This window comes from Streptococcus sp. HMSC065H07, assembly GCF_001837325.1.
GTDB lineage: Bacteria > Bacillota > Bacilli > Lactobacillales > Streptococcaceae > Streptococcus > Streptococcus salivarius_H.
The window spans coordinates 114,295-157,023 of sequence record NZ_KV832013.1; the positions used below are offsets into that span (position 1 = coordinate 114,295).

37 protein-coding genes and 1 pseudogene (1 of these 38 only partly in view) are annotated in these 42,729 nt (G+C 41.1%); 8 read left to right on the forward strand and 30 right to left on the reverse strand.

What is annotated here, in order from left to right:
* The 12 genes from HMPREF2637_RS00740 to mecA all read right to left on the reverse strand — a co-directional run.
* Nucleotides 1-697: the 5' portion of a metal ABC transporter ATP-binding protein gene (locus HMPREF2637_RS00740; RefSeq protein ID WP_070838908.1), read on the reverse strand. Its footprint begins 11 nt before the window's first position; the window shows 697 of its 708 coding nt (coding positions 1-697); its start codon is at nt 695-697; the stop codon falls past the left edge of the window.
* Between the two features lies 1 nt (nt 698).
* The gene (locus tag HMPREF2637_RS00745) at nt 699-1,142 is read right to left on the reverse strand and encodes a zinc-dependent MarR family transcriptional regulator (protein WP_070838909.1); all 444 of its coding nucleotides are present in this window, start codon (nt 1,140-1,142) and stop codon (nt 699-701) included.
* A 163-nt stretch (nt 1,143-1,305) separates the two neighbouring features.
* Nucleotides 1,306-2,283: a tRNA dihydrouridine synthase DusB gene (dusB, locus tag HMPREF2637_RS00750; protein WP_021144929.1), complete on the reverse strand. Its 978-nt coding sequence runs from the start codon at nt 2,281-2,283 to the stop codon at nt 1,306-1,308.
* Entirely contained in the window at nt 2,276-3,142 is an 867-nt protein-coding gene (gene hslO, locus HMPREF2637_RS00755) for an Hsp33 family molecular chaperone HslO (RefSeq protein ID WP_070838910.1), read from the reverse strand. Before hslO ends, dusB begins: the two co-directional genes overlap by 8 nt.
* 79 nt (nt 3,143-3,221) lie before the next feature.
* Nucleotides 3,222-3,581, reverse strand: coding sequence for a hypothetical protein (locus HMPREF2637_RS00760; protein ID WP_070838911.1), 360 nt, complete (start codon nt 3,579-3,581; stop codon nt 3,222-3,224).
* A gap of 174 nt (nt 3,582-3,755) precedes the next feature.
* Nucleotides 3,756-5,174: a Fe-S cluster assembly protein SufB gene (gene sufB, locus HMPREF2637_RS00765; RefSeq protein ID WP_002883666.1), complete on the reverse strand. Its 1,419-nt coding sequence runs from the start codon at nt 5,172-5,174 to the stop codon at nt 3,756-3,758.
* 75 nt (nt 5,175-5,249) lie between these two features.
* The gene (gene sufU / locus HMPREF2637_RS00770; RefSeq protein WP_002883658.1) at nt 5,250-5,681 is read right to left on the reverse strand and encodes a Fe-S cluster assembly sulfur transfer protein SufU; all 432 of its coding nucleotides are present in this window, start codon (nt 5,679-5,681) and stop codon (nt 5,250-5,252) included.
* On the reverse strand, nt 5,668-6,900 hold the full coding sequence (locus tag HMPREF2637_RS00775) for a cysteine desulfurase (protein WP_070838912.1): 1,233 nt from the start codon (nt 6,898-6,900) through the stop codon (nt 5,668-5,670). The genes sufU and HMPREF2637_RS00775 overlap by 14 nt, the downstream gene beginning before the upstream one ends.
* Nucleotides 6,901-6,953: 53 nt before the next feature.
* Nucleotides 6,954-8,216 carry a Fe-S cluster assembly protein SufD gene (gene sufD / locus HMPREF2637_RS00780; protein ID WP_064525456.1) on the reverse strand — a complete coding sequence of 421 codons (1,263 nt, stop codon included), beginning with the start codon at nt 8,214-8,216 and terminating at the stop codon, nt 6,954-6,956.
* 36 nt (nt 8,217-8,252) lie between these two features.
* Nucleotides 8,253-9,023: a Fe-S cluster assembly ATPase SufC gene (sufC, locus tag HMPREF2637_RS00785; protein ID WP_002883600.1), complete on the reverse strand. Its 771-nt coding sequence runs from the start codon at nt 9,021-9,023 to the stop codon at nt 8,253-8,255.
* A gap of 162 nt (nt 9,024-9,185) precedes the next feature.
* Nucleotides 9,186-10,343 (reverse strand): glycosyltransferase family 4 protein, encoded by a 1,158-nt coding sequence (locus HMPREF2637_RS00790; protein WP_014633818.1) that lies wholly within the window; start codon nt 10,341-10,343, stop codon nt 9,186-9,188.
* Between the two features lie 3 nt (nt 10,344-10,346).
* Nucleotides 10,347-11,096: an adaptor protein MecA gene (gene mecA, locus HMPREF2637_RS00795; RefSeq protein WP_021143484.1), complete on the reverse strand. Its 750-nt coding sequence runs from the start codon at nt 11,094-11,096 to the stop codon at nt 10,347-10,349.
* Between the two features lie 206 nt (nt 11,097-11,302).
* Here mecA and HMPREF2637_RS00800 point away from each other — a divergent pair, with 206 nt between their 5' ends.
* Nucleotides 11,303-11,674, forward strand: coding sequence for a DUF3021 family protein (locus HMPREF2637_RS00800; protein ID WP_002889766.1), 372 nt, complete (start codon nt 11,303-11,305; stop codon nt 11,672-11,674).
* A gap of 59 nt (nt 11,675-11,733) precedes the next feature.
* Here HMPREF2637_RS00800 and HMPREF2637_RS00805 read toward each other — a convergent pair whose 3' ends face one another.
* Nucleotides 11,734-12,588, reverse strand: a complete 855-nt coding sequence (locus HMPREF2637_RS00805) for an undecaprenyl-diphosphate phosphatase (RefSeq protein WP_002883622.1) — start codon at nt 12,586-12,588, stop codon at nt 11,734-11,736.
* Nucleotides 12,589-12,793: 205 nt separating this feature from the next.
* Here HMPREF2637_RS00805 and HMPREF2637_RS00810 point away from each other — a divergent pair, with 205 nt between their 5' ends.
* Together HMPREF2637_RS00810 and HMPREF2637_RS00815 are read left to right on the forward strand one after the other, a co-directional pair.
* Nucleotides 12,794-14,341, forward strand: coding sequence for an ABC transporter substrate-binding protein/permease (locus HMPREF2637_RS00810; RefSeq protein WP_022496531.1), 1,548 nt, complete (start codon nt 12,794-12,796; stop codon nt 14,339-14,341).
* Nucleotides 14,341-15,081 (forward strand): amino acid ABC transporter ATP-binding protein, encoded by a 741-nt coding sequence (locus HMPREF2637_RS00815; protein WP_002886432.1) that lies wholly within the window; start codon nt 14,341-14,343, stop codon nt 15,079-15,081. The genes HMPREF2637_RS00810 and HMPREF2637_RS00815 overlap by 1 nt, the downstream gene beginning before the upstream one ends.
* An 89-nt stretch (nt 15,082-15,170) precedes the next feature.
* On the opposite strand, the gene HMPREF2637_RS00820 is transcribed toward HMPREF2637_RS00815, so the two are convergent.
* Complete coding sequence (locus tag HMPREF2637_RS00820; RefSeq protein WP_064525453.1) at nt 15,171-17,738, reverse strand: SEC10/PgrA surface exclusion domain-containing protein; 2,568 nt, start codon at nt 17,736-17,738, stop codon at nt 15,171-15,173.
* Between the two features lie 298 nt (nt 17,739-18,036).
* On the opposite strand from HMPREF2637_RS00820, the gene HMPREF2637_RS00825 reads away from it, so the two are divergent.
* Nucleotides 18,037-18,627, forward strand: a complete 591-nt coding sequence (locus HMPREF2637_RS00825; RefSeq protein ID WP_049529346.1) for a VanZ family protein — start codon at nt 18,037-18,039, stop codon at nt 18,625-18,627.
* Between the two features lie 214 nt (nt 18,628-18,841).
* Here HMPREF2637_RS00825 and rpsO read toward each other — a convergent pair whose 3' ends face one another.
* Complete coding sequence (gene rpsO, locus HMPREF2637_RS00830) at nt 18,842-19,111, reverse strand: 30S ribosomal protein S15 (RefSeq protein ID WP_002883618.1); 270 nt, start codon at nt 19,109-19,111, stop codon at nt 18,842-18,844.
* A gap of 149 nt (nt 19,112-19,260) precedes the next feature.
* On the reverse strand, nt 19,261-20,427 hold the full coding sequence (locus HMPREF2637_RS00835; RefSeq protein WP_064525450.1) for an MFS transporter: 1,167 nt from the start codon (nt 20,425-20,427) through the stop codon (nt 19,261-19,263).
* Between the two features lie 107 nt (nt 20,428-20,534).
* On the opposite strand from HMPREF2637_RS00835, the gene HMPREF2637_RS00840 reads away from it, so the two are divergent.
* A complete protein-coding gene (locus tag HMPREF2637_RS00840) occupies nt 20,535-21,173 on the forward strand; it encodes a Crp/Fnr family transcriptional regulator (RefSeq protein ID WP_064525448.1) in 639 nt (212 codons plus the stop codon).
* A 93-nt stretch (nt 21,174-21,266) separates the two neighbouring features.
* A complete protein-coding gene (gene def / locus HMPREF2637_RS00845) occupies nt 21,267-21,881 on the forward strand; it encodes a peptide deformylase (RefSeq protein ID WP_002883663.1) in 615 nt (204 codons plus the stop codon).
* 125 nt (nt 21,882-22,006) lie between these two features.
* Here def and ilvA read toward each other — a convergent pair whose 3' ends face one another.
* From ilvA to HMPREF2637_RS00865, 4 genes are all read right to left on the reverse strand, one after another.
* Complete coding sequence (gene ilvA, locus HMPREF2637_RS00850; RefSeq protein WP_002883616.1) at nt 22,007-23,257, reverse strand: threonine ammonia-lyase IlvA; 1,251 nt, start codon at nt 23,255-23,257, stop codon at nt 22,007-22,009.
* Nucleotides 23,258-23,367: 110 nt separating this feature from the next.
* On the reverse strand, nt 23,368-27,129 hold the full coding sequence (locus HMPREF2637_RS00855) for a glycoside hydrolase family 66 protein (protein WP_064525445.1): 3,762 nt from the start codon (nt 27,127-27,129) through the stop codon (nt 23,368-23,370).
* 376 nt (nt 27,130-27,505) lie between these two features.
* A complete protein-coding gene (gene dtd, locus HMPREF2637_RS00860; protein ID WP_064525443.1) occupies nt 27,506-27,949 on the reverse strand; it encodes a D-aminoacyl-tRNA deacylase in 444 nt (147 codons plus the stop codon).
* A gap of 12 nt (nt 27,950-27,961) precedes the next feature.
* Entirely contained in the window at nt 27,962-30,181 is a 2,220-nt protein-coding gene (locus HMPREF2637_RS00865) for a RelA/SpoT family protein (protein WP_060973237.1), read from the reverse strand.
* Between the two features lie 177 nt (nt 30,182-30,358).
* On the opposite strand from HMPREF2637_RS00865, the gene nrdI reads away from it, so the two are divergent.
* Nucleotides 30,359-30,817 carry a class Ib ribonucleoside-diphosphate reductase assembly flavoprotein NrdI gene (gene nrdI, locus HMPREF2637_RS00870; RefSeq protein WP_022496522.1) on the forward strand — a complete coding sequence of 153 codons (459 nt, stop codon included), beginning with the start codon at nt 30,359-30,361 and terminating at the stop codon, nt 30,815-30,817.
* 41 nt (nt 30,818-30,858) lie between these two features.
* Here the strand turns inward: nrdI and HMPREF2637_RS00875 are convergent, their stop codons facing one another.
* The 8 genes from HMPREF2637_RS00875 to tig form a co-directional block, all read right to left on the reverse strand.
* Nucleotides 30,859-33,399 (reverse strand): bifunctional 2',3'-cyclic-nucleotide 2'-phosphodiesterase/3'-nucleotidase, encoded by a 2,541-nt coding sequence (locus tag HMPREF2637_RS00875; RefSeq protein ID WP_064525440.1) that lies wholly within the window; start codon nt 33,397-33,399, stop codon nt 30,859-30,861.
* 165 nt (nt 33,400-33,564) lie between these two features.
* The gene (locus HMPREF2637_RS00880) at nt 33,565-34,308 is read right to left on the reverse strand and encodes a 16S rRNA (uracil(1498)-N(3))-methyltransferase (protein ID WP_037598886.1); all 744 of its coding nucleotides are present in this window, start codon (nt 34,306-34,308) and stop codon (nt 33,565-33,567) included.
* Nucleotides 34,309-35,262, reverse strand: coding sequence for a 50S ribosomal protein L11 methyltransferase (prmA, locus tag HMPREF2637_RS00885; protein WP_037598885.1), 954 nt, complete (start codon nt 35,260-35,262; stop codon nt 34,309-34,311).
* A complete protein-coding gene (locus tag HMPREF2637_RS00890) occupies nt 35,263-35,709 on the reverse strand; it encodes an NUDIX hydrolase (RefSeq protein ID WP_037604207.1) in 447 nt (148 codons plus the stop codon).
* A gap of 15 nt (nt 35,710-35,724) precedes the next feature.
* Nucleotides 35,725-36,195: a DUF3013 family protein gene (locus HMPREF2637_RS00895; RefSeq protein WP_070838913.1), complete on the reverse strand. Its 471-nt coding sequence runs from the start codon at nt 36,193-36,195 to the stop codon at nt 35,725-35,727.
* 94 nt (nt 36,196-36,289) lie between these two features.
* Entirely contained in the window at nt 36,290-37,894 is a 1,605-nt protein-coding gene (locus HMPREF2637_RS00900) for a CTP synthase (RefSeq protein WP_064525438.1), read from the reverse strand.
* A 252-nt stretch (nt 37,895-38,146) separates the two neighbouring features.
* Entirely contained in the window at nt 38,147-38,722 is a 576-nt protein-coding gene (rpoE, locus tag HMPREF2637_RS00905; RefSeq protein WP_002885605.1) for a DNA-directed RNA polymerase subunit delta, read from the reverse strand.
* Nucleotides 38,723-38,879: 157 nt separating this feature from the next.
* Nucleotides 38,880-40,163 carry a trigger factor gene (tig, locus tag HMPREF2637_RS00910; RefSeq protein WP_037598880.1) on the reverse strand — a complete coding sequence of 428 codons (1,284 nt, stop codon included), beginning with the start codon at nt 40,161-40,163 and terminating at the stop codon, nt 38,880-38,882.
* Between the two features lie 142 nt (nt 40,164-40,305).
* On the opposite strand from tig, the gene HMPREF2637_RS00915 reads away from it, so the two are divergent.
* Nucleotides 40,306-41,148, forward strand: coding sequence for a mechanosensitive ion channel family protein (locus tag HMPREF2637_RS00915; RefSeq protein ID WP_037598879.1), 843 nt, complete (start codon nt 40,306-40,308; stop codon nt 41,146-41,148).
* A gap of 112 nt (nt 41,149-41,260) precedes the next feature.
* Here the strand turns inward: HMPREF2637_RS00915 and HMPREF2637_RS00920 are convergent, their stop codons facing one another.
* Both HMPREF2637_RS00920 and tnpA read right to left on the reverse strand, forming a co-directional pair.
* A complete protein-coding gene (locus HMPREF2637_RS00920; RefSeq protein WP_021143466.1) occupies nt 41,261-41,758 on the reverse strand; it encodes a sigma-70 RNA polymerase sigma factor region 4 domain-containing protein in 498 nt (165 codons plus the stop codon).
* 552 nt (nt 41,759-42,310) lie between these two features.
* A pseudogene (tnpA, locus tag HMPREF2637_RS10720) lies at nt 42,311-42,589 on the reverse strand (IS200/IS605 family transposase); the annotation flags it as partial.
* Nucleotides 42,590-42,729 lie beyond the last annotated feature (140 nt).

Here is a 42,729-nt window from a genome sequence, read left to right on the forward strand (position 1 = left end):
TGTGCTCCTCTCCATCCTTTTCATGAACATTGAAACAACGCCAAGGCAATTTCTGATTACGAACCAGATGAATATTACGGTCTGTATACTCTTTGACTTCCTCTGGGTCGTGGGTAATCATCAAGACCGACTTGCCATGCTTGTGAGCCGAGTGGTGCATGAGTTCATAGAAAGTATTAGCTGTCCCTGCATCCATACCCGTCGTTGGCTCATCCAAGACAAAAATATCTGGATCTGAGGCAAAAATACGAGCAATAACAGCACGTTGCTTCTGGCCACCTGAGAGACGCCCAATTTGCTTGTGACGATTTTCCCACATACCTACAGACTCAAGGGCACGTTGAACGTGTTCCAAGTCGTGCTTCGTCAAACGACGAAACCACCCCTTACGAGGATAACGGCCAGACTTCACAAACTCGTAGACCGTGCTCGGAAAACCTGCATTAAAGCTGGCAATTTGCTGGGGAAGATAGGCCATACGAAGCTTTTTACCATCTTTATTGGTTTCAGAGATGGTTACAGTTCCCTTCTTAGGCTTGAGAATTCCGAGGGTAGCCTTGATAAGCGTTGACTTGGCCGCTCCATTTTCCCCAGTCAGGGTTACAAACTCCCCAGAATCCAAATGATAGTGAATATTGTCCAGAACGGGCTCCGCATCATACTGGAAGCTCAGTTCTTCAACTGTAATATAGCGCATCTTATTCCTCGATTTTTTCTGCTAATGTTGCCAAGAAACGTCCAATAACCTGACGCTCTTGATTATCAAACTGATCCAATACAGACCGATAAACCCCCAAGGTCTCTTGGTGGTGTTCCTCATGCTCTCGGGCTATGGGTTGAGCCTCTTGTGTCAAGACAAAGTAGGTCACGCGCCCATCATCCTTGTCTTTCTTAGCCTCCAACATACCCTCTTTGACCAAGGTTTTAACAGCCTTGGTAACAGCAGCCTGACTGACATTTAAGATCTTTGCCAACTCCGAATTGGTCTTGCGACCCTCAGCCAAAAGCATGAGAATATGTTCCTGAGTATTAGTCAATTTGACTTGACTACGGCACTGCCCAATAAGGAGCTCATGCTGATTTTCAGACTTGAGCACGATTTGATTAATCAATTGATTGACTTGTTCTTCTAGTTCTAGCATTGCTTTCTCCATTTACTTAACCAGTTAATTATATCGAAAACACAGAGATTTTGCAAGGGAAGAGCAAGAAAAAGATTAGCGATGGACTATCATCACTATCAAGGAAGAATAAGGGTAAAATAAAAACCTAACCAAGCTAGTTAGGTTTTTATCAGATATAGAGTTATCGCAAAGTTGCAAAGATTTCTTCAACCTGAGCAACAGACTCGGCACGTGAGACTTCGCCACGAACCTTAGCTGCTCCTGCTGTTCCACGAAGATAGTGTGGTGCCAGACCACGGAATTCACGGACAGCAATCATCTCACCTTTAAGATCCACCAAACGTTTGAGGTGGTCTTCGGCGATGTCCAATTTCTTATCAAATGGAAGTTCTGGCAACTCCTCTCCTGTTTCGAAGAAGTGATTGATTTGCGTGAAAATGTAAGGATTATTCATGGCTGCACGACCAACCATAACGGCATCTACACCAAGTTCTTCAATCATAAGTTTAGCGTCTTGAACGCTACGAACATCGCCATTTCCGATAAACGGAATCTTAGTGATAGCCTTAGCAACACGGGCCAAAGTCTCGTGATCACAGTGACCTGTGTACATTTGCTCACGAGTACGGCCGTGCATAGCAAGGGCAGAAACACCTGCAGACTCAGCTGCAAGGGCATTTTCTACAGCCAAGTCACTGTCTGACCAACCTGTACGCATCTTAACGGTCAGAGGAATATCAAGTACTGACGTTACTTCCTTGACGATGTGGTAAATCTTGTCTGGATCCTTGAGCCACTTGGCACCAGCTTCATTTTTGACTACCTTATTGACCGGACAACCCATGTTGATATCAACGATATCAGCCTTGGTATTGGTCTGGATAAAGTCGGCTGCTCGCTTCAAACCCTCAGCATCACCACCGAAAAGCTGGATAGACATTGGATGCTCATTTTCATCGATATGTAGCATGTGGAGGGTTTTCTCATTATTGTAGAGGAGACCTTTTTCAGAGATCATCTCCATAACCACAAGACCAGCACCAAATTCCTTGGCAATGGTACGGAAGGCCGAGTTGGTCACACCTGCCATAGGAGCTAATACTGTACGATGAGGAATCTCTACATTTCCAATCATGAAGGACGAATTAAGTTTAGTCATTGATGAGTTCCTCCAAGTCAGCTTCTGAAAATTCATACTTGTTTTGGCAGAATTGACAGACGATTTCAGCCCCATGGTCCTCGTCTTTCATGGCTTGAAGTTCATCCTTACCAAGTGTCAAGAGGGCATTTTCAAAACGTTCACGTGAGCAATCACACTCAAAACTAAGCTCCTCTTCAGACAAACGTTTGAAAGGTTCATCCCCATAAATGGCATTCAAGAGAGCTTCGATATGGTCATCAGACTCCAAAAGCGTTGAAATGGCTGGCATCTCTTGGATGCGTTTTTCGTAACGAGCGATTTCTTCCTCGCTAGCTCCTGGCAAGACCTGAAGCATGAAGCCACCAGCAACCTTGACCTTGTCCTCTTCGTCAAGAAGTACATTAAGACCAACAGCAGATGGTGTTTGCTCAGATTCTGTCAAATAGTAGGCAAAGTCTTCACCGATTTCACCAGAAATAAGTGGTGTTGATGACGTGTAAGGATTACCAGTTCCATAATCGATGATTGAAACAAACTGCCCTTGTCCCATGAAAGGACCCACCAAGACTTCACCGGTAGCTGTTTTCTTGATGTCTACACCAGGGTTTTGGATGTAGCCCTTAACATGCCCCTGGGTATCGGCTACAGAGATGATATGTCCAAAAGAGCTGTTTCCGATAACCTTTACCGTAATCTTGCTATCACCTTTTTGATTAGCAGCCAAGATTTGATTAGCAATAAGGGTACGCCCCAAAGCGACTGTTGATGATGATAATGTATTGTGTTTTTCTTGTGCGGTTCTAACTGTTTCAGTGCTATCAAGAACGTAAGCACGGAAAGAACCTGATTCTGAAATTGTTTTTATTAATTTATCCATAGTGATTCTATTATAACACAAAAAAGAGGGTGGAAAAATCGTAAACGCTCGACGTCTCTCTCCCACACTCTCTATCAAATTACCATGAAAATTCGGACAGTTTTTCCCTTAAACTCGTTATTTTTCTATCATCAAATTGATGTTTCTGCCTTATTACAGGTGGCAAATTCTCCAAATACTCCATATAGACACTGACAAGGAGATTATAGTCGTTAGTCGTCAAACGCTTGAGTTGACTATGAATGAAGGTAGTTGCCTGATCATACTGTTCATGGATTAACAAGTCGTCAATGTAGTCATTTCCATCAATAGTGTGACCTTGCTCGTCCTCCACCTGACCTAAATCAATATCCAGAGTCTCAAATTTAAAAGCCTTACTGACCACATTAGCTGTCCCACGAATCTGATTGAGTAGCCAGTCACTGTTATATACTCCCATATTAGTCCCCTCCATTACTTGCTATTCAAATCTATTATATCTTTTTAAATAGCAATTGTAAACGCTTTCTGATTATTACAATTACTCCCTTCCTAACATTAATCTAAAGCTCATTTCTTGATTTTTCAAGCAAAACAAAAAGGACCGTCTGGTCCCTTTAGATTATCAGAGTTTTTACCCAACTGATCCTTCCATTTCATAACTAATCAAGCGGTTAAGCTCAACAGCATATTCCATTGGAAGTTCTTTGGTAAATGGTTCCACAAATCCCATGACAATCATCTCTGTTGCTTCTTGTTCTGAAAGTCCACGGCTCATGAGGTAGTAGAGTTGCTCTTCAGAAATCTTAGAAACCTTAGCTTCGTGTTCAAGAGCAACTTGTGAGTTATGGATTTCGTTGAATGGGATAGTATCTGATTTAGACAAATCATCCATCAAAATGGTGTCACATTCGATGTGAGATACCGATTTCTTAGAATCCTTGTTGAAAGTGACTTGTCCACGGTAGTCAACCTTACCACCATTACGGGCGATTGATTTAGAGACAATAGATGATGATGTATGCGGTGCATTGTGAATCATCTTAGCCCCTGTATCTTGGTGTTGCCCCGCATTGGCGAAGGCGATTGAAAGCATGGTACCACGCGCACCTTCTCCATCAAGGTAAACAGATGGATACTTCATAGTTACTTCGGCTCCAAGGTTACCATCAATCCACTCAACAGTCGCATTTTTCTTAGCCGTAGCACGTTTAGTTACCAAGTTGTAGACGCTATCTGACCAGTTTTGGATAGTTGAGTAGCGCATGTAGGCACCATCAAGTGCAAAGATTTCAACGATAGCCGCATGAAGGCTGGCAGTTGTGTAAGTTGGCGCTGTACATCCTTCAACATAGTGAACGCTGGCACCTTCATCAACGATGATAAGAGTACGTTCAAACTGAGCAGTTGCTTCGTTATTGATACGGAAGTAGGTTTGAAGCGGAATATCCACCTTAACGCCTTTAGGTACATAGATAAAGGTACCACCTGACCAGAAGGCTGAGTTAAGGGCTGCAAATTTATTATCTGTTGGCGGAACTAGTTTTGAGAAGTACTTCTTGAAGAGTTCTGGATGCTCTTTAAGAGCTGAATCCGTATCTGTAAAGATAATCCCCAACTTGTCGTACTCTTCTTTCATATTGTGGTAAACCACTTCTGATTCATACTGAGCTGAGGCTCCAGCAAGATAAGCACGCTCTGCTTCTGGGATACCAATACGTTCAAAAGTTTCCTTAATTTTCTCAGGAACATCTTCCCAGTCACGAGCAGGTTTGTCTGATGCCTTTTGGAAATAAGTCAGGTCATCAAAGTTAATACCAGAAAGGTCTGGACCCCACTCTTGCATGGCCATTTTGTTAAAGGTTTCCAATGATTTTAAGCGGAATTCAAGCATCCACTCAGGTTCCCCCTTTTCAGCAGACATGGCACGGACCACGTCTTCACTGATTCCTTTTCCGGTTGAAAAGACTGGTGTCACATCATCATGGAAACCGTATTTATATTCTCCCAAATCAATGGGTTTTGGTTCTACTTTTTCATTTGTTTCAGTCATAGTATTTTCCTTTATTAAGGGTTTGATTCGTTTTCCTTTTTGCTTGGGCAAGGAGACTGACTGCTCCTTGACTTCCTAAAGCTCACTTCTCTCTATAGCTTTTTTAAGGGCATTCCAAGAGAGTGTTGCACATTTGATACGTTGTGGAAATTTAGAAACCCCCGCCAAGAGCTTAGCCTCACCTAGCTTATCTTCATCTTTATGATCTCCTTGAATCATAAGAGAGAAAATCTCCGCTAGTTCCAAAGCCTCTGCCTTAGTTTTACCAATAACTGCATCCGTCATCATACTTGATGACGCTGTAGAAATGGTACAACCATCTCCAGCAAAGGCAATGTCTTCAATCACGTCACCATCAAATTTTACTGACAGATTGATAACATCTCCACAAGTCGGATTATTCAGTTGAAGTTGCTCCACATCAGGTAGAACACCATGATGGTGAGGGCTCTTAGAGTGATCGGCCACAACAGCCATATATAAACTATCTAGTCTAGAGAGTGCCATTGAAAAACTCCTTCGTCGCAAGAATTGCCTCTACAAGCTTGTCACAATCCTCTTTAGTATTGTAAATATAGAAGCTTGCTCGGGCAGCTGATGAGATACCTAAATGATTGATTAAAGGCTGAGCACAGTGGTGACCTGCACGCACTGCTACTCCTTCATAGTCAAGGGCAGTTGCCACATCATGAGGATGAAGCCCATCAATGTTAAAGGCAATAACACCTGCGTGCTGGCTAGGATTCTCTGGACCGTAGACTGTCAATCCCTCAATCTCATGAAGTTTAGGCAAAACATAGTCTACTAACTCCTGCTCGTAAGCATGAACATTTTCCATACCTAAAGCAGAGAGGTAGTCGACAGCAGCACCAAGAGCAATCGCCCCCGCAATGTTAGGTGTCCCAGCCTCGAATTTCCAAGGCAATTCCTTCCAAGTGGCTTCCTGTTCGTAAACGAAATCAATCATTTCACCACCAAATTCAATAGGATTCATCTGGTTAAGAATCTCTTCCTTGCCGTAAAGAACCCCAATCCCTGTTGGACCTAACATCTTATGTCCAGAAAGGGTGAAGAAATCACAATCCAAATTCTGAACATCAGTAGTCATGTGGGGCGCCGATTGGGCACCGTCCACCACCATATAGGCACCAACTTGGTGGGCGAGCTTGGCAATTTCTTTGACAGGATTGATGCAGCCTAAAACGTTAGAAACCTGAGCTAGACTGACAAATTTTGTCTTTTCAGTAATCTTGTTGGCCAAATCTTCCATATCCAATTGGCCATCTTTCAAGTAGGCGTAAACAAGTTTAGCCCCCGTCTTCTTACAAGCTTCCTGCCAAGGAATGATATTCGAGTGGTGTTCCATAATTGAAATAACCACCTCATCTCCTGGCTCAAGAACCTGCTCTGCAAAACGACCAACCCAGTTAAGACCTGTCGTCGTTCCACGGGTAAAAAGGACCTCTTTGGTTGATTTAGCATTGATAAACTGACGAAGCTTTTCACGACTAGCTTCGTAAGTAGCTGTTGCACGCTCAGCCAAGGTATGCACACCACGGTGAACATTGGCATTGTCCTCATGATAGTAAGCCATGAGAGCGTCCAAAACGACTTGAGGCTTCTGGGTCGTTGCTGCATTATCCAAGTATACCAAAGGTTCATCATTAACTACCTGATCTAAAATGGCAAAATCTTGTCGAATCTTATAGGCATCTAAAGCTGACATCTTATCTCCCTATCTAGATATATTATAGGTTAGACTATCTGCGTCGATAGTTCCTAACGTTTGTTTAGTTTTGTATCAGTTACAGAAATCATTTCATCGCGTACTTCTTTAACTGGAATTTCGGTAATAACCGCTCCCAAGAAACCGCGAATAACCAAACGTTCTGCAGTGTCTTGATCAAGTCCACGACTCATGAGGTAATACATATCCTCTGGATCCACCTGACCGATTGAAGCAGCATGCCCTGCCGTAACTTCGTTTTCGTCAATCAAGAGGATTGGGTTCGCATCTGAACGTGCCTTGTCAGAAAGCATTAGAACACGGCTTTCTTGTTGTGCATCAGCACCCTTAGCACCTTTGACAATGTGACCAATACCATTGAAAGTCAAGGTACCACGTTCCAAAATAACACCATGTTGTAGGATATGTCCCACAGAGTTGTTACCATAGTTAGTTACACGAGTATCAATTCCTTGAACCTGACGCCCTGATGAAAGACCAATAACTTTAAGGTTGGCATGGCTTCCATTACCAATCAAGTCACTATCAAAGTCAGCAATAACATTGCCCTCGTTCATGATACCAAGAGCCCAGTCAATGCTGGCATCACGACCGATACGACCACGACGACTAATATAAGTTGTAACGTTTTCGCCCAAACGGTCAATAGCAGCAAACTTAACTTGTGCACCATCTTGAGCAATGACTTCAACTGAAATGTTGGCACTAGCTTTTTCAGTCGCTTCACCTAGCGTTTCAAAGCGCTCAAGGTAAGTCAATTTACTGTTTTTACCAGCCACGATCAAAACGTGTTTGTTAAATGGAACATTTGAAGTTCCATCTTGGTAAAAATAGCTTTCAACTGGCAAGTCAATTTCAACATTATCTGGTACGTAAAGGACCGCTGCACTATTGAAATAGGCATAGTTATAAGCTGCCAATTTGTCCTCATCATAGGCTACAGCCTTACCAAAGAAGGCTTCAACGACTTCTGAGATTTCCTCAAGAGCAGTCGTCAGGTCTGTGAAGACCACACCTTGACTAATCAAGTCAGCTGGCAATTGTTCAAGTACAGTATTTGTTCCTACTTGGACCAATTTAGGGTTGTTTCCAAGCGCTGTAAAATCAGGTACATTTGCTGATGGTTCATTTTCAGTAATCGTTCCATCACCGAGATTCCAACGGTGAAATTTTACACGCTCAATTTTTGGAAGAGCCAAACTTTCAAGCTTATCAAAGGCTGCTTGACGAAGGTCTTGCAACCAAAGTGGCTCTGCTTTTGCTTGTGAAAAAGCGATAATAGATTCTTTTGACATAGGTTACTCCTTTTCTAGTTATTTCGAGTAACAGACTTACGCTTCTTCGTGGTACTCGTAACCGAGCTCTTCAGCGATTTTCGCATAACCTTCTTGCTCAAGACGAGCAGCCAATTCAGGACCACCTGAAAGAACCACTTTACCTTCCATCATCACGTGTACGACATCTGGAGTGATGTAGTTCAAGAGACGTTGGTAGTGAGTGATAATCATGGCACCAAAGCCTTCGCCACGCATAGCGTTAACCCCTTTTGAAACCACTTTAAGGGCATCGATATCAAGACCTGAGTCAATCTCATCGAGAAGAGCAAACTTAGGTTCCAACATGAGCAATTGAAGAATTTCGTTACGTTTTTTCTCACCACCTGAGAAACCTTCGTTAAGGTAACGCTCAGCCATTTCTTCACGCATACCAAGCAATTCCATCTTTTCATCCAATTTAGTGATGAAATCAAGAACAGAAATCTTTTCGTCATCTTCTTTACCAGCGTTCATAGCCGCACGGATGAACTCAGCATTTGTGATTCCTGGGATTTCAGCTGGGTATTGCATAGCAAGGAAAAGACCTAGGCGTGCACGTTCGTCAACTTCCAAGTCAAGGATACTTTCACCATCAAAAAGGATGTCCCCTTCTGTGATTTCATAGTTTGGATTACCCATGATAGCAGCTGAAAGGGTAGATTTACCAGTTCCGTTAGGCCCCATGATAGCAGCAATTTCACCAGTTTTAAGAGTCAAATTAAGACCCTTCAAGATTTCTTTATCTTCAACAGAAACATGAAGATTTTTGATTTCAAGTACAGACATTGTATACTCCTTTTTTCATATATACAGCGAGCACTTGCTCGCTAATTTGCATTATTTTTTTGAAAATAGTCTTACTATTTTCTGGAAAATAAAAAGAGAACTTCCATTTTCCTTAATTAGAATCATTATAACAAAAAAGCCATTACTTGGCTTTTCAAATGTTTAATTTTTTCGCCCTTGCTTCCATTTTAACATGGTTGCTTGACGATAATCGCTATTCCCGATAAATTTTAGGAAATTGAAGAGAGGTGTTCGACCAACGCCCCAAATCTCAAGCCCTTCAATCAGAATTTCCATTCCCAAAATCAAACTCAAGAGTAAGAGAATACCACCGAGACGACTGGAAACGTTTAACAAGAGGGCAATCAATGAAAAGAGGATAGCGATGGCATAAACCACCAGAACCGCTCCTCGATGAGTGAAGCCCATGGCTAGGAGACGATGATGCAAGTGCATCTTGTCAGCCTCCATGGCTGGTCGCCCTGACAATTTACGTCGGACAATGGCTACCACTGTGTCGACAATAGGCACTCCAAGGATAATAACAGGTGACAAAATAGCTACTGCAGTTGCATTTTTCAATCCTTGCAATGACAAGACACCAATCATAAAGCCAATAAAAAGCGCCCCCGTATCACCTAGATAGATAATTGCTGGATGATAATTGTAGGGGAAGAAGCCCATAATGGCAGCCACCAAGACAAAGATGGTCATGGTCAAGAAAATATCAGTATCATAGAGGAAGAAATAAGAGATCACCCCCATAGTCATAAGGGAAATGATAGAAACTCCTCCAACCAAGCCATCTAAACCATCAATCAGATTAATGGCATTGGTGATGGCCGCAATCCATAACACCGTTAAAATCAAGGTCAGGACTGGCCCAAAATGAATCATGGGACCACCAAATGGAATCTTAAAGCTATCAAATCGGAAGTCTGTAAAAGCCCAAACGATAACAGCTCCAATAACAATACCAAGCATCTTAGGTAGAGGCTTTAATTCCAAGATATCATCAATGAAGCCCGTCAGAGCTACGACAGATCCACCCACAACAACCGGTAAGATATACCTGATGTAGGAAACATGCCAAATATCCTTATGGATAATCATAGGCATAAAGACCAAGGTCGCTAGTACAAAGGCCAACAAAATAGCTAGACCGCCAGCACTAGGCATGGGCTTTTTATTGATACGTCTTGCATTGGGATTGTCAACAGCTCCGACACGTAAGGCCAAAGAGCGTACCAAAGGGGTCGTCACAATGGCTATCAAAAAGGTCCCAATCAAAACGAATATATAGTTAATGGTCCAAGGCATGTCTTAGCTCCATTTCGTTGCTTGTAGTACCGGTAAGGCGTCCTCTTCCATCAAGATTGTTGCATGCTCTTGTAGGTAGGCACGTGTTCGGTCTGCCACATTCGCATATTCAAGAAAACGCGCATACATATTGTTCGCGTAATAATCAGGCTCATCAGCCAAGTAAAGAAGGATTGTCATATAGTAGACATCCCCAAGTTTATAAAGCTCAGAACCTTCAACAGGCACATCCTTCAAGCCTTGTGTAAAGGTCACCACTTGATCAAAGTCAGAGAAGGCCAAGACATAGTGGGTATAGTCTTCACGAATATTTTCTTCAGCCACTTCCTTGGTAGGCTCTGTCATAGCCTTATCAACCTCTTCCAAGGTCTTTTCAAGCTCTTCGAGCTTATGGTGTGCTTCGATGTCACCCTTGTCCATAAAGTTACCCTCAAGAGCCTTGAGGAACTCTTCTGGAGAAAGCCCTGAGTAGTCATCCATATCTGACAAATCGTTGAAATCAAGGTCTTCCTTAAGATCTGATTTAGTCACAAAGACATCCACACGATCCTTGCGTGGCGTGACACGGAAGCTCAGCATCCCACTATTTTTAAAGTTATCAGGCAAGTCCAACTCATCCATGACAGTATAGAAAAATTCCTCTGTTTTTTCCTGGGGAATCAAGAAATCCTTCAATTCCATACCATGTTCTTCAAGATCTTCCATGGTAATCATGATTTTTAGAGTTGTCTCGCTTATTTGTTTCATTTCCATATGTAAAAAACCTCGCACGAGTAGTTATTTCATTATACTAGAAAAGCCAAGAGATAGCAATTTCTGAGCAAGTTTGAGTCTTATTTTGGAAAGGATTTCTAAAAACTTCTTAATACTAACAAAACCTTGTATTTCCCCATTTATACCTGTCATCTATCCTAGATTGGAGTATAATAAAAGTGAAGATATACATGGAGGTGATGACCATGACTGCCTATAAAAAAGGGTGGCTACGAGCTAGCATTGCTGGAGGAATAACGAGTTTATTGACGCTCTTTCTCTACTTATCGGGGCAACCCCATCAAGTAAACAAATCTACCTTTCTTACAGGGCTAATCGTCGCCATCATACTAGCAACTGCACCCATTTACGACGATAACCGTTTATCGCTCAAACAGCAATCACTTCTCCACTTCTCTATCATGTGTGTTACCATCCTTCCAATTCTCTGTTTGTCCGGATGGTATCCCTTGCATAATGTCGTGGACTTCTTGAAAATCCTAGCTAGCTTTTTGACTTGCGGATTGGTCCTATGGTTGCTAGCTTACCTTATCTTTGGAAAACTTATCCACAAATGATCTCTAAACCAGCTAAAAAGGACTTCAATTGAAGTCCTTTTCAGTTTACTTAAAAGTAATTATCCGAAAATAAGTTTGACTGCTCCATAGAGAAGCACAATAATACCAAGTACGATACGGTATTTTCCGAAAACTGTGAAATCATGTTTCTTAATATAGTTCATTAAGAAGCGAATCACGAACAAGCTGACAACAAAGGCTGTCACACTAGCTACCAAGAGAATAGCCACTTGTCCACCTGTCAAAGTATTCCCGTCAATGAAATACTTAACCGCCTTAAGGCCACTATAACCAAACATGGTTGGAATACCAAGGAAGAAGGTAAAGTCAGCAGCTACGCTACGACTAGTACCAACGATGATACCCCCAAGAATAGTAGCACCTGAACGGCTTGTCCCTGGAATGATACTCAAGACTTGGAAAAGACCAATATAGAAAGCTGTCTTGTAAGACATACGTGCCAAATCCGTTACCTTAGGCTCTACACGTCGATTGCGGTCCTCAATCCAAATAAAGGCAATCCCGTAGACCACCAACATGATAGCTACTACAAAGAAATTACTGAGATGGGCCTCCATCCAGTCATCTAAAAGAAGACCAAAGAAGGCTGAAGGAATACAGGCAATGACCACCTTGAGCCAAAGTTGCCAAGTCAATTGCACTTCACGTGCTGTCTTACCAGGTTGGAAGGGATTCAAACGTTTAAAGTAAATGACCATAACCGCAAGAATAGCACCAAGTTGGATAACGATATTAAACATATCGATGAAATCTTTACTTTGTCTCAAGTTCAAGAATTCATTCACCAAAATCAAGTGACCTGTAGATGAAATCGGTAGCCACTCAGTGATACCTTCGACAATCCCAAGAAAGACTGCTTTTAGTAATTCAATAATAAATTGTGCCGTTTGCATAATTATCTCCGTTTTAAAATGCTAGCCTCATCACAGCAAAAATGATCAAGGCTCCAAATCGTCCTTCCCATTATATCAAATTACAACTTGTATTTGAAGACAATCTTGATATAGAGATTGTTTTTCTAATCCCAACTTATTGTCATTAATCCTAATTTCCTGTAAAATAGTAAGGTATGACATTTTTATAGGAGACATTGTTTCAATGAAAAAAATTATTATAGCCTGCTTTGCAGCGCTCCTCCTCGTTTTTGGCGGAGTATCAAGCGCTCAAGCAGACGAGTATCTCCGTGTGGGTATGGAGGCTGCCTATGCACCTTTCAACTGGACGCAGGACGATAACTCAAACGGAGCCGTTCCAATCGAAGGTACCAAACAGTATGCCAACGGTTATGACGTGCAAATCGCTAAAAAAATCGCTGAAGCTCAAGGCAAGAAACCCTTGGTAGTCAAAACAGCTTGGACAGGTTTGATTCCTGCCCTCACTTCCGGCAAAATCGATATGATCATCGCAGGTATGAGCCCAACAGCTGAACGTCGTCAAGAAATCGACTTTTCAGACAGCTATTACCGAAGCGAACCTGTCATGGTTGTCAGCTCAGACGGTGATTATGCCAACGCTAAGAGTCTCAAAGACTTCAAGGATGCTAAAATCACAGCTCAACAAGGGGTTTATCTCTATAATTTGATTGACCAAATCCCAGGTGTCAGCAAACAAACCGCTATGGGAGACTTCGGTGCTATGCGCCAAGCCCTTGCATCTGGTATCATCGATGGTTATGTTTCAGAGCGTCCTGAAGCAAAAACTGCCGAAGAAGCTAGCTCAAAATATAAGATGATTACGCTTAAAGATGGTGGTTTCCAGGTTTCAGACGATGACGTCTCCTTGGCCGTCGGCCTTCGCAAAGGAGACAGCCAGCAAATGGAACAAGTCAATAAGGTCCTTGCTGGAATCAGCCAAGAGGAACGTGCTAAACTGATGGATCACATCATTGACATCCAACCTGCAGATAAGACTGATGAGGCTAAAAAAGGAAACTTCTTTAGTCAGATGAGCAATATCATCGCTAAGAACTGGCCACAATTCTTACGTGGTACAGGAATTACCCTTCTTATCTCAATTATCGGTACAGTTGTGGGTACTTTCATCGGTCTTATGATTGGTGTTTACCGCACAGCTCCTAAGGCTGCTAATAAATTTGTAGCCTTGCTCCAAAAACTCTTCGGTTGGGTGCTTAATGTCTATATCGAAGTTTTCCGTGGTACGCCAATGATTGTACAATCTATGGTTATCTACTACGGTACTGCCCAGGCCTTTGGTATCAATATTGACCGTACCCTAGCAGCTGTCTTCATCGTTTCTATCAACACTGGAGCCTACATGAGTGAAATCGTTCGTGGTGGTATCTTCGCTGTAGATAAAGGACAATTTGAAGCTGCAACTGCTCTTGGATTTACCCATGGTCAAACCATGCGTAAGATTGTTCTTCCACAGGTTATCCGTAACATCTTGCCAGCTACTGGTAATGAGTTCGTTATCAATATCAAGGATACCTCTGTTTTGAACGTTATCTCTGTTGTGGAACTTTACTTCGCAGGTAACACTGTCGCAAGCCAAACTTATCAATACTTCCAAACATTCTTTGTTATCGCAGCAATCTACTTTGTCCTTACCTTCACAGTGACACGCATCTTGCGTTATGTAGAACGCCGTTTGGATCAAGATACTTACACACAAGGAGGGGTTCACTAATGACTGAGACGATTTTAGAAATTAAAAACCTCAAAAAATCATACGGAAAAAATGAAGTCCTCAAAGATATCTCCCTCAGCGTCAAAAAGGGTGAGGTTATCTCAATTATTGGTTCTTCAGGTTCAGGGAAATCAACCTTCCTTCGCTCTATTAACCTACTCGAATCACCTTCAGGTGGTGAAATCCTCTATCATGGGGACAACGTCCTTGAAAAAGGTTACGACCTCACTACCTATCGTGAAAGACTCGGTATGGTTTTCCAATCCTTCAACCTCTTTGAAAACCTTAATGTCTTGGAAAATGCTATCGTAGCTCAAACAACTGTTCTCAAACGTGACCGTAAAGAAGCTGAAAGCATCGCCAAAGCTAACTTGGAGAAAGTTGGTATGGGGGAACAATACTGGAAAGCTAAACCAAAGCAACTTTCAGGGGGACAAAAACAACGTGTAGCAATCGCTCGTGCCCTCTCTGTTGATCCAGAAGCCATCCTCTTTGACGAGCCAACTTCAGCCCTTGACCCAGAAATGGTAGGGGAAGTACTCAAGACTATGCAGGAGCTATCTGAAACTGGTTTGACCATGATTATCGTTACCCATGAAATGGAGTTCGCACGTGATGTTTCAGACCGTGTCATCTTCATGGATAAAGGGGTAATTGCTGAACAAGGTAGCCCAGAACAAATCTTTGAAAATCCTAAAGAAGAACGTACTAAGGAATTCCTCAAACGTTTCTTGGGTTAAAAACAAAAAAGTTAAGGTTTCGGCCTTAACTTTTTTAGATTCTCAGACATACAAAAAAACGGCAGTTGCCGTTTTTTTGTCTATAATGATTAGTTACGACGTGTACGTCTGTCAACGAAACCAAGGAAGGCCAATAGTGTCATGAAGAGACCTACAAGACTGAATCCTGCTGCAGTTGACTCACCTGTTTCTGGCAAGCTGTCTGCTGCTTGTACAGGAGCTTGTTTCTCAGCTTTTGTTTGACCATAATTTACAGGAACTTGAGCTACAGTTTGAGCTGCTTGTTCTTGTGTTGTGAAAGCAATAACTTTACCATCTACATCGTAAACAGGTACTGGTGTAAGACCTTTGGATGTAATGTTAGCGAACTCTTTAGCCAATTGTGTTTGACGCTCTTTGTCTGCCTTAGCTTTCATGTAGTTATCGAAGGCTGTTTGAACAGTCGTGTATTCGCTCGTTAATTTATCACGCTTAGCTGACAATTCAACAAGTTTCGCACGTTCAGTTGAAAGAGCTGCTTTCGCCGCAGTAAATTTGGCAAAGGCTGTTGCACGTTCTGCTTTAGCCTTAGCTAGGTTACCTGAAGCATTTGTAAGGGCTGCTAGACGGTTCTTAGCAGCAGTCAAGGCTTGGTTAGCTTGTGTCAATGCTACTTGTTTCTTAGCAGTATCTTGCTTAGCAGCGTTGTAGGCATTTGTCAAACGTTGCAAGGTTGCAGAACTTGTCGCAAGTTTATCTTTAGCTGTTTTAAGCTCTGCTTGTTTTTCATCAAGAGTTGCTTGAGCTTTGCTAAGGGCTGCTGCTTTTTCTTGTGCGTTAGCATTAAGGTTTTCAACTGCAGCGTTAGCTTTTTCCAATTCTGATTTAGCAGTTGCAAGGGCTGCTTGTTTTTCAGAAAGGTTATTCTGAGCAGCTGCCAACTTGCTTGCAGTCGCTTTAAGAGCTGCAAGTTCTGACTGAGTATTCTTAAGCTTAAGAGTTGCTGACTCAGAAGCCGCTTTCTTGCTAGCCAAGTCACTTTGAGCTTGATCGTTAGCTTGCTTAGCAGCTTCATAAGCTGCTTTTGCAGCAGCAAGATTTGCATTTGAAGATGATTGAGATTGGTTACCTTCATATGGGTTAGCAATCTTAGTTGTGTCAAAGCTACTATCAGAAGCGATAGAATTTTTATTGACATTGTTTACGTGAACGTTAAAGGCACCGGCAACAACACTGATGTCTGTTCCAATGTAAGACTCACCACCATCTGCTGTAAGTCCAGAGATAGAACGAGCATGGTTCCACTCATTACCGTTAAACATGAAGTCAAGCATAGCTTCATAGACATATTTCTTAATGTCGTTAAGGGTAAATGGTCCTGTCAAACCTTGCCATGTATTAAGGTTTTCACCAATACTTACACTATTAAATGACTTACCAGCACGGTCAAGGGCGGCACTATCATGTCGTTGATGGGTAATAGCTTCCCAACCCCAGTTATCTGCTACATAACCATCTGAAACACGGTCAGCCGCAAGAACACTACCTTTTGAAACAGATGTTTGAGTTGTACCAAAGGCTGTACGAATTTGGTTAATCAAACTTGAAGCATACAATGACAAATCTGTAATTTGAGCTTCACTAAGATTATTCAAATCACTAATTTTAACATTTTTATCCGCTTCATTATCTTGATAACTATTGTTACCACGATCACGTTTATTAACGTTCTTCAAGACTTGTTCAGCTTGAGCTTTTTCTGCTGCGGTCGCTGTTTTAGACTCATGAATCTTAAGAGCATTGACATACTCTTGTGACACTGAGAATTTTTGACGAACATTAGCTGTTGAAGTTGTTGAAGATTCTGCTTTTTTCTTAGCTGCTTCAGCGGCTGCAAGTGCGGCTGCCTTTTCATTAGCTACTGTTTGAGCAGTCTCATAAGCTGCTTTAGCTTGGTTTGCTGCATTTTGGTCTGCAGTCAATTGCCCTTCTTTAGCTGAAATAGCAGTAGCTTTTTCTTTATCAGCTGCCTGAGCGGCTGCCAATTCTTCTTGAGCTTTTTTCTCAGCTGCTGTTGCAGCATCAAAAGCTGATTGCGCTTTAGCTTGGTTAGAAGCTGCCTCAGAAGCACTAGAACCATTAAGAGCTGCTTTAGCGGCATCTACTGATTTTTGAGCATTAGCCACTTCAGTAGCTTTAGCATTGACATTAGCTTGATCTGTATTAACGACAGCTTGCTGTTTGTCTGCTGCATCTTTAGCAGTTTTTTCTGCTGATTGAGCTGTTTCGACTGCTGACTTAGCTTCCTTAGCTGCATTTTCAGCAGTAGTTACTTGACCTTGAGCGGCAGCAATAGTTTCTGGACTTGCTTCATCGGCTGCTGTTTGTGCCTTTTGCAAGTTAGAATCTGCTGTCGCTAGGTTTGCTTGAGCCTGGTTTGCAGCTACTTCATGATTAGCAACAACTGACTCTTGTTGCGATACTGCTTGATTTGCAGCGCTGGCTTGTTCTCTAGCCGCTTCGACTTGGGCTTGAGTTGGGACAGCTTGTGTAGCTGTCGATGATACTGATGCTGTTGTTGAGGCTTGATCGTTTGTCGTTACCTCATCAGCTTTAGCAACTGTAGCAGAAACTGCAAGTGCTGCAATTCCAGCTGTCGCCAAAACCTTTTTATTCATAAGACGAACTCCTTTTTATGTTAAAAATTCACTACTATATAATAACATTTTAATAATCTCGAAACAAGGTGCTGACTCCTAATTTTTAAAATTTAATTATTTTATAAGCTTTCATAGCCTGTTTACAAAAATCATTAAATTGTTAGTCAAAAGTAGAGTTGCTGTTTCAAAGTCCTTTTTTAGTCTTTGATTCTGCCTTATCCTTTTATTCTATCAAAACTTCGTTACAGTTTCTTAACTTTCTTTAAACGTTTTTTTGATATAATGTGTACTCATCATATGCAAATGGAGGAGCAAAGTGGCAAAAACATTAAAAACATTGAGTAACATCTTACTAGGAATCCTCTCACTGGCCTTGTCTTATTGGTTTTATAGGGGGCATCTCGAACAGTACGTTCATTACATCGCCCATTATGGCTCCTACTTTCAAGTCTTACTCAACCTAGTCATTATTGTCCTACTGAGTTACTTTGTCTACGCTTTTTTGAAACTACTTCTTACTAGAAAGCTGAAAAAACAGACACTACTCCTACTCTACTTCATTTACTTTCTTGCTCTCTTCTACCTACTTTTCTTGAAAAACATTGGTACCCAAGGTCTCTCACTTAACCCCCTTTCCTTTGCTCGGGAATTATACTGGGGTAGCCACTTCGTTCCCATCATGAACCTCTTAATGTTCATTCCTCTGGGACTCCTCTTTTCTTCACGATTGAGTAATCTCCTACTTTGTCTCCTTACCCTTTTCTCCGTCGAATCCATTCAGTACTTCGGACATTTGGGAGTCTTTGATTTGGGAGATATCACCTTAAATATGTTAGGTATCCTTGTCGGAACTGCTATCCATCAACTCCCTCAATTTCAAACAGTTATCAAAAAGATTTTAAGTTAAAAAACTTCCAGAATTAATTTTGGAGTTTTTTTTTGTTCTATAGATTAATCATCGTAAGAAATTTTTAGAGGAATGCAGAAAAACAGCCCTCTACATCTAGAGAGCTGTTTTGAACTCAGGCTAAAATCCTAGCGAATAAAAAAACTGCCCCATCATAGAGCAGTTCCATTTTCGTGTATTCAATTGAACAAGGCCTAGACACTTGTATCTTGAATTAACGACGAAGTCCGAGTGAGCTGATCAACTCACGGTAACGGTTAACGTCTGTGCGGCGAAGGTATGCCAACAAGTTACGACGGTGACCGATTTTTTTCATCAAACCACGGTAAGTAGCGTGGTCTTTTTTGTGTTGTTTAATGTGTTCGTTAAGGTGGTTGATTTCCCAAGTAAGGACAGCAACTTGAACCTCTACTGAACCAGTGTCACCTTCGTGACGTGCGTATTGAGCAATGATTTCATTTTTTTTCTCTTTTGAGATTGCCATGTTTTTTCTCCTTTTTTTGCTCCATCCGAGTCTTAGGATTGGCTCTCCTAAAACCAAGAAAGAGTTGGTTTGTCTTTACGACCTCTCTATTTTAGCTCATCTACTAATCTTTGTCAATCGCAAGATTTCACTGATTAAGTTTTTGAAGCTTAGACTTTTTTGGCCATTTTTGCATTCAGAAAGAATCCAAGGAAAAGTAGGAAAAGTAGGAAACTTACGATAGCATAAGCTAGAAAAATCCAACTAAAACTTGGAGATATGAGTGCTAACAATTTCAAAACATAAGGGGAAATGGCTGACCCTAGGTTACAGCCTAAGAGGACATAGGCTGTCGCCTTGTTCAACAGACTTCTAGCAATAGACTCAGAAAGTCGGTTAAAGATAATTGTCAAAATAATACTATAAAAGAAACCAACACCAACTGAAGATAAAATCAAAATCGGTAAGTTACTAGCCACTGACATCCCAAAGAGACAAACCGCTAACAAGAACATCACTATAAGCAAAAGACGATTTTTAAAATGTCCTATAAGCGAGGCGAAACTCAGTCCAGCTACAATTCCAATTCCCTGCTCTAAACTCAGTACTAAGGCTGATTGACCACTCTCAATAGTCTTACCAGCAACTTGAAACAGAGGCACGCGCAAACTAATCGAAGAATTGATACAGATGACAAAACCTGCTAAAAGAGCCATGCCAAGAATCATACCAAGGTCTTTTTTGTTCAGAACTTGTTTTCTTTTTGTAATCTGCTTCTTCTCCACCTGCTCCATCGATGGCACAAAAAGGAGGTACATAATCAAAATCACAAAACCAAAACCATAGATAAGAAAGGCAAAGGTCCAATGAATTTTCAGTAATTGTCCAACTAAAAGAGAACAAGAAGCTCCACCAATCAACTCCATGGAGCCACGAATACCTAACATCTGAACTCGCTCTTTACCTTGATAACGTTGACTGATGATGGCAATCGCCTTAGCATTGATAAGACCAATCCCCATTCCAAAAGCAATACGTGACAGTAAGACAAGAGGATAGGCTTGTACAAAAAAAGGAAAAATCCCAGCACTACTAAGTAAAAGCAAGCCAGTCACAATTAGCTGTCTATCACTTAGCCATTTGTCAATAAATGAATTAAGTAAGAGCATCGCTACTACGGAAAATGAAGGGACAGATACTAAAAGCTCCACTTGCGCGGCAGAAAAGGTTGGGCTATAGTAGTCCAACATAGGTGGTAGCGCTGTTGAAATCGAAAAGGCCGAAATCAAGAGCAAGGATAGCCCAAGTAGGCTCATTTTTTCTAAAATTCGTGTCATAATATAGGGATTAGAACATCCTTTCCTTACTTGTCTGATAGTTATTTTTTCATTATAATCTAAGGAGACTTTAAAAAATAGGACCTAGGTCCTAAAAAAGGAGATGTATGCGTAATCATGACATAAGACCTCAACTTGATCAGGTCTTTCCACCCCCCTACCTCGACCAATTACAGAAAGTCACCTTTCAAAAGAATGATTATATTTGTACCCAAGGGCAAGCTATCACAGAGCTAACCTACATTTTGTCAGGAAAGGTAAAAATTGTGCGTTCTCTCTTCAATGGTAAAGAACATATCCTAGAAATGCTTAACCAACCACAAATATTTGGAGATGTAGAACTCATGACCAATCAACCAGCAGGGTCATCAGTCATTGCTTTAGAAGAGGTTCAAGCAGTTCAGCTCCCTTTAAATAATAAAGAAGAGCTCCTCAAAGATCCCGTTTTTCTCTATCAAATTGGGCATAACCTAGCCATGGCACTGCATAAACAGGGTATTACTGCCTCAACAAATGCAAGCTACACTGTCAAAGAGCGTCTGGCTACTCATATGTTGAGTATTGAGGAAGAAGGTGTTTTTCAACTATCACCATCTATTTTAGCTTCCCGTTTTGGAACTAGCTATCGTCATGTACAGCGAGTCATCAAACAATTTATCGACCAGGGAATTATCGAAAAAGAGGCCTTTAAAACCTATCGTATTTTAGAGAGACAAACCTTGGAAAAACTGGCTTTTATCGATTAGAAAAAGCCTCACTTTAATCCTTGATGGTTTAATTTTCAACCCTTTTGTGCTATAGTTATAAACAAGTAAATCAAAGAAAATAGAGGTAAACAAATGGACGCTCAAACCAAAATTATCCGCGCCAGCCATATGATTGATATGAATGATATCATTCGCGAAGGAAATCCAACCTTGCGTGCTGTCGCTGAAGATGTAACCTTCCCACTATCAGACGAAGACATTATCCTAGGCGAAAAAATGATGCAGTTTCTTCGTAACTCACAAGATCCTGTTATTGCCGAAAAAATGGGGCTTCGTGGGGGAGTCGGTCTTGCAGCCCCTCAATTAGATATTTCAAAACGCATTATCGCTGTTCTCGTTCCAAACCCTGAAGACGCTGAAGGTAATCCACCAAAAGAAGCATATAGCCTTCAAGAAATCATGTACAACCCTAAAGTAGTTGCCCATTCTGTTCAGGATGCTGCTTTGGGCGATGGCGAAGGATGCCTCTCAGTTGACCGCGACGTTCCTGGTTACGTGGTTCGTCATGCTCGTGTAACTGTTGAATACTTCAACAAAGAGGGCGAAAAGCAACGTGTTAAACTCCGTGGTTACAACTCAATCGTTGTTCAACATGAAATCGACCATACTAACGGTATCATGTTCTACGACCGCATCAATAAAGACAATCCATTCGCTATTAAAGATGGACTCTTAATTATCGAATAAAGAAAACCTCAGTAGAAATACTGGGGTTTTAGTTTGAAGATAAGGCATTAGTACCACTTTATAGCTAAGTCAAAGTAGAAAAGAACCGACTTCGTCGATTCTTTTTTCATTGTCTGAACCTGTCCTCAGACAAGCATATTGTATAGTGTTTCGTTACCGTGAAGGTTGATATAACTTGGGTCAAAGGCCGAAAGACGCTCGAGAAGTCCATCATAGTCGTTCTTATCACTAAGAGCTATACCAATGAGAACCGGACCTTTTCCTTTATTAGCACGTTTGATGTACTCAAAACGAGTGATATCATCATTTGGTCCCAAGATATCATTTACAAATTCACGAAGGGCACCAGGACGTTGTGGGAAGTTAACCACAAAGTAATGCTTGATACCATCGTAGATAAGCGCACGTTCTTCCATCTCTGGCATACGGTTGATGTCATTGTTACCACCTGAAATGATGCAGACGATGGTTTTTCCTTTAATCTCATCTTTGATCACTTCCAAAGCTGCCACTGATGCCGCACCTGCGGGTTCTGCAATGGTACCAACCTTAGAGTACATATCAATTAGGGTTTCTGAAATCAATCCTTCATCAACTCCCAAGAGGCGGTCAACATATTTACGTGCGACTTCATAGGTCTTGACACCTACCTTTTGAACAGCAATCCCGTCCGCAAACTTATCAATTTCTTCGAGTTTTACAGGATAACCACGGTCAAAGGCAGCACGCATACTACGAGCACCACTAGCCTCAACACCAATAACCTCCATAGACGGTGCTACATCCTTGATATAGGTAGCTACACCAGAGATAAGGCCACCGCCTCCGACTGGAACCAAGATACTATCGAAGGAAACACCTTCCTCTTGGGCCTGCTCATAAATTTCATAAGCAACAGTTCCTTGCCCTGCTTGGACATTATAATCGTCGAACGGATCAATGAAAGTCATCCCTTCAGACTTGGTATATTCCTGTGCTGCTTGAGCAGAAGCATCAAAGGTATCTCCCACCAATTTGATTGTTACAAACTTGCCACCAAAGAAACGGACTTGACCAATTTTTTGGAGAGGTGTTGTTACTGGCATAAAGATGGTTGCCGGAATCTTCATCTCGTTACAAGTGTAGGCAACCCCCTGAGCATGGTTTCCGGCTGATGCACAAACCACACCACGCGCCTTGTCCTCATCACTCAATTGATGGATAGCATAGTAGGCTCCACGCAATTTAAAAGAGCGTACCTTTTGCATATTTTCTTTTTTAATGTAAATGGTCGCCCCGTATTTTTCAGATAAGTAGCGATCAAAATCTAGTGGTGTGCGTTCCACCACGTTTTTTAAGACTTCATTAGCCTTTACGATATCATTTGCAGTAATCATTGGCTCTCCTTTGACACAATATTCAAACTATTTCTATTGTATCACAATTTTCAGAAAAAATAGCAGCCAGTATAAAGAAAACTCCTTGTTTACACAAAGAGTTCTACTTATTATTTATCAACTTTTTTTGATATCAAGAAGTTACGAAGAGCTGCAAGGGTTGCCGCACCTGCAAGGACAATAGCTGTAAGGATAGCTACAGCATGTTCTCCCCACTTGTGAGATTTTGCTGTTTTAGCAATTGTAGCCTTAAGGTCTTCAGTTGTTCCTTTTTCACCTGCTTGCGTCGTTGTCTTACTTGCAAGGTTAAGATCTTGACTACCATTGTAAGTGTTATCTGACGAAGCTGTATTGACAAGGTCTTGACGACTACTGCGAGTATAGCTGACATTTGTTGTAATGCTATCAATCATCTCAACAATATTTCTGATTGTTGTTGCATCGTACAAGCCACCCTCAGTATCTTTCAAGATAGATACTGCTAATTTTTCAATAGAAATTTCTGAAGAAGCTGCTACCATAGAGTGAGATTCTGAGCTTGCTGTTTCTGAATATCTTGCATAGTTGCTAAAGAGTGACGCTGCTTCTGTAATCGTTTCAGAAGTACTTGGTAAAGTTTCTGAAACGCGAGGAGCTACAGAGAGTCTATTCCAACTATTGATGTTTTCTGATAGCCCATCAAGGATAACTTCCTCTGATGTGCTCACTGTTTCTGAAATCGCCGAAGTCACTTCTGAGGTGCTCACTTGACTTTCTGATTCTGTCAATGAAACAGCTGGTTCTTCAACTACTTCTGATTCTGAAACGACTGTGCTGATTGAATTCTCTGATTCAGATGCTGAAGTCTCTGAAGTTGATGCTTCTGAGATAATATCCGTTTCTGAGACCTTCGATGATACTGTTGTGCTTTCTGATACTTCTGACGGAGCAACTGAGACAATTGTGCTTGTAGTTTCTGAAACAAGGCTAGTGCTTGCCTGACTCTCTGATTCTGTCAAAGAAGCCACTGGTTCAACTACTGCATGTGATTCTGAAATTGCTGTCGTCGTTGAAATTGCTGACTCTGAAATTGATGCTACTGAACTATTTTCAGTTTCTGATGCTTCCGATGATACTGTTGCACTTTCTGATACTTCTGATGAGGCTGTTGAGTCAGCTGTGCTTGTGGCCTCTGAAGCTGGTGTAGTGATTGAATCTGACGCTACTGCACCTTGATCCGTATTAGATACTGAGTTGTCATCTTTCTTATCATGTGCGGTCTCTGATACAGCTATTGCCACTGGAACAGCTGCTGAGTTTACTATCTCGTCAACTGTTGGTGCTGGTTTAGTTATTTCATCTAGTTTAGGAGCTTCAACAGATGGTTTCGTATCAGTTGGAGCCTCTGTACCTTTGTTTACTGTTGTATTTTCGGATTTAGCTGTTTCTGAGCTTGCTTCAGATGTTACGGTATTGTCTGCTTTCTTACCAGCTTGGTTAGTAACTGGTTTCAAGATAACTGGTTCTACCGGTGTTGCTGTTGTGTCTTCCTTGATATAGAGCATGTTCCAAAGCGTTAGTTTAGGAACTGAAATGACAAGTACTGGTTGACCATTTTCATCTGTTTCAAGGCTTGCTTGTGCCTTCTTCATGCTTGAAGTTGCCCAATCATCTGGCGACGTCACATAGACTTGATCAGCAATTTTAGCTGCTTCTTGGGCTGTTTTACCTGCTAGACTAAGACGAACTGTGAGATTTTCTTGAGCGTCCGGTGTTTTATTATCCGCATAACCCTCTTCATTATGCCAGCCCGCATTGATGCCCATCATGTTAATCATTTGAACAGTTGAGAAACCTTTTCCTGATTTAGCAAATGTCCAAACTTGATCTCCTGTCACACCTAGAGCATCCTTAGAAAGGATTTCACCAGAAGCATTCTTGGTAGATACAGCTTGAGTGCTGTTAGTCACCCCCTCACCACGAAGAAGATTTTCATAAGCAGTGATAAACTGTTGGTAATTGTAAAGCTTACGAATAGTGTCCTTAGCCACACTGAGGTATTGAGTTGGGTAATAAGCACTTTGAAGGACGTTTAGGGCTGCATTAGCATTGGCAAGGGCTGCAATGGACATGTGATAGCCACCGGCTGCAGCTACTGTCGCATCTACGAGAAGAGTCGCGTCAGCTTGCAATGACTTACCTGCAAGAGCATCTTTACCAGCACCGTTAGTTGCTTTTCCACCAGGAACAGTATAATCAATACCTGGTTCTTCCATGTAGGCACCAACGATAAGTGATTTACCAGTTTTATTGCGTACCATATCGATACGTGCTTTCAAATCACCATAGGCAACCTGCATACGTCCTGGAATAACTGAACCACCGTTTGTCCAGAGCTCATTATAAACAACATCTTGACGTGCCTTGGCTAATTTATCATCATTACCACCATTGACATCATTGATTGTGATGTAGTACTTTTCACCAATGAGGTCTTTCATAGCATTAATAAATGACGCATATGAATCAGACATCATGTATGAGTCAGCCTCGTCTGAGCTGTTACGGTGCTCATAATCAGTCACACGGTTGTCACCAATTGTATCACCTTGCCAACCATCGAAGCCCATACGATCCATAGCTGATTTCATGACACCCGCAATGTATTTTTGCCAATCTAGATTAGCTGGATCATAGTAAACTTGAGTTGGGTTATCACCGATAGTGTAAGTCATCGGCTCACCCTTCTTACCAAAGCTATCGTAGAAGTTATAAGCCAAAGCAACAAGTGGAAGGGCTGGATTCTTTGGATTTGAATCTGCTGAAATCATGTTATAAAGCATGGCAACAGCACCTGACTTATGAACTTGGTCAACCAATTCTTTAACAGCCTTAGTGTCAACCTGAGTATGACTCCAGGTATTCCATTTTTGAACAAAGCTATCAACACCCTCTGGGTAAGGATCTGTAGCTTCACTATAAGCATCATAGAAGAAATATGAGTTGATATTCATAGACTTCATGAGCTCAAGCTCTTTACGGTAGGCTTCAAGATTTTTAACAAGAATACTGTTTTGATCCGTTGGCGAACCTGCTACGATACCGTAACGTGGGAAAACTGTCCAATCATCTTCAACAGACAAGCCAGCACGCTTGCTTGACAAAGTACTACCTGATTTATCGTTGACACTGATTGTCACCAAGTAACCTGTATTGTTTGTCAACCACTCTGACGCTACTGTCAAGTTTGAAACCTTAGCTGAAGCTCCTGCCGCTAGCGTAAGGTCAATGTTGTCTTGACCGATGATCTCTGAAGCATGTTGAAGTGTCAAGTTGACAGTCATCGTCTTAGTTTCTGCTGTTGGATTAGACACAACAACAGAATAGTTAATATCACCATCTGTCTTGCTATAAGCAGCTTTTGTTGTTTCTGGATCTGTCAAGTAAGCATCACCATTTAAGTTTTGCTCTATCACTTCTATAACTGGTGTCACTTGAGCAGTTGAATGGCGTCCTGCTTCAGTAGCATTATCAGATGATGATGTGATGGTTTCCACAGCAGCTGACTCAGGAGCTAGTGCTTCACTGGCTACAAGCATTTCTGAGCTAGCACTCTCTGCTGGCACAGCTTGTGAAAATATTGTAGAAGCTGTTGCTGTTGTTACAGTATCTGTCGCAACAGCGGCAGATGATGGACCTACTTCTGTTGTCGCAACTGGAGCAACTGCCTCCGTTGGTACCACCACCAAGTTATCTGCTTCAGTTGTAATGACTGGTTTTGTTGCTTCTGAACTGACCATGTTATCTGCCTTGGCGACCTGATTCATCCCTAGGACACCGCCGGCTACAAACAAACTTGATAGTAATTTATTTGACGCTACTTTCTTTGACATCTCTCTATCCCTCTAAAAAAGTTTAAATCACCTCGGCGTTTCAAATTATCACTATTTGTATTTGCATGCTGTAAACTCGAGTTATTTTTTAGTTTCATAAAAATCGCTTGGTGTCTCTTATGAAACTAATGTTAACTTAATCTTTTTTGTAAGACAAGGGAATTTCCGGCAATCCTCGTAAACGGTAATTTTTTCATCATGAATGGTCAGGTTTTTTCAGAAATTTGAGAAAAACATTTTCTAATTTCATTAAATATCCACTTGGTTAAGCCTACTTAAAATAACAAAAATAAATCCCAAATAATGAAAATCGAGCACCTAAATTGCCCATACGATGAGAGTAAAAAAACATCTCTCACACAAGGCGAGAAATGGTTTATCGATTTTTGGTATCTAAAATAATGGTCACAGGTCCGTCATTGACCAGACTAACCTGCATATCTGCACCAAAGCGTCCTCTTTCTACAGGAACATGTGTTGACAAGGATTGGTTGAAATCGTCATAGAGCTGGCTAGCCATGTCAGGCTTTGCAGCACCTGTAAATGCTGGTCGATTCCCTTTTTTCGTATCTGCAAAAAGCGTAAACTGAGAAATCGACAAAATCTGGCCATCAATATCCTTAACAGAAAAATTCATCTTGCCCTCTTCATCTGAAAAAATACGCATATTGACAATCTTACGAACTGCATACTCTAGGTCCTCTTTGGTATCCTCTGGACCAACTCCGACCAAGAGTAAGAGCCCCTGTTTAATAGCACCAACCGTAGAATCCTCAATAACCACAGAAGCACTTTGCACGCGCTGAATTACAATCTTCATCGCAGTAACTCCTTACCCATTCGTACGTTTAACACTGTAAACGTCAGGGATAATTTTAATCTTATCCACAAGACCAGTCAATTCAATAAGGTTTGCAATTTCAAAGCTAACGTGAATATTGGCAAACTTCATGTCCTTAGTCGGTTGTGCATTGACCGTAGCAATGCTCTTGGTCGTATTTGACAAGATTTGGAGAACATCATTCAACAGACCAGAACGGTTAAGGCCATAGATGTCAATCTCTGCCAAATAAGATTTATTGGCATTACGTTCATCCCACTCCACTTCGATTAAACGTTGTTCATAACCTTCTTGACTCTTGATATTATTACAATCTGAACGGTGAATAGCAATTCCACGACCCTTGGTGATGTAACCTTCAATCTCATCTCCAGGTACTGGGTTACAGCACTTAGCGATACGCATGAGGAGACCCGACGCACCTTGAATGATGACGCCATTTTCACTCTTAACCTTAAGAACTTCTTTCTTCTCAGTCTTAACTTCGCCACCGTTCATTAGCTCTTCAGCTTCAGCTTTTGCCTTAGCACGCTCTTCCTCGCGGCGTTCTTTTTCTGTCAGACGATTGAAAACAGCAGCAGCACTAATTTCGCCAAAGCCAACAGCGGCATAGAGAGCTTCTTCACTACGCACACTCATACGAGGGAGAATTTCCTCAATATGTTTCTTGTCTAGGTACTTATTGGCAATATAGCCATGCTCTTGGAAGTAGGCAATCAAAAGCTCACGACCCTTGGTGATAGAAGCTTCCTTGTCCTGATTCTTAAAGAATTGTCGAATTTTATTTCTGGCCTTAGTTGTCTTGACCATCTTAATCCAGTCACGACTAGGTCCAAAGGAATTGGCATTAGTGACAATCTCAACCACATCACCTGTCTTAAGTTTGGCAGTCAAGGGCACCATACGGCCATTAACCTTAGCACCTGTAGCCTTCTCTCCAACTTGGGTATGGATAGCATAGGCAAAGTCAATAGGTCCTGAATCTTTAGGCAATTCCTGAACAGCACCATTTGGCGTAAAGACATAAATACGCTCTGAGAAGATATCCTCTTTAACAGAGTCTACAAATCCCATAGCATCACCATTTGAGGCATCTTGAAGTTCAACAAGATCTTTAATCCAGTTCATTCCCAAAGCGGACTCTTTTGAATCTACCTTGCCCTTGATCCCTTTCTTGTAAGCCCAGTGAGCTGCAACCCCGTATTCGGCAACTTGGTGCATTTCCTTGGTACGGATTTGGATTTCAATAGGTCCTTTTGGTCCATAAACCGTTGTATGGATAGACTGGTAACCATTGGATTTAGGATTGGCAATATAGTCTTTGAAACGGCCAGGCATCGGACGCCAGAGCTCATGAATGTATCCCAACATGGCATAAACATCACTGTGCGTCTCCATGACACAACGGATGGCAATCAAATCATAAATTTGATCGAAGCGCTTTTTCTTGTCGCGCATCTTACGATAAATAGAGTAGATATGCTTTGGACGACCATAAACATCACCAACCAGTCCTTGTTCAGCTGTGTAGGTCTTAATTTTATCGACAATCTCGTCCACAAGTGCCTCACGCTCACGACGTTTTTCCTTCATCATGTGAGAAATCTTGTAGAATTCCACCTCATTAAGGTAACGGAAGGACATATCTTCCAATTCCCATTTGATACGACTAATACCCAGACGGTGAGCCAAAGGAGCATAGATTTCCATGGTTTCACGAGAAATGCGCTCTTGCTTATCCTTGCGAAGATGCTTTAGGGTACGCATATTGTGTAAACGGTCGGCCAATTTAACCAAGATGACACGGATATCCTTAGACATGGCCATAAGCATCTTACGGTGGTTTTCAGCCAATTGCTCCTCGTGGGACTTGTACTCAACCTTACCAAGCTTAGTAACACCGTCTACGATATTTCGTACATCCGTACCAAAATCCATTTCTAAATCATCAAGCGTTTTTTCGGTGTCTTCAACGACATCGTGTAAGAAACCACAGGCTACTGTCACTGCATCAAGATGAAGGTCTGCCAGGATACCTGCCACTTGAATAGGGTGAATAATATAAGGTTCTCCTGACTGACGAGATTGCCCACTATGAGCATCTGTCGCATAATGCCAGGCTTTTTCAACTAATTTCAAATCATCTGCTGACATGTAGGCCGAGCAAATGTCTAAAATTTCTTCTCCTGTTACATTTTTATCTTTAGCCATGATTTCTTCCTTCGCTTCTTTTAATAACCTTTATTTTATCACTTTTACAAGTAAAGAAAAAGAGCTAGATAGGCAATTATTAACTGCAAGGAGCCAAAAGGAGCCAACTTGAAAAGCACAATATCTTGTGTTAGAATGATTGAACAAACACAAGATATAGATAGAAAGAGGACGCTTATGTCTCAACTTACCCTCGTTTATATTAGTCTAAGTGGTAATACCCAAAGCTTTGTCAAACGTATGTCTGACTACCTATCCCTCAACCACGGGATTGAATGTCGCCAAATCAATATTAAAGAGCTTAATCATGAAACCTTCCAAGTAGATGAACCCTTTGTCGCACTCTTGCCAACCTACCTTGAAGGTGGAAATGGCGTGGACAATGGAGATGTCGAAATCCTAACCAATCCACTGGGAGATTTTATCGCAGCCCATGATAACCACAAACGTTGCTTTGGTATCATCGGCTCTGGTAACCGTAACTTCAATAACCAGTACTGCCTAACCGCCAAACAATACAGTCAACGTTTTGGCTTCCCTATGTTGGGAGACTTTGAGCTTCGTGGCACACAGTCTGATATCGAGCGTCTGGCACCTATTATTCTAGAAGCACAAAAGAACTTTAACCAACGCTAAAACTAGAGCAAAAAAGCCCCTGTCAGGGCTTTTTCCTTTGCTTAATTTTTTTCGTGTTTTTTGATTCCAAAGAATCCAGCCAAGGTCATAAGAACCATACCAGCTAAAATTGCTGACATAGATTCGTCTGAATTCGTGTTTGGCAAGCTCTTGGCTGAGCTTGAAGGTTGAGTTTCTTGCACTTGAGCTTGAGGTAAGATAACGACTTGAGCGTTTGACAATTGGATAGCTGAAGCAGGTTTAGCCATGCTAGCAACTGCAGTAGCATTTGGTTTCACATGCTTAGTTTGATCTGCCATCTCAACACCTTTTGGTGACTTCTCAGATTCTTTCTTAGTCGTATCCTCAACTTGATTTGCCTTTTCCTTAACAACAAAGCGGTACTCTGCAAATCCTGCTTGTGTTGATGGTCCTACATAACTAATGGCATCCTGACCAGCAAGGTGGGCACGTGCATTGTCAGATGAGGCAAAACGGATATCTGCATTCGTAATATTAGGAACGAAACTCCAATTTCCATCAGCAGTTGGGTTAATCGTTTTCTCACTAACGATATAATCAATGATTGCCTGACGATTCTCAAGATTGAGGAGACGTTTTTCTGCAGCATCCTTAACACCAGGGAAGTTACCAGTCGCACGATAGTTGTTAGTCACGACAAGGAAAGTCTGATTCAAATCAATGGGTTTACCTTGATAAGTCAAGTCACGAACACGACTAGCATCTGGGTTAACCAACTTACCTTCACGATCGTATTTGTTAGGTTGTGTCAAATCAAACTTATAAGTCACCCCATCAATCACATCGTAATTGTATGAGCGATAGCTACTATTAATGAGTTGTTGTGGCTCTTTGCTATTAGGATCAATCTGATTGAACTGTCCTGCAGACATTTCCAACCATTCTTTTATTTGTGCACCAGTCACCTTGAGTAGGGCAGTAACATTGTCGTAGAGGTAGAGGTCCGCGACATTCTTAATGGCTAATGGTCCTGCTGGAATATCGGTATAGTAGGTCGCATCCCCACGAGTCCCCGCCTTGAAAGGTGCCGCTGCTGAGAGGATTGGGAGTTTTTCATCTGCTGTTCCCGCTACTTGTTTTTTAGCATACCATAGTTGTGCATTATTAACGATTTGAATAGATGGATCGTCCTGAACCTGAGCAAAATAGCTAGTAATTGGTGCAGTAGTCTCACCAACTTCCTTACGAACATAGTTGATTGTTCCATTATGGTCATGAGCAGCCATATTAATTAAGTCCTTGTCCGCGACATCTGACTTAGTATCAATCTTCTCAAGCTTGGCCTTACTGTTAACAACTTTCCATTTACCATCCGTGTAAGTCAATTTGACATCCATGATGCCTAGATGATCTCCGAATTTACCAGCCATAACCACAGGTTTCCCATTGATGAGACCATTGACATCATCTACACCAGGGTATTTCGCATAAAAACTTGTACCATCTCCATTTGGGAAATCCGCATGAGAATGCCCTGTCGCAACAGCATCAACACCTTCGATACCAGCAATTTGGTAACCTTCATTTTCCTCATTCTTAGTGTATTCATTGTCACCAATACCAGAGTGAGCAGCAACAAGGATAAAGTCAGCTCCTGCAGCCTTCATCTTAGGAACGATAGCCTTAACAGCCTCCATTGGATCATCCACAGTTACCTTACCTTCAAGGTTGGCCTTATCCCAAACCAAAATCTGTGTTGGAAGGACACCAGTAATACCGATTTTTAGCGTTACCTGTTTGCCGTCTGTATCAGTAAAGGTCTTGTTAACAATCTTATAAGGGTTGTAATAGTAGTCACCTGTTTGAGCATTACGCACATTGGCATTGATAATGTTAATCTTAGCAGCCTTAACCATACGATCCAAAAATTCTAGACCATAGTTAAACTCGTGGTTTCCAAGTGTTTCGGCATCGTAACCCAGCATCTCAAAGGCCTTGTACATAGGGTGAGTCTCACCTTGGGCAACAGGGTCAATCAAAGCCTTATAAGTCCCAAAAGGAGTTCCCTGAATCGTATCCCCACTGTCCACTAAGACCGTATTGGGATTAGTTTCACGGGCTTTTTTAATAAGAACAGCAGTTTTAGACAAACCAACTGTTTGAGACGGCTTATCTTGATAATAATCATAGTTAACCAAGTTGGTATGAAGGTCTGTTGTTGACAAAATCTGCATATCAACAGTCTGCCCCTCATGAGCAGGCTCTGTAACAGTTTCAGCCTGTACTGGCACCGCTGGTGTCACCTGATTGGCATTCGTCAAAACAGCACTGGCTTCTTGACTTGCTTGGGCCGTCGAGGTATTAGCTGATGACTCTGCAGATGCATTTGCAGCTACTGTTGTTGATGTAGGAGATACAGTCTCTGTCCCTCCTTGAACAACTGTTCCTGAAGTGCCTTGTCCTGATACGGTAGCAGCTCCACTATCTGTCACAGTTTCAGTTGAGGTCGTTGGTACTGGTGCCGTTGCCTCATCAGCTTGACCTAGGACTTGTGGCACAGTCAAAAGAGCAAAAAGGCCCAAAACCACGGCAGATTGAGTCACATAACGATTCGTTTTCATTAAAAATCTTCCCCTTTTATAAAGATAGTACAATTATATTAAATCTAAATAAGATTATCAACTTTTTTAGAAATGCTCGATTTGTCATACAAAACTAATGGCACGATGCAATCTTAGCTTAAAAGTGTCAAATACAAAAAAAGTTGGAACAAGGCCAACTTTCTCTTACTTATTCAATTCCAAGGCATAACTGACACTACTCAAAGCGTAGAGAGGAGCGGTTTCCGTCCGCATAATGCGCGGTCCAAGGCCAATTTTAACGCCACCAGCTTCTTCAAATGCATCAATCTCAGACGGAGAAATACCACCTTCTGGTCCAAAGATAAAGAGAATTTTCTGACCATTCTCTACCTGAGCCAACTCACGAGCTAGAGTAGCCAACTCACCTGCTTTGGCTGTTTCCTCATAGGCGATAAAAATCTTATCAAAATTATCTAATTCTGATAGAAATTCCCCTTTTTTCTCGAACAATCTGACTTCTGGCACACGATTACGCTTGGATTGTTCTGCAGCTCCTAGAGCAATTTTGGCAAGCTTATCTTCCTTCTTGGCTAGCTTCTTACCATCCCACTTAACCACAGACCAGTCGGCAGGGAAGGCCCAAATAGCCTGAGCTCCAAGCTCTGTTGCCTTTTGTGTCACCAACTCCAGTTTATCTCCCTTGGGAAAACCTGAGGCAATGCTTACAGATACAGGCATCTCGACATTATCAGTTAAATCTTCAATCACTTCAAAGACGTGATTCTCACGGTCAGTCACACGCGCAAGACGCTTGATACCATCTTCAAAAACCAAGACAACCTGATCATCCTCTGTTAAACGCATAACGTTAAACATATGCTTCACAGTATCCTTGTCTTTGATAATTACTGGATTTTCAACCTGCCCCTTTATAAAATACTGTTGCATTTAGCCTCCAATCACACCTGAAATATCATCTGTCTTCTTGAAGACACAGGCATTCCACTCTCCCTGAACCATGTGAGTTTCTAGGAAGAAACCAGCTTTCTCAGCCGATTCACGCACCATATCCCATTTTTCAGAGATAATCCCTGACATAATCAAATAACCTTCATCCTTAACCAAACGGTCGGCATCTTCTGTCAGGTGGATGAGAATATCCGCCAGAATATTAGCCACGATAACATCAGCTTCTTGCGTCACGCCCTTCAAAAGATCTCCCGCAGCAACATGAATATTTTCCATACCAGGATTCATATCAATGTTTTCCTGTGCCACTCGAACCGCTACATCGTCAAGGTCATAAGCGTAGATTTCCTTGGCACCAAGCAGAGAGCTAGCAATCGAGAGGACTCCTGAACCAGTCCCCACATCAATCACCGTCTCACCACCACGAAGCACCTGCTCCAAGGCAAAGAGGCTCATCTTAGTTGTTGGATGTGTTCCTGTCCCAAAGGCCATACCAGGATCCAACTTAATGATCTTTTCCCCCTCTGATGCCTCATAATCCGTCCATGACGGTACGATAGTCAGGTCATGGGTAATGCGAGCTGGTTCATAGTATTTTTTCCAATTCTCAGCCCAATCTTCTTCAACCAATTCTTGAGTAGCTAAGTGAATATCTCCAGTTTCAAGACCAAAATCTGTCAACTCAGCCAAACGCTCATTGACCTGCTTAGTAATGGCCTCGATATCTGCTGACTCTGGATAATAAGCCGTAATTTTAACCGTTTCAACCTGCTCAACCTCAGGATAAAGTTCCCCAAAACGGTCCGCATTTTCCAAATAATCTGCACTATCATCAATAGCCACACCCTGGCTCCCAGACTCAATTAAAATATTAGAAGCCGCTTCTTCGACCTCACGATTAACTTCAATCGTTAATTCTTGCCATTTGTCCATTTATTTCTCTGTTTCCTTTCCTACTAAATAGTCTTTAAAGCGTTCCTGCAACTGGGCAATGACACCTTCTGCTTTTATAAAATCCTCTACAGGCATTAGTTTAAATTCCTGTCCCTCGTCACCAAAACGAATCTCACGATACTGCTCTTGGCTAATTTGGCCAACCACAAAGACAGCTGACCTATCTTTATCCAACATACTAGGATAGATTTTCGACCAAATAATCGATTCCTCTTTCAAAGTCAAGCCCAGCTCCTCCCAGACCTCACGTTGAAGACATTCAAGAGGCGTTTCTTGACCTTCTCTTCCACCACCTGGCAACTCCCATGTATTTGGCCAAGGAATATCTGGTTTATTATCTCTGAGAATGACCAAAATACTTTGCTCTACGAGTAAGGCAGCCTTAACACCTGTAAAATCGAACTGATCTTTTAAATAAGCATCCATCCCTTTTCGCTCCCTTTAATACCTTGGATAAGCAAAAAATTCCTTCTCTTCAAGTTTAGCTTTCCCTTTTTCGAAAGCTTCTTTGTCCCAAACCAAACCGAATTCCTCAGGTCCATCATCAGATAGAAAATCCATCAAGTCACTCAATCCTTCTGTTGCCACCTCATTCAAGGTCTCCGCAAAATAGGACAAAAACTCACGAGATAGACCTTTCTTAGGTTCATATGGAATTGTCACTAGGTAGTCCTCTTCATCAAAACGTGATTTTGCTGGATTGTAAAAGAGCACGTAATCCTCAAAAATGACATCTTCATCAGACACTTCACCCTTATCATCAATAGTCTCGACATTGCTACTGTTTTGCGCTTCCAGGATAAACGTTACTTCCACAGCATGATTCTTTTTATCCCAGTCCATAGCAAAATCATAGTCCAAGTGCTTATCCAGTTCTTCTTCTAATACTGACAAAAAGCCAAATTTAGCCATTTGTTTTCCTCGTTCTTTCTTATTATTCCCTTTATTTTAGCATAAAAGGAACTAATAAAAAACAGAGTAGGCTATCCCACTCTGTCTTAGATAATTATTTAGCATTTTCAACTGCTGCTGTCACAAAGGCAGTATAAAGTTCTTCCGCATGGTTTGGACGGCTATGATATTCTGGGTGGTATTGCGCTGCCACAAAGAATTTCTTGTCTGGGAGTTCTACAACTTCCATCAAACGATTATCTGGTGACACACCTGAGAATACAAAGCCCTCAGCCTCAAACTGTTCACGGAACTTAGTATTAAATTCATAACGGTGACGGTGACGACGTTGAACAACTTCTTGGTTGCCATAAGCTGCAGCTGCCTTAGAACCTGGTTTCAACTTACATGGGTAAAGACCAAGACGAAGAGTACCACCCATGTCTTCAATGTCAATTTGATCACGCATAATATCGATAATTGGATATTTTGTGTTTGGATCAAGCTCAGCTGAATTAGCGCCATCCAAGTGAAGAATGTGGCGAGCAAACTCAATACATGTCAATTGCATACCGAGACAGACACCCAACATTGGCACATCATTCTCACGTGCATAACGAATAGCTTGAATCTTACCTTCAGTACCACGTTGACCGAAACCACCAGGAACAATAATACCATCAGCATCAGCCAAACGAGAAGCAACATTTTCAGCAGTCAAATCATTAGCATTGACCCAGTCAATATCAATGGCAGTATCATTTGCCAAACCTGAGTGTTTTAGTGCCTCAACTACTGACAAGTAAGCATCGTGAAGCTCCACATACTTACCAACAAGAGCAATTTTAGTTGTTTTCTTAAGGTTAAGCACCTTATCAACCATAGCAGACCACTCTGTCATATCTGCAGCTGGAGCATCCAGTTTCAAATGATCACAAACGATTTGATCCATACCTTGAGCCTGCATATTAAGTGGCACTTGATAGATATGTTCCACGTCGAGTGATTCGATAACAGCCTCAGGTGCAACATCACAGAACTGAGCTAATTTATTCTTGATTCCTTGACCAGCAGGTTGTTCTGTACGAATAACCAACATATTTGGTTGGATACCCAAACCACGCAATTCCTTAACAGAGTGTTGCGTTGGCTTTGTCTTCATTTCACCAGCAGCCTTCAAATAAGGAAGAAGCGTTGTGTGGATATACATAACGTTGTCAGAGCCCACATCAGCCTTCATTTGACGAAGAGCTTCAAGGAATGGAAGACTTTCAATATCACCAACCGTACCACCAACTTCAGTGATAATGACATCTGAATCAGTTGTTGTCGCTGCGCGCTTAATCTTGTCTTTCAAAGCATCTGTGATATGCGGAATCACCTGAACAGTCGCACCAAGATACTCTCCTTTACGTTCCTTACGCAAAACTTCGCTATAAATCTTACCAGTAGTCACGTTAGAGTATTTATTAAGATTGATATCAATAAAACGTTCGTAGTGACCAAGGTCAAGGTCAGTTTCAGTACCATCATCAGTGACATAAACTTCACCGTGTTGGTAAGGACTCATTGTTCCTGGGTCAATATTGATGTAAGGATCAAATTTTTGAATCGTAACCTTAAGACCACGGTTCTTAAGCAAACGCCCAAGACTTGCAGCTACAATCCCTTTACCAATTGAAGATACCACACCACCAGTGACGAAAATATATTTTGTCATGTTAACTCCTTATAATATAATTCAAAACAACTACAGATAGCAGATTGGTTACCCACTCAGATAATCACGATAGTCCTTTCCTAGTACCTGATGGGTGCCGTACAAAGTACCTCACCTTAGACAAGTCCAGTAAATGACTAAAAACAAAAATGACCCCCAAGAGTTTTACTCTGGGAGCCTTAATCATGACCTCTTCAAAAGAGGTGCCCGATAAATAGTCTAAACTATCCAAGACCATTTGTCAATGAAAACTTAGTCGTTTGACTCATCCTCATAGTCATCGTCATCATCTTCTTCTGACAACTCAACATCATCCAAATCATCATCTGGAATAATTTCATTCAACTCAGAGTCATAAGATTCCACTTCGGCTTTCTCATCATCTTCGCTATCGTCGTCATATTCAAGACTATCAGAATCAGGTGTAAAGTTCTCGTCTTCTGGATCATCGTCATTATAATCGATGGCATCTTCATCACCATCCATGAAGGCATTAACTTTCTTGTTCTTACGTTTTGGTGCATTTTCATCAGTATCTTCCAATGTGATGACCTCTTCATCGATTTCATCAATTGCATACCATGAACGCAAGCCCCATTTGTTATCACCTAGTGGAATGAAACTTCCATCCGTATTCAAATCTGAATAAAAGAATGGCAAAGCATTGCGGATATCAGCATCCGATTTTTCTAAGTAATTTTGAATTTCATTGACCAAATCATTGAAATACATTTCATTATCACGACCACGTGTTTCTAAGATAGCACGGGCCACTTCAATCATTGATAATTCACTTTTTTCTTGTCCAGCAAATACGTCTAGTTCCAAAGTGGTTCTCCTTCATTCTTACTCAAGCTAGTTTCTATCAGAAATAGCTCAGCAATCAATTTTTCGCTACCTTTTATTTTACGCTAAAAAGAGTCAATAGTCAAAGTATTTATAGAAGAAAAAATCAAGTCTCAACAGAAACTTGATTTTAGTCATATTATTTAACTTTTGCTGTGCTTGTAATAACTTCAACAGCTTTCTTCATAGTGATATCGTGTTTAAGCATTTCAGGTGAAAGAAGTGCAGAAACTTGTGATACTTCCATGTTGTACTCAGCTGCAAGATCATTAATTTCTTTTTGGATTTCTTCTTCTGTAGCATCGAATCCTTCAGCAGCAGCAACAGCTTCGATAACAAGGTTAGTTTTCACACGTTTGTCAGCGTCAGCTTCATATTGTTTGTGAAGATCTTCTTGAGTTGTACCAGTGATTTGGAAGTACATTTCAGGAGAGATACCTTGACGTTGCATGTTGCCCATGAATTCGTTCATAGCACGGTGAACTTCGTCTTCAACCATTTCTGCTGGCAATTCAACGATTTCAGCGTTTTCAACAGCCAAATCAAGTGCAGCACCTTCAACAGCGTCATCAAATGCGATTTCTTTAGCTGCTTCAAGTTCTTTACGGTATTTAGCTTTCAACTCATCAAGAGTTTCAACTTCATCGTCAAGATCTTTAGCCAACTCATCATCAAGAGCTGGAACTTCTTTAGCTTTAACTTCGTTAACTTTAGTAACAAATACAGCAGCTTTACCTGCAAGGTCAGCAGCTTGATAGTCTTCTGGGAAAGTTACTTTAACTTCTACTTCATCACCAGCTTTTGCTCCAACCAATTGGTCTTCGAAACCTGGGATAAATTGACCTGAACCAAGTTCAAGAGAGTGGTTTTCACCTTTACCACCATCAAATTCAACACCGTCTACTGAACCAACAAAGTCGATAACAACAGTGTCGCCATTTTCAGCTGCACCTTCTTTAACAACCAATTCAGACAAGTTTTTGCGTTCGCTTTCAAGCTTAGCATCAACTTCTTCATCAGTAACTTCTTTAGAAGCTTCAACTGAAACTTCAAGATCTTTATATGCACCAAGTTTTACTTCAGGTTTTGTAACAACTTCTGCAGTAAGTGTCCAATCTTGACCTTTTTCAATTGATTTTACATCAATTTTTGGTTGTGCAACAACATCAAGACCAAGTTCAGCAATCGCTGCTTCATAAGCTGCTGGAAGAATTGCATTCAAAGCATCGTCGTAAAGAGCTTCTTCACCAAATTTTTGGTTAAATACGGCACGAGGCATGTGTCCTTTACGGAAGCCTGGAGCGTTCAAATTCTTTTTAACCTTGTTAAATGCTTGATCCAAAGCTGGTTGAATTTTATCTTGACCGATAGTGAATGTCACCACACCACGGTTAGTGGCTGTGTTTTCAAATGATACAGACATGTAGTCATTCTCCTTAAAATTTTTTATAGATACAGTTTAGTTTACCATATTTCAAAGCCTTTTAAAAGTTTTTTTATCCAATTTAATCACAAGAAAATCGTTAGAAACTGCTACTTTATCAAAATTTTGATAAACTAGAACTATGAATATTTTACAAAGATACATCCAACAATTTAATTTTGAAGAGACCCTAATGGTACTCATTACGAAAGGGATTAAACTCCTTATTCTCCTCATCATCTTTCTTCTTAGTAAGAAGATTATCAACTTCCTTTTTAAACATACAGTGGGACGCTCTCTAGCTTGGACAATTCAAACACCTGCTCGACAAAAAACCATTGAACGATTACTACACAATTGCATGAACTACGTGCTATACTTCTTCCTTATTTACTGTCTTCTTAGTATCCTTGGGGTCCCAGTATCTAGCCTCCTTGCTGGGGCAGGACTTGCTGGAGTTGCTCTTGGTCTAGGAGCTCAGGGCTTCCTATCTGATGTCGTTAATGGTTTTTTCATATTGTTAGAAAACCAATTTGAAGTCGGTGACGCAGTTGAAGTAGGAGCCGTTACAGGCCTTGTTTCAACCGTAGGTATTCGAACTACTCAAATTCGAGGATTTGATGGAACCCTCCATTTTATACCTAACAGAAATATCACAATTGTATCCAACAAATCTCGAGGGGACATGAGAGCTCAAATTGATATCCCAGTCTATCCGTCAACCGATATCAATAAAGTGACAAGCATCATACAAGAAGTAAATCGAGAAAACATTGAAAACTATCCTCAAATCTGTGGAGCTCCAAATATCATTGGATTAAGCACAACTCCTTCTGGACAACTAGTATTTCGTATTGATATTTTTACGAAAAATGGACAACAAATTCATATCTATGCTGATTTCTTAAAACTTTACCAAGAAGCCCTAACCAAAGAAAATATTGAACTTCCAAGATTCATTGGGAACCCTATAGCAGTAAAATAAATTCTTTACACTACATTAAAAACACTTCAAAAGATAGATAACAGAAATCTACTTTCGAAGTGTTTTTTATGACTTTTACTCAATAATACTAGACTAGAATCTATATTCAAAATTAATCATCTTCATTATAAGGATCAAAATCTACCATCCAAAATTTTAACTCCCTGATCATCTTTTTTCGACCTCTAAAACATTCTCCAGCTAGCAGACGGTCTAACTTAGTAGCATCTTCCGAAGACAACTGATTACGGAAAGCATTAAGCTGCTCATCATAAACAAGCCTATCTACCGCATCTAACTCTTTATTCGGGAGACAAAAAGCAATATCTGAAATTTCGATATAACATTGTCGATTAGCTTGTCGTTTTACAGACTCCTGCCTTCTAACCTCATCATTAAGTCTATTCCTAAATTTCGTTTTAAAATATCGCCGTAACTTATCATCATCAGACTTTAATTCAGGAAACTTTTCTAAAAGCTGATAAAGCGTCATCATAGCTTCTTGCTCCATATCAGCTTGGTCCCAAAGTTGGATGAAATATTGTCTACTAGCCTTAAGTACAATCGGCCTTACAACTTCATATGCGTGAACAAAAACTTCTTGTTCCATTAAACCTCCTATAAATAGATAAAATATTTGTAATTAAAATAATTACGAAATCTATTATAAGAGATACATAAGAAATAAAATAGAGACATATATGTCACTATAAAAATGATAGACTCTATAATTTCTGTAGTGGGTAAAAACCACTGTAGAGATTATAGAGCTTTTTGAGTATACACAAAAAGTCCCATAAGAACTATAATGAAAAGCGACCAAACCATCATTAGGAAGAACTTATAAGACTTATTAAGAATACCACAGAATTAATCGGAAATAAAGAGTAAAATATTAAGGTTTCCCTTGTTTTTGAAACTGTCACTCATATCCAGATTTAAACAAAACTAGATTACCCTATACCACTATATCCACTCTAGATATTAGCTTTTCGCCACTCACTATAATTGATAAACAGATTAGTCAAAACCACCCTTGAGAACCGGTGGCTTGCTCTTCGGCTAAAAGCCTCTGCTACCGGCCGAGGCCTAAAGGCCTACCGAATGGTTTCCCTTCAGCACTACCTTTGCTAGCTGACCCGACTAGTGGGTCTCTTTAAGACTACTTTCTTTTATTCTTCTCACCTGTAAACAGATCATATTCCTCAAAAAGACTGAGCCGATCTGCTATCACGTCTTCTTGTAATTGATTACGAATATATTCTTCAAGTCACTTCTGATTTCGCCCAACCGTATCAACATAAAACCCTCGAAACCAAAATTTGCGATTTCCAGATTTATACTTTAAATTAGCGTGTCGATCAAATATCATTAAGCTACTTTTACCCTTTAAATATCCCATAAATGAGGAAATACTTAGTTTCGGTGGTATACTCACCAATTAGGGGGACTTTTTTGATACATCGCTAAAAGCTTTTCGGAACCACTAGCACAGCTAGTGGTTTTCGTAAAACAAAAAAACTAGACCTAGGTCTAGCAATAAGAATTATACTCCGCCAGTAGGACTCGAACCTACGACAT

Coding starts and splice junctions, on each gene's coding strand:
- HMPREF2637_RS00745 (WP_070838909.1), bottom strand. CDS start 1,142: ATGCTAGAACTAGAAGAACAAGTCAATCAATTGATTAATCAAATCGTG.
- dusB (WP_021144929.1), bottom strand. CDS start 2,283: ATGACTAAACTTAATTCGTCCTTCATGATTGGAAATGTAGAGATTCCT.
- hslO (WP_070838910.1), bottom strand. CDS start 3,142: ATGGATAAATTAATAAAAACAATTTCAGAATCAGGTTCTTTCCGTGCT.
- HMPREF2637_RS00760 (WP_070838911.1), bottom strand. CDS start 3,581: ATGGGAGTATATAACAGTGACTGGCTACTCAATCAGATTCGTGGGACA.
- sufB (WP_002883666.1), bottom strand. CDS start 5,174: ATGACTGAAACAAATGAAAAAGTAGAACCAAAACCCATTGATTTGGGA.
- sufU (WP_002883658.1), bottom strand. CDS start 5,681: ATGGCACTCTCTAGACTAGATAGTTTATATATGGCTGTTGTGGCCGAT.
- HMPREF2637_RS00775 (WP_070838912.1), bottom strand. CDS start 6,900: ATGTCAGCTTTAGATGCCTATAAGATTCGACAAGATTTTGCCATTTTA.
- sufD (WP_064525456.1), bottom strand. CDS start 8,216: ATGTCAAAAGAATCTATTATCGCTTTTTCACAAGCAAAAGCAGAGCCA.
- sufC (WP_002883600.1), bottom strand. CDS start 9,023: ATGTCTGTACTTGAAATCAAAAATCTTCATGTTTCTGTTGAAGATAAA.
- HMPREF2637_RS00790 (WP_014633818.1), bottom strand. CDS start 10,343: ATGCCTTGGACCATTAACTATATATTCGTTTTGATTGGGACCTTTTTG.
- mecA (WP_021143484.1), bottom strand. CDS start 11,096: ATGGAAATGAAACAAATAAGCGAGACAACTCTAAAAATCATGATTACC.
- HMPREF2637_RS00800 (WP_002889766.1), top strand. CDS start 11,303: ATGACTGCCTATAAAAAAGGGTGGCTACGAGCTAGCATTGCTGGAGGA.
- HMPREF2637_RS00805 (WP_002883622.1), bottom strand. CDS start 12,588: ATGCAAACGGCACAATTTATTATTGAATTACTAAAAGCAGTCTTTCTT.
- HMPREF2637_RS00810 (WP_022496531.1), top strand. CDS start 12,794: ATGAAAAAAATTATTATAGCCTGCTTTGCAGCGCTCCTCCTCGTTTTT.
- HMPREF2637_RS00815 (WP_002886432.1), top strand. CDS start 14,341: ATGACTGAGACGATTTTAGAAATTAAAAACCTCAAAAAATCATACGGA.
- HMPREF2637_RS00820 (WP_064525453.1), bottom strand. CDS start 17,738: ATGAATAAAAAGGTTTTGGCGACAGCTGGAATTGCAGCACTTGCAGTT.
- rpsO (WP_002883618.1), bottom strand. CDS start 19,111: ATGGCAATCTCAAAAGAGAAAAAAAATGAAATCATTGCTCAATACGCA.
- HMPREF2637_RS00835 (WP_064525450.1), bottom strand. CDS start 20,427: ATGACACGAATTTTAGAAAAAATGAGCCTACTTGGGCTATCCTTGCTC.
- HMPREF2637_RS00840 (WP_064525448.1), top strand. CDS start 20,535: ATGCGTAATCATGACATAAGACCTCAACTTGATCAGGTCTTTCCACCC.
- def (WP_002883663.1), top strand. CDS start 21,267: ATGGACGCTCAAACCAAAATTATCCGCGCCAGCCATATGATTGATATG.
- ilvA (WP_002883616.1), bottom strand. CDS start 23,257: ATGATTACTGCAAATGATATCGTAAAGGCTAATGAAGTCTTAAAAAAC.
- HMPREF2637_RS00855 (WP_064525445.1), bottom strand. CDS start 27,129: ATGTCAAAGAAAGTAGCGTCAAATAAATTACTATCAAGTTTGTTTGTA.
- dtd (WP_064525443.1), bottom strand. CDS start 27,949: ATGAAGATTGTAATTCAGCGCGTGCAAAGTGCTTCTGTGGTTATTGAG.
- HMPREF2637_RS00865 (WP_060973237.1), bottom strand. CDS start 30,181: ATGGCTAAAGATAAAAATGTAACAGGAGAAGAAATTTTAGACATTTGC.
- nrdI (WP_022496522.1), top strand. CDS start 30,359: ATGTCTCAACTTACCCTCGTTTATATTAGTCTAAGTGGTAATACCCAA.
- HMPREF2637_RS00875 (WP_064525440.1), bottom strand. CDS start 33,399: ATGAAAACGAATCGTTATGTGACTCAATCTGCCGTGGTTTTGGGCCTT.
- HMPREF2637_RS00880 (WP_037598886.1), bottom strand. CDS start 34,308: ATGCAACAGTATTTTATAAAGGGGCAGGTTGAAAATCCAGTAATTATC.
- prmA (WP_037598885.1), bottom strand. CDS start 35,262: ATGGACAAATGGCAAGAATTAACGATTGAAGTTAATCGTGAGGTCGAA.
- HMPREF2637_RS00890 (WP_037604207.1), bottom strand. CDS start 35,709: ATGGATGCTTATTTAAAAGATCAGTTCGATTTTACAGGTGTTAAGGCT.
- HMPREF2637_RS00895 (WP_070838913.1), bottom strand. CDS start 36,195: ATGGCTAAATTTGGCTTTTTGTCAGTATTAGAAGAAGAACTGGATAAG.
- HMPREF2637_RS00900 (WP_064525438.1), bottom strand. CDS start 37,894: ATGACAAAATATATTTTCGTCACTGGTGGTGTGGTATCTTCAATTGGT.
- tig (WP_037598880.1), bottom strand. CDS start 40,163: ATGTCTGTATCATTTGAAAACACAGCCACTAACCGTGGTGTGGTGACA.
- HMPREF2637_RS00915 (WP_037598879.1), top strand. CDS start 40,306: ATGAATATTTTACAAAGATACATCCAACAATTTAATTTTGAAGAGACC.
- HMPREF2637_RS00920 (WP_021143466.1), bottom strand. CDS start 41,758: ATGGAACAAGAAGTTTTTGTTCACGCATATGAAGTTGTAAGGCCGATT.